General features: G+C 72.1%; 52 protein-coding genes, 3 pseudogenes and 1 riboswitch (2 of these 56 only partly in view). Of the genes and pseudogenes, 31 read left to right on the top strand and 24 right to left on the bottom strand.

Annotation, left to right across the window (positions count from 1 at the left end; genetic code table 11):
• From ACIQK6_RS09345 to ACIQK6_RS09320, 6 genes are all read left to right on the top strand, one after another.
• Positions 1-29, top strand: partial view of a toll/interleukin-1 receptor domain-containing protein gene (locus tag ACIQK6_RS09345; protein ID WP_329098069.1) — the final stretch only. It extends 625 nt beyond the left edge of the window; 29 of the gene's 654 nt are visible here — the last part of the coding sequence; its start codon lies beyond the left edge, outside the window; the stop codon is at positions 27-29.
• A gap of 77 nt (positions 30-106) precedes the next feature.
• Entirely contained in the window at positions 107-2,374 is a 2,268-nt protein-coding gene (locus ACIQK6_RS09340) for a hypothetical protein (RefSeq protein WP_402694610.1), read from the top strand.
• Positions 2,375-2,436: 62 nt separating this feature from the next.
• Complete coding sequence (locus ACIQK6_RS09335; RefSeq protein ID WP_329098063.1) at positions 2,437-3,339, top strand: hypothetical protein; 903 nt, start codon at positions 2,437-2,439, stop codon at positions 3,337-3,339.
• Complete coding sequence (locus ACIQK6_RS09330; protein WP_402694609.1) at positions 3,336-4,589, top strand: OmpA family protein; 1,254 nt, start codon at positions 3,336-3,338, stop codon at positions 4,587-4,589. The genes ACIQK6_RS09335 and ACIQK6_RS09330 overlap by 4 nt, the downstream gene beginning before the upstream one ends.
• Before the next feature lie 16 nt (positions 4,590-4,605).
• The gene (locus ACIQK6_RS09325) at positions 4,606-5,964 is read left to right on the top strand and encodes a hypothetical protein (protein WP_402694608.1); all 1,359 of its coding nucleotides are present in this window, start codon (positions 4,606-4,608) and stop codon (positions 5,962-5,964) included.
• Positions 5,961-6,380 (top strand): hypothetical protein, encoded by a 420-nt coding sequence (locus tag ACIQK6_RS09320; protein WP_402694607.1) that lies wholly within the window; start codon positions 5,961-5,963, stop codon positions 6,378-6,380. The genes ACIQK6_RS09325 and ACIQK6_RS09320 overlap by 4 nt, the downstream gene beginning before the upstream one ends.
• Here the strand turns inward: ACIQK6_RS09320 and ACIQK6_RS09315 are convergent.
• A complete protein-coding gene (locus tag ACIQK6_RS09315) occupies positions 6,329-6,853 on the bottom strand; it encodes an HIT family protein (RefSeq protein ID WP_402694606.1) in 525 nt (174 codons plus the stop codon). The genes ACIQK6_RS09320 and ACIQK6_RS09315 overlap by 52 nt on opposite strands.
• A gap of 324 nt (positions 6,854-7,177) precedes the next feature.
• Between ACIQK6_RS09315 and rsgA the strand changes: the two genes are divergently transcribed.
• A complete protein-coding gene (rsgA, locus tag ACIQK6_RS09310) occupies positions 7,178-8,293 on the top strand; it encodes a ribosome small subunit-dependent GTPase A (protein WP_402694605.1) in 1,116 nt (371 codons plus the stop codon).
• Between the two features lie 66 nt (positions 8,294-8,359).
• On the opposite strand, the gene ACIQK6_RS09305 is transcribed toward rsgA, so the two are convergent.
• Together ACIQK6_RS09305 and ACIQK6_RS09300 are read right to left on the bottom strand one after the other, a co-directional pair.
• On the bottom strand, positions 8,360-8,734 hold the full coding sequence (locus ACIQK6_RS09305; RefSeq protein WP_402694604.1) for a hypothetical protein: 375 nt from the start codon (positions 8,732-8,734) through the stop codon (positions 8,360-8,362).
• A gap of 223 nt (positions 8,735-8,957) precedes the next feature.
• Complete coding sequence (locus ACIQK6_RS09300; RefSeq protein WP_030011174.1) at positions 8,958-9,329, bottom strand: PPOX class F420-dependent oxidoreductase; 372 nt, start codon at positions 9,327-9,329, stop codon at positions 8,958-8,960.
• Between the two features lie 179 nt (positions 9,330-9,508).
• Here ACIQK6_RS09300 and ACIQK6_RS09295 point away from each other — a divergent pair, with 179 nt between their 5' ends.
• Positions 9,509-9,874: a hypothetical protein gene (locus ACIQK6_RS09295; RefSeq protein ID WP_329098047.1), complete on the top strand. Its 366-nt coding sequence runs from the start codon at positions 9,509-9,511 to the stop codon at positions 9,872-9,874.
• An 89-nt stretch (positions 9,875-9,963) separates the two neighbouring features.
• Positions 9,964-10,188 (top strand): hypothetical protein, encoded by a 225-nt coding sequence (locus ACIQK6_RS09290; RefSeq protein ID WP_329098045.1) that lies wholly within the window; start codon positions 9,964-9,966, stop codon positions 10,186-10,188.
• A gap of 234 nt (positions 10,189-10,422) precedes the next feature.
• Here the strand turns inward: ACIQK6_RS09290 and ACIQK6_RS09285 are convergent, their stop codons facing one another.
• From ACIQK6_RS09285 to ACIQK6_RS09275, 3 genes are all read right to left on the bottom strand, one after another.
• Positions 10,423-10,617, bottom strand: coding sequence for a hypothetical protein (locus ACIQK6_RS09285; protein WP_329098044.1), 195 nt, complete (start codon positions 10,615-10,617; stop codon positions 10,423-10,425).
• A gap of 99 nt (positions 10,618-10,716) precedes the next feature.
• On the bottom strand, positions 10,717-11,199 hold the full coding sequence (locus ACIQK6_RS09280) for a DUF456 domain-containing protein (RefSeq protein ID WP_329098042.1): 483 nt from the start codon (positions 11,197-11,199) through the stop codon (positions 10,717-10,719).
• Between the two features lie 24 nt (positions 11,200-11,223).
• Positions 11,224-12,207: a helix-turn-helix domain-containing protein gene (locus ACIQK6_RS09275; protein WP_402694674.1), complete on the bottom strand. Its 984-nt coding sequence runs from the start codon at positions 12,205-12,207 to the stop codon at positions 11,224-11,226.
• Between the two features lie 589 nt (positions 12,208-12,796).
• Between ACIQK6_RS09275 and ACIQK6_RS09270 the strand changes: the two genes are divergently transcribed.
• The gene (locus tag ACIQK6_RS09270; protein ID WP_402694603.1) at positions 12,797-14,170 is read left to right on the top strand and encodes a protein phosphatase 2C domain-containing protein; all 1,374 of its coding nucleotides are present in this window, start codon (positions 12,797-12,799) and stop codon (positions 14,168-14,170) included.
• 33 nt (positions 14,171-14,203) lie between these two features.
• Here ACIQK6_RS09270 and ACIQK6_RS09265 read toward each other — a convergent pair whose 3' ends face one another.
• The 4 genes from ACIQK6_RS09265 to ACIQK6_RS09250 all read right to left on the bottom strand — a co-directional run bounded on the left by ACIQK6_RS09265 (position 14,204) and on the right by ACIQK6_RS09250 (position 16,323).
• The gene (locus ACIQK6_RS09265; RefSeq protein WP_329098038.1) at positions 14,204-14,638 is read right to left on the bottom strand and encodes a glutaredoxin domain-containing protein; all 435 of its coding nucleotides are present in this window, start codon (positions 14,636-14,638) and stop codon (positions 14,204-14,206) included.
• 144 nt (positions 14,639-14,782) lie between these two features.
• Positions 14,783-15,223, bottom strand: a complete 441-nt coding sequence (locus ACIQK6_RS09260) for a GNAT family N-acetyltransferase (RefSeq protein ID WP_329098037.1) — start codon at positions 15,221-15,223, stop codon at positions 14,783-14,785.
• A gap of 228 nt (positions 15,224-15,451) precedes the next feature.
• Positions 15,452-15,961, bottom strand: a complete 510-nt coding sequence (locus ACIQK6_RS09255) for a hypothetical protein (RefSeq protein WP_329098036.1) — start codon at positions 15,959-15,961, stop codon at positions 15,452-15,454.
• Between the two features lie 44 nt (positions 15,962-16,005).
• Entirely contained in the window at positions 16,006-16,323 is a 318-nt protein-coding gene (locus ACIQK6_RS09250) for a hypothetical protein (RefSeq protein ID WP_402694602.1), read from the bottom strand.
• Positions 16,324-16,580: 257 nt separating this feature from the next.
• Here ACIQK6_RS09250 and ACIQK6_RS09245 point away from each other — a divergent pair, with 257 nt between their 5' ends.
• A complete protein-coding gene (locus ACIQK6_RS09245) occupies positions 16,581-17,048 on the top strand; it encodes a DUF3592 domain-containing protein (RefSeq protein ID WP_402694601.1) in 468 nt (155 codons plus the stop codon).
• A gap of 127 nt (positions 17,049-17,175) precedes the next feature.
• Here the strand turns inward: ACIQK6_RS09245 and ACIQK6_RS09240 are convergent, their stop codons facing one another.
• From ACIQK6_RS09240 to ACIQK6_RS09220, 5 genes and pseudogenes are all read right to left on the bottom strand, one after another.
• Positions 17,176-17,859 carry a hypothetical protein gene (locus ACIQK6_RS09240; protein ID WP_402694600.1) on the bottom strand — a complete coding sequence of 228 codons (684 nt, stop codon included), beginning with the start codon at positions 17,857-17,859 and terminating at the stop codon, positions 17,176-17,178.
• 283 nt (positions 17,860-18,142) lie between these two features.
• Positions 18,143-18,472, bottom strand: a complete 330-nt coding sequence (locus ACIQK6_RS09235) for a helix-turn-helix domain-containing protein (protein WP_402694599.1) — start codon at positions 18,470-18,472, stop codon at positions 18,143-18,145.
• Positions 18,473-18,599: 127 nt separating this feature from the next.
• Positions 18,600-18,689, bottom strand: a pseudogene (locus ACIQK6_RS09230) (integrase); the annotation flags it as partial.
• Complete coding sequence (locus tag ACIQK6_RS09225; protein WP_329098029.1) at positions 18,668-18,883, bottom strand: hypothetical protein; 216 nt, start codon at positions 18,881-18,883, stop codon at positions 18,668-18,670. The gene ACIQK6_RS09225 and the pseudogene ACIQK6_RS09230, both read right to left, overlap by 22 nt.
• A gap of 172 nt (positions 18,884-19,055) precedes the next feature.
• Positions 19,056-19,685, bottom strand: a complete 630-nt coding sequence (locus ACIQK6_RS09220; RefSeq protein ID WP_402694598.1) for a winged helix-turn-helix transcriptional regulator — start codon at positions 19,683-19,685, stop codon at positions 19,056-19,058.
• A 79-nt stretch (positions 19,686-19,764) separates the two neighbouring features.
• Between ACIQK6_RS09220 and ACIQK6_RS09215 the strand changes: the two genes are divergently transcribed.
• From ACIQK6_RS09215 to ACIQK6_RS09190, 6 genes and pseudogenes are all read left to right on the top strand, one after another.
• Positions 19,765-20,517, top strand: a complete 753-nt coding sequence (locus tag ACIQK6_RS09215) for an MBL fold metallo-hydrolase (protein WP_329098025.1) — start codon at positions 19,765-19,767, stop codon at positions 20,515-20,517.
• 33 nt (positions 20,518-20,550) lie between these two features.
• A complete protein-coding gene (locus tag ACIQK6_RS09210) occupies positions 20,551-21,195 on the top strand; it encodes an NAD(P)H-binding protein (protein WP_329098023.1) in 645 nt (214 codons plus the stop codon).
• A gap of 3 nt (positions 21,196-21,198) precedes the next feature.
• A complete protein-coding gene (locus tag ACIQK6_RS09205) occupies positions 21,199-22,464 on the top strand; it encodes a multidrug effflux MFS transporter (RefSeq protein WP_329098020.1) in 1,266 nt (421 codons plus the stop codon).
• Positions 22,465-22,506: 42 nt separating this feature from the next.
• Positions 22,507-22,922: pseudogene (locus ACIQK6_RS09200) on the top strand (AraC family transcriptional regulator); the annotation flags it as partial.
• A 126-nt stretch (positions 22,923-23,048) separates the two neighbouring features.
• Positions 23,049-23,312 (top strand): annotated as a pseudogene (locus ACIQK6_RS09195) (thiamine pyrophosphate-dependent enzyme); the annotation flags it as partial.
• 309 nt (positions 23,313-23,621) lie between these two features.
• Positions 23,622-24,068 (top strand): ATP-binding protein, encoded by a 447-nt coding sequence (locus ACIQK6_RS09190; protein WP_402694673.1) that lies wholly within the window; start codon positions 23,622-23,624, stop codon positions 24,066-24,068.
• A 72-nt stretch (positions 24,069-24,140) separates the two neighbouring features.
• On the opposite strand, the gene ACIQK6_RS09185 is transcribed toward ACIQK6_RS09190, so the two are convergent.
• Both ACIQK6_RS09185 and ACIQK6_RS09180 read right to left on the bottom strand, forming a co-directional pair.
• A complete protein-coding gene (locus ACIQK6_RS09185; protein ID WP_329098018.1) occupies positions 24,141-25,199 on the bottom strand; it encodes a DUF2637 domain-containing protein in 1,059 nt (352 codons plus the stop codon).
• A gap of 208 nt (positions 25,200-25,407) precedes the next feature.
• Positions 25,408-26,295 carry a (2Fe-2S)-binding protein gene (locus ACIQK6_RS09180; protein WP_329098017.1) on the bottom strand — a complete coding sequence of 296 codons (888 nt, stop codon included), beginning with the start codon at positions 26,293-26,295 and terminating at the stop codon, positions 25,408-25,410.
• Positions 26,296-26,432: 137 nt separating this feature from the next.
• Between ACIQK6_RS09180 and ACIQK6_RS09175 the strand changes: the two genes are divergently transcribed.
• Entirely contained in the window at positions 26,433-27,098 is a 666-nt protein-coding gene (locus tag ACIQK6_RS09175; protein WP_329098015.1) for a GntR family transcriptional regulator, read from the top strand.
• A gap of 126 nt (positions 27,099-27,224) precedes the next feature.
• On the opposite strand, the gene ACIQK6_RS09170 is transcribed toward ACIQK6_RS09175, so the two are convergent.
• Positions 27,225-28,001 (bottom strand): hypothetical protein, encoded by a 777-nt coding sequence (locus ACIQK6_RS09170; RefSeq protein WP_329107533.1) that lies wholly within the window; start codon positions 27,999-28,001, stop codon positions 27,225-27,227.
• Positions 28,002-28,182: 181 nt separating this feature from the next.
• Positions 28,183-29,862, bottom strand: a complete 1,680-nt coding sequence (locus ACIQK6_RS09165; RefSeq protein ID WP_329098013.1) for a PucR family transcriptional regulator ligand-binding domain-containing protein — start codon at positions 29,860-29,862, stop codon at positions 28,183-28,185.
• Between the two features lie 253 nt (positions 29,863-30,115).
• Here ACIQK6_RS09165 and ACIQK6_RS09160 point away from each other — a divergent pair, with 253 nt between their 5' ends.
• The 7 genes from ACIQK6_RS09160 to ACIQK6_RS09130 all read left to right on the top strand — a co-directional run bounded on the left by ACIQK6_RS09160 (position 30,116) and on the right by ACIQK6_RS09130 (position 39,847).
• Positions 30,116-31,012 (top strand): xanthine dehydrogenase family protein subunit M, encoded by an 897-nt coding sequence (locus ACIQK6_RS09160; protein WP_329098012.1) that lies wholly within the window; start codon positions 30,116-30,118, stop codon positions 31,010-31,012.
• Positions 31,013-31,014: 2 nt separating this feature from the next.
• On the top strand, positions 31,015-31,632 hold the full coding sequence (locus tag ACIQK6_RS09155) for a (2Fe-2S)-binding protein (RefSeq protein ID WP_328788163.1): 618 nt from the start codon (positions 31,015-31,017) through the stop codon (positions 31,630-31,632).
• Between the two features lie 2 nt (positions 31,633-31,634).
• Entirely contained in the window at positions 31,635-34,037 is a 2,403-nt protein-coding gene (pucD, locus tag ACIQK6_RS09150; protein WP_329098010.1) for a xanthine dehydrogenase subunit D, read from the top strand.
• A gap of 321 nt (positions 34,038-34,358) precedes the next feature.
• Positions 34,359-35,822, top strand: coding sequence for an NCS2 family permease (locus tag ACIQK6_RS09145; RefSeq protein ID WP_329098008.1), 1,464 nt, complete (start codon positions 34,359-34,361; stop codon positions 35,820-35,822).
• Between the two features lie 104 nt (positions 35,823-35,926).
• Complete coding sequence (locus ACIQK6_RS09140) at positions 35,927-37,078, top strand: XdhC/CoxI family protein (protein ID WP_329098006.1); 1,152 nt, start codon at positions 35,927-35,929, stop codon at positions 37,076-37,078.
• Positions 37,079-37,243: 165 nt separating this feature from the next.
• Positions 37,244-38,497 (top strand): YncE family protein, encoded by a 1,254-nt coding sequence (locus ACIQK6_RS09135; RefSeq protein ID WP_329098004.1) that lies wholly within the window; start codon positions 37,244-37,246, stop codon positions 38,495-38,497.
• Positions 38,498-38,605: 108 nt separating this feature from the next.
• On the top strand, positions 38,606-39,847 hold the full coding sequence (locus ACIQK6_RS09130) for a GNAT family N-acetyltransferase (RefSeq protein WP_329098003.1): 1,242 nt from the start codon (positions 38,606-38,608) through the stop codon (positions 39,845-39,847).
• 53 nt (positions 39,848-39,900) lie between these two features.
• Here ACIQK6_RS09130 and ACIQK6_RS09125 read toward each other — a convergent pair whose 3' ends face one another.
• On the bottom strand, positions 39,901-42,117 hold the full coding sequence (locus ACIQK6_RS09125) for a germacradienol/geosmin synthase (protein ID WP_402694597.1): 2,217 nt from the start codon (positions 42,115-42,117) through the stop codon (positions 39,901-39,903).
• Positions 42,118-42,354: 237 nt separating this feature from the next.
• On the opposite strand from ACIQK6_RS09125, the gene ACIQK6_RS09120 reads away from it, so the two are divergent.
• A complete protein-coding gene (locus ACIQK6_RS09120; protein WP_402694596.1) occupies positions 42,355-43,914 on the top strand; it encodes an immunity 49 family protein in 1,560 nt (519 codons plus the stop codon).
• Positions 43,915-44,004: 90 nt separating this feature from the next.
• Complete coding sequence (locus tag ACIQK6_RS09115) at positions 44,005-44,226, top strand: hypothetical protein (protein WP_329097998.1); 222 nt, start codon at positions 44,005-44,007, stop codon at positions 44,224-44,226.
• A 105-nt stretch (positions 44,227-44,331) separates the two neighbouring features.
• Here the strand turns inward: ACIQK6_RS09115 and cobN are convergent, their stop codons facing one another.
• A complete protein-coding gene (gene cobN / locus ACIQK6_RS09110) occupies positions 44,332-47,949 on the bottom strand; it encodes a cobaltochelatase subunit CobN (RefSeq protein ID WP_329097996.1) in 3,618 nt (1,205 codons plus the stop codon).
• A 35-nt stretch (positions 47,950-47,984) separates the two neighbouring features.
• A riboswitch (cobalamin riboswitch) is annotated at positions 47,985-48,147 on the bottom strand.
• Between the two features lie 280 nt (positions 48,148-48,427).
• Between cobN and ACIQK6_RS09105 the strand changes: the two genes are divergently transcribed.
• The 4 genes from ACIQK6_RS09105 (at position 48,428) to ACIQK6_RS09090 (ending at position 52,746) form a co-directional block, all read left to right on the top strand.
• Complete coding sequence (locus ACIQK6_RS09105) at positions 48,428-49,738, top strand: cobalamin biosynthesis protein CobG (protein WP_402694595.1); 1,311 nt, start codon at positions 48,428-48,430, stop codon at positions 49,736-49,738.
• A complete protein-coding gene (locus ACIQK6_RS09100) occupies positions 49,735-50,382 on the top strand; it encodes a precorrin-8X methylmutase (RefSeq protein ID WP_329097994.1) in 648 nt (215 codons plus the stop codon). The genes ACIQK6_RS09105 and ACIQK6_RS09100 overlap by 4 nt, the downstream gene beginning before the upstream one ends.
• Entirely contained in the window at positions 50,379-51,875 is a 1,497-nt protein-coding gene (locus ACIQK6_RS09095) for a precorrin-2 C(20)-methyltransferase (protein WP_329097992.1), read from the top strand. The genes ACIQK6_RS09100 and ACIQK6_RS09095 overlap by 4 nt, the downstream gene beginning before the upstream one ends.
• Positions 51,876-52,173: 298 nt before the next feature.
• On the top strand, positions 52,174-52,746 hold the full coding sequence (locus tag ACIQK6_RS09090; RefSeq protein WP_329097990.1) for a 3'-5' exonuclease: 573 nt from the start codon (positions 52,174-52,176) through the stop codon (positions 52,744-52,746).
• An 81-nt stretch (positions 52,747-52,827) separates the two neighbouring features.
• Here the strand turns inward: ACIQK6_RS09090 and ACIQK6_RS09085 are convergent, their stop codons facing one another.
• The 3 genes in view from ACIQK6_RS09085 to cbiE are tightly spaced (each overlapping or abutting the next) and all read right to left on the bottom strand, a layout consistent with a single transcriptional unit that may run on beyond the window.
• A complete protein-coding gene (locus ACIQK6_RS09085; RefSeq protein WP_329097988.1) occupies positions 52,828-53,595 on the bottom strand; it encodes a cobalt-precorrin-6A reductase in 768 nt (255 codons plus the stop codon).
• Positions 53,585-54,334 (bottom strand): precorrin-4 C(11)-methyltransferase, encoded by a 750-nt coding sequence (cobM, locus tag ACIQK6_RS09080; protein ID WP_329097986.1) that lies wholly within the window; start codon positions 54,332-54,334, stop codon positions 53,585-53,587. Before cobM ends, ACIQK6_RS09085 begins: the two co-directional genes overlap by 11 nt.
• Positions 54,331-55,291: the 3' portion of a precorrin-6y C5,15-methyltransferase (decarboxylating) subunit CbiE gene (gene cbiE / locus ACIQK6_RS09075; RefSeq protein ID WP_402694672.1), read on the bottom strand. It continues 293 nt past the right edge of the window; the window shows 961 of its 1,254 coding nt (coding positions 294-1,254); its start codon lies beyond the right edge, outside the window; it ends in the stop codon at positions 54,331-54,333. The genes cobM and cbiE overlap by 4 nt, the downstream gene beginning before the upstream one ends.

Here is a 55,291-nt window from a genome sequence, read left to right as displayed (position 1 = left end):
CCAGGGACGACGCCCGGGAGCGCCCGTGAGCACACCGGCAGACCCTCCGGCGGAAGACCGCCGCGACAGTGTCGGGGGCCCTGCCCCCTCCGACCCGGATCTCCCCGTGCAGGTCCCGCACCAGCACGACGGCCCCGCCGCCCCGGGCACGTCCCCGACGGCCTCGCCGTGGGGCCCCGCCGAGGGTTGGTCCCCCGGCGAGCCCCCCGGACCTCAAGGGGGCGGTGGCGTCCGGGACGACCACCAGGGGACGACGGGCGCCCCGCACTTCGCCGGCGCACAGTCGTCGGGACCGCGTCCACCCCGAGCCGGTCAGGACGAGGACGATGCGGTCGAGCTGATCTCCGGTGACCAGTTCTCCGTCCTCATCCGCCAGTCCACCGGCAACGCGAACACGTACGGCGGACACCACAACACCGCCCTGTCCCTCAACCTGGGCGGACCGCAGCCCGTCGAGTTCCAGCAGATCCTCCTGGACGCCAGGGACGTCCAGCAGCGCCACCGTCTGTACCAGCACGCCCCGGTTCCCGATCACCAGCTGATGGCCGACTGCCTGAAGAGGAACCACATCGTCGTCGTGGTCGGGGCCCGGGGCGGCGGGCGGGACACCACGGCCCGGGTCCTCCTGGCCGACACCTGCGGCAGCAACCGGGTCGCCGTCCTCTACAGCGCGGGTGCCGGGCTGGCACAGGCCCTGGTCGAGCAGGCCGATCGACACCTCACCCGGGGGTACGGCATCGTGCTGGACCTGGGCACCGAGCTGCCCGCACCGGCCGCCCTGGAGACCCTGGGGCTGCGAGCGGCCCAGATCGGGGCCCACGTGGTGCTGATCACGGAGAGCCCCGGAGCCGAGCTCGACGCGCTGTCACCGTACGCGTTCCGGCACACCGGGCCCGACCTGAAGAAGGTGCTCGAGGCGCATCTTGAGCACGAGCTCGACAAGCACCGTGCCGGCCACGAGCAGGGGGACTGCCCGCAGCACTCCTTGCAGGCGTACCTGCGTGACGTCCTGCGGGACCCGCGCGTGGACGACGAACTCGGGGCGGGCCTGCCGGTTCGTGAGGCAGTGTCCCTGGCCGGCACGCTGGCCACCTTCCTGCACCGTCCCCCGGAGGAACTGGGCCAGGCCTTCGGCGCCTGGCGCAACCGGCTGCGCACCATGGCCAGGGCCCTGCTCGGGCTGACCGCCCAGGCCTCCGACCCGGTGCCCGACCCCCACCAGCAGCCCCTGCGCATCGCCTACGTCATGTGCGACAGCCTGCCGCTGTCCGACTTCATCCGGGTGGGGACGCTGCTCTGTGACGAGGTACAGCGGGCCGAGACCCGCGAAGCCGCTCCCGAGCGTCGGGTCTTCGACCTGATCCTCGACCAGCTGGTCGAGACCGGTGCGGGCGTCGCCGCGGCACCGGACGCCGGCCCGCCCGGCAATCCGCGCCGAGTCCGGCTCGCGGAACCGGAGTTGATGGCGACCGTGATCGAGGTCGTCTGGCACGGGCCCGGGTGGCTGCGGGCACCACTGCTGCGGTGGCTGCAGAGGCTGGCCGAAGACCGGCTGGAGCGGGTCCGGTCACGGGCCGCGGTGGTCGCCGGCCTCCTCCTGCGCCACGACTTCGACAGCGTCTACCGGGACCTCGTACAGCTCTGGGCCCGCAGCAAGTCGGCACGGGACCGGCAGTACGCCGCCCTGGCCCTCGCCGTGGCCGTCGGGGCCGGGGACTCCTGGCTGACGGCGCGGATCGACCGGCAGGTCGCCGACTGGGCCCGCAGCCCCGCCCCGCAGTTGCAGGACAGCGCGGCCCGGGCCTACGGCACGCTGGTGGGCACCCGGGACGTCCCGGGCACATTGGAGGCGCTGGAAGCACTGGGCAGCCGGCGCACGCCCGTCCGCTACGCCTCCGTCGCCTACGCGACCGCCGCGCTCTTCCTGACGCCCGACGGCGCCGAACCGGTCGCAGACGCGCTCGGCCGCTGGGTCCGACGTCCCGACAACGAAGCGTCCCCGCTCCGGCACGCCGTCGGGACCCTGATCGTGCTCGGCCCGTACGCCGTCGGGCCCGAGCTACCGTCCCGGCCGAAGCTCGCCCACCAAGCGATGCAGGAGCCCGAACGGGAGGCGTCCCTGCTGCTCCTGTGGCAGCACGCACTGGTCGACCCGGCCTACTCGGGGCTCGCATGGGCCTTGCTCGAGCAGTGGCTCCTGGCCGGCGACAGGGACGAGGAACTGAGCCTGTTCCTGGAGGGGTTCGTCTCCCGTGCCGCGGCCGACGAGCTCCTGACCCGGGCCGGCTTCCACGTCGCCCGCATGGCGCGGCGGCACCCGGCCTCCCCGTGCGTACGACGGGTACTGCGGGCGATCCGCGGGCGTCGACCCTGAGCACCGCCCGGCCACCGGCTCGGGCAACATCCCGCACTCGAACCGATCACAGGAGGTCAGCCATGCGACGACGGTCCAAGGGCCTGCTCGCCACCGTGCGCGAAGCGGTACGCAGGTGGTGGCGTTCGAAGAACGGCGACACCAGCGAGCCGGAGGCCGAGGACACCGGGTCCGACCACGACACCGACGCGGCGGGACCCCGCAAGAAGGTGTCCGTGCAGTCCCCGCTGCAGGAGAAGGCGCTCTCCATGGCGGCCCGCGGAGACGTGTTCTCCTTCCAGGTCTTCCCCACCTTCCGGTGGAGCAGCAGGGAGATGCCCCGGGACACCCTGAAGACCCGTGTGGGTCAGCACGAGCAGACGGCGCGGGAGGAACTGCTCCGGGTCGCCTGGACGGCCGCGCGCGCCTGCGCTCCTGACGACCCGATCGAGGCCGAGCAGGCGATCAACGACAGGCTCTCGGAAGACGGGAACTGGTGCTTCGACGACGCGGAGGGCCTGATCCGCTGCACGCCGTCGGTCCGGGTGAGGGTGGACCCGGAGGTGCGCGAGCACGTGCTGAAGCACCACCTGGAGGAGCTGACGCTGAAGGAGACGCAGCGGGTCGGTGAGCTCAGGGCCAAGCGCGCGCAGGAGCTCACCGAGACCTGGCTCGAAGTGATCAAGAACCTGGAGCGGTTCGAAAAACTCGACGAGCACAAGCGGCGCCTGTTGGTGCCGTTCGCGGCCACCTTCGCCGACGAGGGGTTCCACGTGGTGATGTCGGCACTGCGCAAGGACCGGCTCACCAGCGTCGAGGCGCTGCTGCACGCGCTCGAGGGCGCGAGCAGCGCGCACCAGCGTTCCGGCATGTACGAGTTCGCCGCCGCGTACGACACGGCGATCAACGCGTTCCGCAGGGAGATGGGGCTCAGCCCGGGTTCCTGGGTCGATGACGTCGTGATGGCGGAGGGGCCGGAGCTGTGAGGACGTCCGCCGTCACCCGCACGATCGGATCCCTGGCCCCGGTCGGCCTGCTCGCCCTCCTGCTCGCCGGTTGCGGCACGGACGACCCGAGGACGGGCTGCGCCTGGATGAAGGACCAGGGCCCCGCCGCGGGCGCGGGCAGCACCGTGATCCTCGTCGACGGCTCGGCGTCCGTGCGCGGTGCCGCGTCCGGCGCCGAGGGCCCCGACTACGGTCGAGCGGTCGACACCCTGCTGGAGGAGGGCGTCGAGGCGGGCGACACCTTCTCCGTCGGCACCTTCGCGGGCGCTCCCGGAGACGTCGACTGGACCTTCCGGAAGCGGTCCGCCAACTGGAAGGAGAGCGCGCGGAACTCGGGCAACCAGAAGGCCAACCGGGACGCTGCGATCAGGTGCCTCGCCGAGGACGTCACCACCGCCCAGCGCGTGGTCCCCGCCCGCGGCGGCACCGATGTCCTGGCCGCCCTGACCACGGGCGCCGGCCTGTTGCAGGACGTCGAGGGCCCGCGGCGGCTGGTGGTGCTGAGCGACGGCCTGTCCACCAACGGCTGTGCCGACCTGCGCCAGGCAGCCTTCGACTCCGAAGCCGACATCAAGGCCATCGCGTCGGTGTGCGCCACGAAGGGAGAGTTCTCCGAACTGCCCGACCTGAGTGGCATCGGCGTCACGTTCGTGGGCCTGGGGCACTCCGCCGGAGCACAGCCGTCGGCGAACCAGGTCCAGCGCGCCTGGCTCAGCCGCCTGTGGACCTCGCTCTGCGAGCGCGCCGGCGCCACCGGGGCCAACTGCATAGCCAGCGGTGCCCCGGTCGGCTCGGCGCCCGCTCCGGCCGCCACCCGCCCGGTCCAGGCCGACCCGGTGGTGGCGTACCGCGACGGTCGCTCCCAGACGTATTCGCTGCCGGGCGCCGCGTTGTTCGACACCGACGCGGCACGGCTGCGCCCGGCGGCCACGGAGCCGCTCACCGACATCGCCGTCCGGGCCCGCACCACACCGGGGCTCGACCGCGTCGAGGTCGACGGATACGTCGACCTGCGCGGCGGATCCGCCAACGACCGGTCGCTGTCCAAGAGCCGCGCGGACGCCGTGGTCGAGGTGCTCGTCGAGCACGGGGTGCCCCGCTCCAGCGTCGAGGCGTACGGCCGGGGCGTGTCCCCGGGGTGCCCCTCCGACCGTTCCACCGAGGACATGTCCGCCGGGGAGCGGTTGCAGTGTGACCGCCGTGTGGACATCCGCATCTTCTGGAAGTGAGGTCGGACCTCCAGCCATGAACGCAAACGGCAGCAACGGTTCTGGACGGGGCGGTCCGCGCGAGTCGCCGATACCCTGCTCCAGGCCCTTCCTCCCGCTCGGCGACCTGAACGGGCACCGCCCGGCCGGACGCCCGGTGGACTCCGTGGACAGCCAGGAGCGCGCGGCGCTGACGCGCGCCTTCACGCGGGGCAACGCCGGCCTGGCCGCGGCCCAGTCCTCCCTCGGCGACCTGGGCACCGCACTCAGCGAGACGTTCCACGCCGCGCGGGAAGCGATCGACGTCGTGGAACGGTTCACGTACCACCGCTCGGCGGGCCAGGCACGGGACGACGTCAAGAAGGTGCAGGACCGGCACGCCGCGGACGGGCCGGAGAGCCGCCGCCGCGGCCGGCAGCCCTGGGTCTGGCTCCAGTGGGTCATGCTCGTGCTCAGCGTGTTGTTCGAGCTTCCCTTCGTCGGGGAGGCCGTGGTCCTGCTCCTGGACCTGCAGGACCCGGACGGCTTCTGGACCACGGTGATCCACGGCTTCGGCTACCTGGCCGCGATCGGGGTGTCCTGCCTGCAGTTCGCCCTGGCCTCCGTCCTCGCACGGTCGCTTTTCCGGCTACGCGTGCGCCGGGGCCGCCGCACCGAGCGCACGCTGCGCAGTCCCCGGACGGCCTGGCACCACCTGTGGAGGCTGGACGGGCCGCAGCGGGAGACCCGGCAGCCCGACGAGCTCCCCTGGCCCGGCCTGGTCCTGCCGGTGGTCGCCAACGCGCTGCTCATCGGCCTGCTCGCGGCGACCGCCCACAGCCGTGCGCAGCAGAGCCAGAAGGTCACCGCGACGTTCGGGGAGAACGGCTACCTCATGGCGGTCTTCGTCCTCATCGCGCTCAGCCTCGCCACCCTCACCACCGCGGTCCTCGCGCACAATCCTTACGCGGAGAGCCACAAGGAGGCGCAGGGGGCCCTGTCCGACGCCGAGGAAGAGGCGCGGCGGGTGGTGCCGGCGGCGCGGAAGCTGATCGCCGCGCACCGCGCCTCCTGGCACCGGCTGTTCGCCGCGATGGAGCAGACCGCTGACGACGCCCACGGCGTGGTGGACGAGGCGTGCGCCGCGATCATCGACGAACGGGCCGACACCGGGCGGGCGGGCACCCTGGAGCTGCCACTACGGGAATACGCCCTGCCCGTCGACGAGGAACACAGCGGAACCGCCACGCCCCGGCTGCGTCTGGACGTCCTGGAGCGCCACAGGAATCTGCTGGCCTGGTACTCCCCGGACCGGTTGGAACAGGAGCTGGGAGCCATCGTCAAGGAGCTGCACGACCAGTTCCACATCCCCGGAGGGCCCGAACCACTCGCCCGAGCAACGGCGTCCGAAGGATGACCGGGCAGCCGGACCTGAGCGAGCAGGACCTCAAACACCTCGAACTGTTGCAGAGCGTGATCTCCCGGCTCAGCAACAACTCCTTCTTGGTCAAGGGCTGGTGCATCACCCTCAACAGCGTGCTCATCGCCGTGGCGCACGGCCGCCCGAACTGGAGGACGATTCCGGTGGTCGTGACCGTGGTGATCGGGTTCTGGCTGCTCGACGGCTACTACCTCCGGCAGGAGCGGATGTTCCGCAGCCTGTACGAGAAGGTCGTCGCCGGCGGGCAGGACCCCCCGCCCCGGTTCACGATGGACGCCCACCGCTACGGCGCCGAAACACCCTGGCTGCCCGTGCTGCTGTCCCGGCCGATGCCGTTCTGCTACGGGGTGCTCGCCGCCGCCGCCAGTCTGCTGATCAGCTTCCTGAGCTGACCCCCGCCGGCCCCGCTCAGCGCCCGGCGGGGCGGGGAGCCGTCCAGGGCGGCCTCTCCCGGCCCGGTCGGCGAGGTCGTCCACGGCAGCGCGATCCCGTCTCCGTGACGGCGCGGCACCACGTGCACGTGCAAGTGCGGAACCGTCTGGGTGGCGGCAGCACCCCGCGAGGTGATCACGTTGCAGTCACCGACCTCCCCGGCGACTTCGGCCGCGTGCAGCATCGTCATCGCCGACACGGCCGGATCGGCCGCGACATCGGGGACGTGCGTCTTGGGCAGCACGAGGACGTGTCCCGGCGTGACGCCTCCGCCCCGCGGGCTGATGGCCAGTGCCCCCGGCCAGTCACGGAGGATGTGCGCGGGTGCGGCGCCCCGAACGATGCGGCAGAACGGACAGTCCCCGTGGGCCGGGCGGTCGGGTCCGCCACCCGTCCCGTGCGCCGCACTGCGGTCCTCGGCTCGCTGGTCCATGGCTCCTCCAAGTGCCGTCCACCTCACGCCGGTGCACTCCGTCACCGTACGGTGCCCGTGTGCGAAACCCAATCGAGCCGCCCCGCGCACTTAATCGGTGGCACCGGTCCCGGGGTCGGGCTACTGTTCTGCTCATCCGCTCCCGAGCGAGCGGAGTTGGTCGTTGAGAAGAAGCAGGAGGTGAGGACATTGATGACTGTCACGGTGACGGGCGCTGCCCGCATTCAGGAGTTCATCGTTCCCACCCCTGTGGTCTCCGGCTGACACCCACTCGACTTCCGCGCGCAGAGCGCGCCGCCGGGGCCACCCTTCGAAGGGTCCCCCTTGTTCAACGCTTCGCTCCACACGTCCGCTCCTTCCGATGCACAGCACGTCCTCGTCACCTACGGCTGGGACGACGCGTGGGAGGCCGAGTTCGCCCCGTACGCCGAGCAGGGCCTCCTGCCCGGCCGCGTCGTACGCGTCGACCGCGGCCAGTGCGACGTCATGACCGCGGACGGCATCGTCCGCGCCGACACCGCCTTCGTCACTCCGCACGACCCGCTCCGCGTCATTTGCACCGGGGACTGGGCCGCCGTCGAGGCGGCCGGCAATCCCCGCTACGTGAAGGCGTACCTGCCGCGCCGGACCGCCTTCGTACGGTCCACCTCCTCGCAGCGGTCCGAGGGGCAGATCCTCGCCGCCAACGTCGACCACGCCGTCATCGCGGTCTCCCTCGCCGTCGAGCTGGACCTCGGGCGCATCGAGCGCTTCCTGGCCCTGGCTTGGGAATCGGGGGCGCAGCCGCTGGTCGTCCTCACCAAGGCGGACCTGGTTCCGGACGCGGCGACGCTCGGGCACCTGGTCGATGACGTGGAGGCCACCGCGCCCGGCGTCCAGGTACTGACCGTCTCCTCCCTCACGGGGGAGGGTACGGACGTGCTGGCCGCGATCGTCGGCGACGGCACCAGCGTGCTGCTCGGCATCTCGGGCGCCGGCAAGTCCACCCTGGCCAACGCGCTGCTCGGCACCGAGGTCATGGAGGTGCAGGCGGCCCGCGAGGTCGACGGCAAGGGCCGGCACACGACCACCACGCGCAACCTGCTCGCCCTGCCGGGCGGCGGCGTCCTGATCGACACCCCCGGACTGCGCGGCGTCGGGCTCTGGGACGCCGAGACCGGGGTCGGCCAGGTCTTCTCGGAGATCGAGGAGTACGCGGAACACTGCCGCTTCCACGACTGCGCGCACGAGGCGGAGCCGGGGTGCGCGGTGCTGGCCGCGCTGGAATCCGGTGAGCTCCCGGACCGCCGCCTGGAGAGCTACCGCAAGCTCCTGCGGGAGAACCAGCGCATCGTCGCCAAGACGGACGCCCGGCTGCGGTCGGAGATCCGCCGCGACTGGCGCATGAAGTCGGCGGAGGGCCGGGCCAACCACGCCGCGAAGCGGGGCGGCCGCGTCTGACGCGCAGCCGGGGCGGGGTGCCGTGGGCCGGACCCCGCCCCCGCCCCGCCCGGACGCCCCTACCCGTCAAGGGGACTCGCTGAAGGCCCGTCGCGCGCTGTGGGTCATCCGCCGGAGCGGCGACAGGGCGTATCCGGCCGTCACGTATCCCGCGGCGGCCGACAGGGGGACGAGCGCGGCCAGGACCAGTGCGGTGGACGCCACCAGAGTGTCCTGGGGCTGCTGTGGCACGGGGGCCGGACAGGGGGCTCGTCCGCGGTCCGACGGCTCCGGACAACCGGCCGGTGCCAGTACGATCGCGGACTCCGAACGCAGTTCGAACACCGGATCGTTGCCCCTGCTCACGGCCTGCACCGCGAGCAGGTGGACCACGGCCAGCAGCGCCGTCCCGGCCATCATGAACCCCCCGCCGTAGAGGCAGGTGAGGCGTAAGCGGGTCACGGACCGCCGTTGCGGCGCCATGGCGTGCGAGGCCGCGGAAACGGCACCTCCCACGGCATCGACGATGGCGCGGCCCCTCATCCGGATCGGCACCGGTACTCCCCCTCACAGCGTCACAAGCCCGACCCCCTACTGTCGCTGCTCCGCCCCTAAACAGAGCGTCAGCGTCGGGATCCGTACGGCGACGGTCGGCCACCCGCACACCGGCGGTTCCCGAGGATGGTCAGAGCCCCCACGCGTGGACGCGTTCCGGGTGGATCCGGATCACCTCCGGGCTGAAATGGGGGCCCAACGCGTGCGGGCCCGTCTCCAGCGTGGCGCGGCCCCGGATCTCGATGCCGCGCACCCGCCACGGCCGGGTGCTCACCAGGTCGTCCACGACCAGCGACAGCCGGGGGTTCCCGTGCAGGTTGCGCCACTTCTTCGTCGTGCCCATCGCCATTCCGCCCACCAGGATCGTCCCGTCCTCCTGGGGGAAGAAGCCCACCGGATTCGCCTGCGGCTGCCCGGCCGCGTCCACCGTGGCCAGGCGGCCCAGGTGCTGGGAGCGCAGGTAAGCCAGTTCGGCCTCGCTGAAACCCTTGAAGTCCGTCATGCCGACCAGCCTCGCAGCCACCGCCGGCCCCCGCATCGGGCTACGGTCCTAGGCCGTCTCGCCCGGCAAGATCCGGAAGAGACGGCCTGGGCCGTCTGTGCTGCGGACGACCCGGCGTAGCGCCGGCGAGAGAAGACCCCTTTATCGTCGCTTCGACGAAAATAGGTTATCGTCGTTCCATGATCAAAGCGGTGAGCGAGAACATCGACCCGGCGGACAACTCGGCGGCTGAGCATGCCCAGCGGGTGGCGGCACTGGTCACGGCCGAGGCCGTCGGCAAGGAGTGGAAGAACCACCACATGACGCTGACCTTCTTCCTGGCCGGCGCCCGTTCGTCGCACGAGGAGAACCATCACATGTGGAAGTTGGAAGACTGGCAGAAGAGGGTCGTCGATTGCCTCGAAGCCGATGACAACGCCGGGCTCGCCGCACTGCAAGAGCAGCTCCAGGGCTGGATCCTGCGGGAACTTCGGTATCGTGACACCGCCCTGGACGCGCTGCTCAGGGCCTATTCGCCGCCCCAGCCGCGGCGCGAGGCGCCCTAGCCCTCCGTCGGCGTTCCGGGGACGCAGAACCCCGGTCACACAAGGCAATGCGATGAGGTTGCGTACATGAAGAATTGTGGGGGACTCAGATGACCGGCATGCTCTGGCTCGACATCCTCCTGGGATTCCTGCTCCTGGGTCTGCTCGTGTGGATGTCCCCGTTCATCCTGGGGCTCAGCGTCCTCGGGCTGATCATCTCGGTCGCCACGTGGTCGCCCTGGGGGATGCTGGTCTCCTTCATCGCCTGCTTGATTTCGGGGGGCCTGATGACGCTGCGCGAGCCGGACAAGGTCTACGTCATCGTCAAGCGCTGAATCCCGTGACTGAGGGTGATGCCGAGGATCGCCCTCCATCGGGGGCCCGGCGGTCGCAGGGGTGCTGGGAAGGATCGGCGCCCTCGCGGGCGACGCACGCTGTGATGCCCCGGGAGCGGAGCCGGACGCGCAGCCGGTCGAAGTCGTAGCCCATGGCACCGCGCAGTTCGGCAGGCCGGCGCCCTGCAGCAAACGAAGATCCCGCTCGGGCGTCTGCTCCCGCACCGAACGCCGTTACGGGAGCCCCGGGTTCCCGTCGTCCCCGTCGGCGCGTGGCGCGCCGCACTGGGGGCAGCCGTGCGCCTCGCGCGCGGTCTCCAGGCTTCCGCATGCGTCGCAGACGAGGTGCAGGAGGCACGCCGGCTCGCCGCCCTCCGCCGGCAGCTGTGGGGCGGGGAAGGTCGGCGTGCCCGGAACGGACGTACCCATGGCGCCTCCACGACCGATCGAGTCAGGGGCCGAGAGCGTATCCCCTGATCGCGAGGGCCGCACCCCGGTCTCCCGCGCCGGCCGCCGGCCGTCGGGCGCCTACTGCGCCACCACCACCCCCACCCACGCCCCCACCAGGACCAGGCACGCGAACAGTTCCACCAGCACGCTCGTCCCCACCGCCCGCATCACCGCCCGCACCGACGCCCAGGCCTCGCCGTGGGTGCCCAGGCGCAGCCGCTCGCACAGGTAGATGCCGCCCACGAAGCCCGGAACCGCCCCCACCACCGGCACCAGGACGAAGCCCAGGAGCGCCCCGGCCCCCGCGAACACCACCATCCGGGAGGTGATGCCCAGCCCCCGCACCCGGCGGGGCGGCAGCAGCCACTTCACCACCTGGACCACCAACAGCAGGGCCGTCGCCGCGACCAGCAGGGTCCACGCCGATGCCGAGCGCACGTGCAGTGCCCACCACAGCAGCCCCGCCCACACCAGCCAGGTGCCCGGCACACCCGGGATCAGCACTCCGACCACCCCGAGCAGCAGCACCAGCCCCACCAGCAGCAGCTGAGGCAGATCCATGCGCTCAGCCTGACCGACCTGGGGCTATCGGGCCACCCAGCCCCGCTCGGACGCGTGCCAGCCCAGCTGCAGTCGCGTCGTCACCCCGGTCAGCTCCATCAGGCCCTTGACCCGCCGCTGCACCGTCCGCAGCCCCAACTCCAGGTGCTTCGCCACGCTCGCGTCCGTCATGCCCGCCAGGAGCAGCGAGAGGATCTCCAGGTCCGTGGCATCGGGGCTGCCCCCGGCCTCCTCGGCCGAACCGGCCGCCCCCAGCCGCAGCGGCAACGACTCCCGCCACACCGCCTCGAACAGGCCGGTCAGGGATTCCAACAGCCCCGACGCGTGCACCACCAGCGCCGCCGGATCCGCCCCGCGGGCCGTCAGGGGGACCACGGCCAGCGACCGGTCCGCGATCACCAGCTTGGTCGGGACCTGCCCCGTCACCCGGATCTGCTCGCCGCGCGCCAGCGCCGTCGACGCCTCCCGGATCCCGCTCGGCGCGGTCAGCACCTCCCGCTCGATGACCACCCGGTAGTCGACCCCGCGCACCGAGCCCCGGTCGGCCGCGTCGTGGTCCGCCCCCGTCCCCGTCACCGCCTGCGGCCGGCCGGTGACCAGCGCGCAGACCTCCTTCTCCGCGCCCAGCCGGATCTGGTGGAAGCGGTGCGCCACCGCGCTCGCGCCCTGCACCACCTCCACGAGGTCGTGCACCGCCGGTTCGGTCGCCTCCGCCCGGTACTCCTCGGCCAGTAGCGCCGCCGCCAGCTCCGCCTGCTCCAGCTCGTGCCGCTGCTGGGTCAGCAAGGCCCCGAGGGCCACCCCCGGCGGGGCCGCCACCCAGCGCCCGGGCCGGGTCGAGGACTGCGCCGCCAGTCCGTGCCGCTCCAGATGGCGCAGGGCTCGTTCGGCTTGCGGCACCGGCAGCGTCAGCCGGTGCGCGAGGTCGGGTACCTCCGCGGCCCCCAGCGCGACCAGCGCGCGGTACGCCGACTCCTGGCCCTCGTCCAGGCCTATGGCACCCAGCAACTCGTTCACCCACCTTTCGACACGCGCCCGGCGGGAAGCGGCCACGGCGCAAACCCGCCGCGGACATCATCGCCGCACCCGACTCCACTCTGCCAAGGTGACGCCATCGCAGCACCAACATCCGCTGGCCAGAGGCCATTTACGCGGCGCTTTCACCGGGCAACGCAGCAGTTGGCCGGAATGCACCAGGGGAGAGCGATGCGTCCGATATCGCGTACGGCATTTGACGCGCCGGCGTACCCGCAGGGGCTGGGGATCCCCTTCCCGCGGCAACCGGCCCCGCCGTACGGGACGAAGACGGTCACCCCGGCGAACGGCCAGGGCATCGGGCCCGGTGCCACGGGCCGCGAGGGCTGCCGCCCGGTGGGGCGCGGTCGTCGACCACGCCGGCGCCTGCGGCAAGTACGCGTCACCGAAGGCCGAACTGACCCATGCGAAGGGCGCCACGGTCACCCAAACGATCGTACGGACGTACGGCGTACGCCGACTTGTACGAGTGAATCGGAAGGGAGTCGGAGGACGGCGGCCCGGCGGACCCTTTTCGTGCATTCGGCGTTTTCCGCCCCCGTGGGGGACAGAGAATGGAGCCATGAGTCAGCAGGGCGCGGACGACTGGTGGCAGAAGCTCTACGAGGGCCCGGACGCGGGAGCGGAACCCGACCCGGGGGACACCCTGGACAAGCGGTTCCGCTCGGCGGCGGGCGTGACGACGGACCCGGCACCGGTGCCGGTCGCGGCCTCTGCCGCGGGCCCGGCGCCGGACCTCGCGCCGGATCCGGGCCCGCCGGAACCTCCGCGGGCCCCGGAACCTCCGCGGGCCCCGGAGTCGCTGCTGCCCGGCCCCCGGCAGGGGGAGCCGGCGCCCACCCCGACCCTGCCCGACCTCCCGCCGCCGAGGGATCCCCGGGCGGGCGACGCCACGGGGTACGCGCTCGGGGGCGTGGCCGTACCACCGGTGCGCGGGCCCGAGTTGCCGGTGCGGCACCCGGACTCGCCGAGCCCCGATGCCTGGTTCGATCCGGCCCCGCAGCAGCTGCAGCGGCAGCAGCCGGCGCCGGTGGCCGAGTCCGGGCCGGTGGCCGAGCCGGTGGCGGACGGACCGGAGGCCGTCCGACCCGAGGTCTCCCACCTGGGCGACCGCGCTCCCACCTACGCCGCCGAGCCGGGCCCCCTCCCGCCCACCGCCCCGGCCGCCATCGAGGAACTGACCCCGGACACCGTCCTGGAGGGGGCCCGCTACGGCACCTACACCCTGCGCGCCGCCTCCCTGCGCGGGGACTCCGCCCGCTACCGCGGCGAGGCCCGCCGCGACTTCCTGCTCACCGCCCGCTTCGGCAGCGGCGACGACGCGCTGGTCCTGGTGGCCCTCGCGGGCGGGGACCGGGCCGCCCCCGGGGCCGCCGAGGCCGCCGCCGAACTGTGCCGCACCGTCGCGTCGGCCGTCGGGCGCAGCCAGGAGCGGCTGGCCGACGACATTCGCGCCGGGCGCCGCGACGCCCTGCGCTCGGGCCTGCAACGACTCACCGACCGGGGGTACGGGCGACTGCGGGCCCACGCCGCCGAGCTGGGGCTCGCGGAACCGGCGTACACCGCCGGACTGCGCGGGCTGCTGCTCCCGGTGGACCCGCAGTGCCGCACCCGGGTCTGCTTCGGAGCGGGCGCGGGCGGCCTCTTCCGGCTCCGTGCAGGGCAGTGGCAGGACCTGGAGCCCGCCGGGCCGGCCGAGGACGCGGACGGCGGTTTCCGCTTCCGCGCGGCCGTGGCCCGGCCCGGGGACACCCTGCTGCTGTGCTCCGGGGGCCTGTCGGAACCGATGCGTGAGGAGGCCGCGCTCCCGGCGGAACTCGCCGCCCGCTGGTCCCGTCAGGAACCGCCGGGCCTCGCGGCGTTCCTCGCGGACATCCAGCTCCGGCTCAAGGGGTACGCCGACGACCGCACGGCCGCCGCGGTCTGGGAGGCGTAGCCGGGGCGGTACGGATTCCGGGCACGCGGAAGGCTAGGGCCGTCCGAGCCGTCCGCGCACCCATGCGGGATCCGGGTTGGTGTGCGGCCGGCCCGCGACGAGGACGGTCGGCACGGTCTCGTTCCCGTCGTTGGCCGCCCTGACCACTGCGGCTCCTGCGGGGTCGCTCCAGATGTCGACCCAGTGGAGTTGGTGGGCGCTGCGGCCCAGCCGGATGCGCAGCCGTATGCAGTACGTGCAGCCCGGCCGCCAGAAGACGACCGGCCGGCCGTCGGCCGCGCTGCGGCGCTGCGCCTCGGGCGCACCGATCGACCGCGGGAACATCAGGGGCGAGTGCACGCCGGCCAGCAGCACGAACACCAGGAGGAGCGCCGCGGCCGGGCCGGGGCTCCCGCTCAAGACCAGGCCGACCGAGACGACCGCTCCACCGGCCCCGAACAGCATCGGCAACATCCACGCACGCATCATGAGGACGCAGGTTATCGACGGGTCGGAACGCTCCGCGCACCAGGCCGCCCTTCAGCGGCCGAACGGCACAGGCGACCGGAACGGGACCGATTGGTGAATTCACGGGCACGGGCCGCGGGGTGACGTCCTTCGGGCCGGTCGTGCTCAGGAGAGCCGCAAGTCGATCCAGGGGATGGTGTCCCCCGGCAGCAGGTAGCGCTCGGTCTCGACGAACCCGTGCTCCAGCGCAAACCGCAGGCCGTCGTGGTTCGATGACAGGACGACGGTCTCGATCACCCTGGCGCCCAACTCCCGCGCCCGGTGCAGCCCCCGCAGATAGAGGGCCTCCCCGAACCCCTGTCCACGGTGCGCGGCGAGCACCCTGGCGATCACCGTCGCCGTCCGCGTGTCATCCGTCGGCGGGCGCACCGTACTGCAGCCCACGAGGGTGTCATCGAGGTGCGCGATCTCCAGGCGGTGACGCTCGGAACGTTCCCGCACCTCTTCCAACGACAAGACGTGGGTGGGGATGATCGTGTTGTGGACGTGCTGCCAGTCCTTGAGAGTGGCATCGCAGTCGGGCTCTTGGAAGCGAAGGTCAGACATCGCAGCAGGAGACCCGAGTACACGTGGGACGTCAACTCCACATGCCGAGAAGGCTTGACGCGGGTCGGCGGCCCCCGCCAGCTCGAAGCCCCCGCGAAGTAGCCCAGCAGGAGCAAGATCAATCTCAGCGGCACTTTCCGTACGGCAACCACTCACACCCGGAGAGCCCCGTGGGTTCAGGGAAACTGAAGCCTGTTCAGCGGGAACCCGCGGGTCGATCCGTGTGCATCAGCCGAGCGTGCCCGTGGGTTCGGCGGGAACGTGGGGGTGGGCTGCGAGGCGGCGGGCTTCGGCCGTGACCTCGGCATCGACCTGTGCCGCTGTTCTGTCGCCGTATTCGAGGACGTCGTACTCGTCGTCGAGTTCGGCGAGCCGCTCAGTCAGGGGCAGCTCATGTCCGTAGCGCCGGTGAATCCGGAAAGTGAACTCCCCAGGTGTCAGCTCGCCGGCGAGCATGCGGCGTGCGAGCGCGCGGGCGGCGGCTTCTTGGCCGGCATCGCTTGCCAGCGAATAGAAGGTGAGGCCGAGTTCGTCGAGTGCTGCGGGAAGCAGATCGTGGACGTCATAGTCCGCCTCGGCACGTGTGCAGGCGGCAAGGATACGAAGGCCGGGGGTGTCGAGTCCGGCGACGAGCGCATCGCAGGCCGCATCGACCACGTCGCTCGCACGGGCTTCTCCCACGCTCCAGAGGGTGGCATGGTCCTGTAGGGCGCTTGCTGCTGCTTCGGTCGACGTCACCGGCCCGATTATTCCCTTCAGGGTGCGTCCCGGTCGAGCAGATTTCATAGAAGCTGCTGTTCAGCGGCCTGTTCCAGTAGTGCTCGTGCGGAGTCCGCGTAGCGCATCGCGGTTTTCTCGTCGAGCCCGAACACCTCGGCGAGGTGGAGCGGGTCCGGCCCGTGGGTGAGGGCCTCTTCGAGCTGCCGGTCGACGCGGAGCCGCTCCAGCGTCGCGTCCTGGCCGCGCATCGCCGCGCTGATCCAGTGGTTGCTTGCGCGGCTGGTCTTCATGGCGGTCTGGTTGTTGATCAGCAAGTGCAGGTTTGCCGTGTTCGGCCACCGGCGTCGCCGGTGCTTCAGCCAGTCCAGCAGCAGTTTCATCGTGAGGTCGTCGAGCGGGCGTGCTCGTCCGGCGATACTGACTTCGGCTTGTCAGGGTGAACCTTGGCGAAGTGCCTGATGGGCTTGAGGTGCTGGCTGTATGGACGACCGTGGCAACGGGGTCGCTCGGGCCACCCGTTCTGCCGATGTCCGGCAACCGGACCGGCTCATGGGTGCCGCCAGCAACGGGTGACCCCGCCGCGGAGCCCCACATACTGTTGCCCCTTACGTGAGCAGGGCATACGGGGGTAGGGAACATGGTGGACGAGACGGTACGTGCAGGCGCCGGGCATCGTACGGAAGTCTTCGTGTGGCTCGGTCTCGCACTACTCCTGGGCGCACTGTCGGCCCTGGTACTGATTCCCCAGGCCCAGCATCTGCGCTCGCTCCGCGACGGTGTGCGCGCCGACGCCACCATGCATACCCGCGGCACGTGCGCGCTGGGACAGTGCTCGGTCGCCTTCGAGGCGCAGGACCGCACCGTCGTGGCGGCCTTGCCCCCAGGCAGTAGTGGCAGCAAATACCCCGTGGGCGCGCACCTCACCGTCCGGTACCGGGCGGACGATCCGCAGACAGTCGCCGCCGCGGCCGACGTGGAGGGCGGCGGGGCGACCTTGCTAGCCGCCTCGACCGGCGCGGGTGCCGTGTTGTTCCTGCTTCTGCCGGTCATGAAGACGGTGGCCCGAGCACGGCGGCGGCGCGCGGTGTCCAGCGCCGTTGGATGACGTGCCCGCCCCACATGCCGATCACCGTGCTACTGACTTCGACTCGTCAAGGTATGCCGGGGCGTCGAGGGTCAGGCCGGTGCCTGCTATGAAGCCGTCAAGGGTGTCGGGCCGGTATTGAAGCCGTTTAAGACGGTTGCGGACGAGGGTTTCGAGTCGGTCGAGTGAGGACGTCCTCGCGGGTCACCTCCCGCAGGTGGTCGTAGCGGTCCGACCAGCCCAGCAGTGCCGGACGGGCCCCGTTGAGGTAGAGCCAGACCGTGCTCTGCTGTCGGGGAAGGCTGCGGGGGCCGCCGTCATGCAGAACCCGGGTCCAGCGCTCGACCTCTGCCGCGATGCCGGGGGCGAGGCCCTCCAGGCGCTCGGCAAGCCAGTGTTCGAAGGAGGGCTCGCTGTCGTTCAGGAAGATCCCCATCTCCTCAAGGACCGTGGTGGTGTGTCCGAACCGCAGATCGAGGGCCCGGAGCGGGGTGAAGATCTCGCTGTGGCGGATGACGTCGCCCTCGACGTACTCGGTGAGCACGATGGCCAGGCTGCGGTTGACGGCGAAGCGGATGCCGCGTCCCCAGCCCCGTGCCTCGGCGAGCTGGTAGGCGAGGTACTTCGCCCAGGCCAGCCAGGGGCCGGCCAGATCGACGGCGGCCGGGTCGAGATGGCTGTAGTCACGCGGGACCTGCCCGAACAGCGGTAGCTGTCTCCAGTCGGCACTCGGTCGCCAGGCCGGCGCGGGTGGTGGCTTCCGGACGGCTCCCCGCCCTCCTCCGCGGTGCGCAACGACGGGTGCAGATCCTCTGCGGTAGTGCAAGCCCATGAAGAACAGTTGGTGGTGCCGGACGGAGTTGAGCCGGCCCTCACGTCTGCCTCGGCGGGCGGCTGGCCGACGGTGGTCTTGGCGTGGAGCCGGGCCTGGCACCAGCACAGTCGGCAGTAGCCCCACTTCAGCGGCTGGACGCGGCGGCAGCCGACGCAGGTGGCCGTCTTGTGGCTGCGGCCGAACATGTAGCAGGCAGGGCAGAGGCGTCCGCTGAAGTCGCCCCAGGCCAGGCAGCTGTCGCAGGAGTCGGTGGGCTTGCGGTAGCCCTTCGGATACCGGCTCATGTCGGAGGCAGCGACCGGCCATCGCGGCGCTTGGGCACCACGGCGGGCGCGATGGTGCCGGAGCCGACCGCGACTCGACCGGTCCCTTCCTGGCCAGGGCGGTTGACCTTGCCCGGCTCCGGGATCAGCAGGTCTCCGATCTCGCAGCCGAGGACGACGCAGATGACGTCCAGGTCCTCCAGCTTGAGTGAGACCGGCTGCCCGGACCACAGCCCGGACATCTTCCCGGCCGAGATCACCAGGCCGTGCTCCGCGAGGTTTCGCTGAAGCTCGGACGCCTTCCAGATGCCCTTGTTCGCGGCGGTCAGCCGCAGGTTCCACCTCATCGGACCAGTCCTTCCAGCGCTTCGCGGCCCGTTCCATCCCGGTGACCCAGGCGTCCTCGACCCGGGTCTGCTGAACGTGGATATAGCGCATCGTCGTGGCAATCCAGGAGTGTCCCAAGACCTCCTGGATCGCGAGCAAGTCCAGCCCGTTCGAATAGAGTTGGGATGCGCAGAAGTGCCGAAGGACGTGCGGCGTCAGCTTCTCGCCATGTCCCACAGCGGCCGACCGAACCAGGTCCTGATCTGGTCCAGATGCCCGACGTCCCCGCGGATTGTGCCGTCCGCCAGCCCTGCCGAGGCCCGCGCGAGGACGAACCCGGACAGCACGTCGGTCTCGAACCGCTCCAGCTCCTCAAACGATGCCGGCGCCCAGTGCTCACGCAGGTCCCGTACGACTGCCAGTGCCGCCAACCCGAGCCTCCTCGCCTTCATTCCGACTGCCGATCGGTCGGACGAGGTGAGAACGCTTCAGGAATCCCGAAGTTGCGTCACCGGATCACAGAGCGCTCGAAGGAGGAGGAACCCCCTGGCCACAACGGAAAGGACTCCGCAGAGCTCAGGAGAACTCACGGGATGTCGCACATCAGCGGGGCAGGATGCGCAGTACTGCCTCGTGGTCGCCGCTGAGCCGCAGGCCTTGCTGTACTGCGGCGCTCAGATCGAGGTCGCCGAGCAGGGTTGCGGCCAGCAGGTGCGGCGGTCCGGTTAGGGACGCGGTGGGGTGGTCGACCCGGCCGGCGTGTGTGTGCACCGAGCCGTCCTTGACTTCGATGACCAGGTCTTCGTTGCCATCGGCGTGCAGTTGCAGGGCGATTGCCGGCTGTTCGGGGCGGTGGTCGGTCAGTGCCCGGGCGGGCATGTCCAGCCAGTGGGTGCGGAAGGTGTCGTTGCCGGCCGGCTCACGCAACAGCGGAATTCCCCAGCGGCTCAGCTCCCGCAGCACCGGCTCCAGCTCGCGGCCACGCTCGGTGAGGGAGAACAGGGTGGTGGCCACCGGCGGCGGGGCGGCCTCGCGGTGGATCAGGCCGGCTTCCTCGAGTTCGCGGAGCCGGTCGACCAGCAGGTTGCTGGCGATCCCGGGCAGCCCGTTGCGCAGGTCGGTGTGCCGGCACGGACCCAGGGCGAGTAGCTCACGGACGATCAGCAGGGTCCATCGGTCGCCGACGGCGTCCAGTGTTTTCGCGATGCCGCAGTACTGCCCATAGGTGCGCATGCCGCCACCCTACATGGTGGTTGAGATTCAATACTCTCTTGTTGACTTTCTCAACAAAGCCGGTCTAGCGTCGCTGCCCATGACCACGACCCTTTCCGTACGTCGGCTGGCCTGGGCCGGCGTCGAGATCCGTCTCGGCGACACCCGCCTGCTGATCGACCCGCTCGAGAACGTCGCTCCGCTGGCGCCGGTGATGGGGCCGCCGCACCGGCCGGTCGACCCGGTCGACACCCCGCCCGGCACCCACGCCCTCATCACCCACCTGCACCCCGACCACTACGACCACGACCTGATCGCCCGGATCGCGGCCACCGGCACGATCGGCTGCCACACCCCGAGCGCGGCGGCGCTGCACGAGGCGGGCATCACCCCCGTTGCCCAGGACCTGGGCCGGTCGCGCCGCATCGGAGAGCTGACCGTCACCCCGGTGACCTCGCTGGACTGGCGCGGCAACGACTGTGACCAGGTCGCCTGGGTCGTCGAAGGCGCCGGCCGGCGAGTCATCCACTGCGGCGACACCCAGTGGCACGGCAGCTGGTGGCAGATCGCCCGCGACCACGGCCCGTTCGACGTCGCGTTCGTCCCGGTCAACGGCGTCATCGCCCACTTCGAGGGCTACGCGGCCAACGTCCCGGCGACCATGACCCCCGAGCAGGGCGTCGAGGCCGCCGTCGCACTCGGCGCCGGCACCGTCTGCGCCATGCACTACGGCCTGTTCCACAACCCGCCGTTCTACACCGAACAACCCGACATCGAGCAGCGCTTCCAGCACGCCGCCGACGAGCGCGGCATCACCGCGGCGATCATCGCCGACGGTCAGCCCGTCCTCTGACCATCAGAAACCATCAGGAACAAGGAGCAACACATGAAGATCGTCCTGTTCGGTGCCAGCGGCAACATCGGCCGGCCCACCACCGAGGAACTACTGCGTCGCGGCCACACCGTCACCGCGGTCACCCGAGCCGGCCACGTCGACGGACTCGAGCACAAGGCCCTGACCGTGACCACCGGTGACGTCACGGACGCCGCCGCGGTCGCCGGCCTCGCCACCTCCCACGACGCCGTACTGTCGGCCGTCGGCCCCCGGATCGGCCAGGAGGACGACCGCGCCACGATCGTCGGCGCCGCCCGTGCGCTGATCGACGGACTCCGCCGAGCCGGCGTCACCCGCCTGGTCACCATCGGCGGTGCCGGTAGCCTGCGCACGCCGACCGGCGCCCGGGTCATGGACGACCCGGACTTCCCCGCGCTGTGGAAGGCCAACGCCGAGGCCCAGTCCGAAGCGCTCGACCTCTACCGCGGCGTGCACGACCTCGACTGGACGTACGTGTCGCCCGCCGCGGTCATCGGAGCGGGCGAGCGGACCGGGGCCTACCGCAGCGCCGGGGACACCCTGCTCACCGACGACGACGGCAACAGCCGCATCTCGTACGCCGACTACGCGATCGCCTTGGCCGACACGATCGAGAGCGGCACCGCGATCCGCCGCCGCATCACCGTGGCGTACTGAGCCATGAGCAACGACGCCGCCGGCCGGCACACCCGGTTCATCGTCCTGCTCGCAGCGCTCGTGGCCCTGGGACCACTGTCCATCGACGGCTACCTGCCCGGACTGCCGGACCTCGCCGGCGACCTGCGCGCCAGCGCCGCGGCCACCCAGCTCACCATCACCGCCTGCCTGGCCGGGCTGGCCATCGGGCAGCTGATCGCCGGGCCGCTGAGCGACACCTACGGCCGGCGGCGTCCGTTGCTGGCGGGCCTCGCCCTCTACACGATCGCCAGCGCGCTCTGCGCGGTGGCGCCCGACGTCCGGACCCTCGTCGGCCTACGCCTGGTCCAGGGCATCGGCGGGGCGTTCGGCATCGTCATCGCCAACGCCATGGTCCGCGACCGCACCTCCGGAACCCGCACCGCACGTCTCTTCTCCGCACTGACCTTGATCACCGGCCTGGCGCCGGTGTTCGCGCCGGTCCTCGGCGGCCAGCTACTGCGCGTCACGGCCTGGCCGGGGATCTTCGTGAGCCTGGCCGTACTGGGCGCCGTGATGCTGGCGGCCTCCGCCGCAGGACTGCCGGAGACCCGGTCCTCCGCGTCGCCCCAGCCGCTGCCGGCTGTCGTCGGGCAGCTGCTCAGCGACCGGGTCTTCACCGGGTACGTCCTGGCCAACGGCCTGGTCTTCGCGGCGATGTTCGCCTACATCTCCGGCTCGCCGTTCGTCCTGCAGGAAATCCACGGCCTGTCACCGCAGCAGTACAGCGCCGTGTTCGCCGTCAACGCCGCCGGACTCATTGCGGCCGCCCAGATCAGCGGCCGGCTGGTGGCCCGGGCCGGCGCCCGCGTGCTGCTGCTCGCCGGTCTGCTGGGCGCGACAGCCGGTGGCACCACGGTCCTGGGAGCGGTGCTGACACGGGCACCCCTGCCCGTGCTCCTGATCGGCCTGTTCGTCCTGGTCTCCAGCGTGGGCCTGGTCATGCCGAACGCCGCGGCCCAGGCCCTGGCGGACCACGGCGGACACGCCGGGTCGGCAGCCGCTCTGCTCGGCTTCAGCCAGTTCATGTTCGGCGGGGCACTTGCTCCGCTGGCCGGCGCGGGTGGCGCCACCGACGCCTTGCCGATGGGAATCATCGTCGCCGTGCTGCCGGCGCTCGCCCTGCTCGCATTCGGCGTCCTCACCCGGTCGATGCCCGGTGAGCGCACTCGCAGGCCGGCTCGCCGAGGACCTGCCGGGCACTGGCGACCGCGCCGGCACCGCGATCGCAGGCGGGCCGGCATCCAGTGAATCGGGCCGGCGTCTGGCGAACAGGGTGATTCCGCGATCAGCGTGCCAGACGGCACCCGCGCCATTTGGGTGCCGGCCGGGACCTTGCACGCCCACCAGGCGCACGGTGCACTCGAACTGCACCTGGTCGGGCTGCCCGCGAGCGACAACCCGCTCGGCCTGGACCGGCCGACCGTCCTGGCGGTCGGCCCCCTCCTGCGGGAACTGATCCCCGCCTACGCGCAGGCCCCGAACGCGGCCGTCTGCGGGCCGTGTTGCCCGACCAGCTGCGGGCCTCATCCCAGCAACCCCTGTACCACGCCTTGGTGCTGCTGGCCGAGAACACCCCGGTCGCCACCGTGGCGCACCTGTGCGGCTGGTCGTCCGCCAGCGCGTTCCTCGACGTCTTCCGCCACACTTTCGGCCACACCCCCGGAACCTGTCCGTGCCGATGTGTCGTCACCCTCGAACAGTCCTGACGGGCCCGAAGGCCGGCGGACCGTCCCCGGAGGCCGTGCAGTTGACGAGCTGGGAGTGGATGGCCGGGGACTGCCCGAGCGACGAGCGGCGCACGGTCCACCGAGCGGAACCGTCAAGTGGTGTAGATGGCGGACGCCAGTGGTTCCTCGATGCCGAGGGGAGATTTCCTCCCCCTCATGCAGTACGACCTGCCCTTCACCATGCTCCTCTTCGACAACTCACCCCGTGGAAGGGCCCGGTGGGAGGTGTCGGTTTCCGGCCTGCGCTCCTCCGGGGCGGCGGACCAGGCCCCCGACGTCGCGGCCCTCGTGCGTGCGGCGGGCGCGTACGGGGTCCGCGTGGCGAAGGCCGAGCAGCTCACAGGGGCTTTGGAGGAGGCTTTCCGGCATCGGGGGCCCGTTCGGGCGGACGGGGTGACGGACCTGGCCGCCTTGTGGGTTCCTCCGAAGACCGGCGCCGAAACCGTGGCCGGATTTGCACGGCCCGCCAGCAAGATCGCGTACGGGGGAGACGGCGGCCGTGTGATCCGGATGGCTCGATCCGGCCTCCCCGACCTGCCCGGCCCCCGAGTCCGCAGGAGTGCGGAACCGCCCGGGGGGCATGCATCCCGTAGACCTGTTCGAGAGCAAGGATACCGGAGGGACATCGCCGTGCGGGTGGGGGCGAAGAACGGGAAGCCGTGGGGGAGAGGGAGGCCGGTGCAGCGCGAGCCGTCCGCCGGCGGGGGCGGGGGCGGAGAAGCGGTGGACACGCTGCGGATCACCCGGAGCGTGCGCCGGGCCGACCTGAAGGCGGTCGGCGAAGTCCGCCGGGACCTGCGGGAGTTGATGCGCCACCGGTGCAGGACCGATGCCGCCGAGGTGGCCGAGCTGCTGATCACCGAGCTCGTGACCAACGCGCTCGTCCACACCGACCGAGGCGCGGAGGTGCACGCGAGCCTCGCCGCCACCCGGTTACGGGTGGAGGTCCGGGACTATGCCGCACGCCGGCCCCGACCGTACGTACCGACCGCCGACGACGGTACGCACGGCCGGGGACTCGTGCTGGTGCAGGCGCTCGCCGACAACTGGGGCGTGGACGCGCTCGCCTTGGGCAGCGGCAAGGTGGTGTGGTTCGAGCTCGACGGACGGCACGAGGCGTCGTAGCGCGGGCCGTACGACGCAGGGCCCGCCTGAGGAGGCGGGCCCCGTGGGGTTTCCCCGGACGAGCGGACGGCATCAGCCGAACTGCTGCTCCAGGTCCTTCAGCTTGCGCTCCAGCGAGTCCAGCCGGGGAATGGTCTGGGTGTCGTCCTCGGCGGTGAGGTCCACCATCCGGGTGCCGGTCACGTCAAGGGACTCGGTTCGGTTGACGGCCTGCAGGGAGGGCCGGCGTTGCAGGGGCAGTTGTCCTGATTCCGGTATGGCCGGCTCCGCGCCGACCGGCGCGGAGCCCGCTCCCTGCGTCAGTTCCGGGAGCTCGACCTGGCGGCCGCGCGACCGTCCGAACGCCCGGTTCTGCCGGCCCAGCGCCTTGATGCGTGCCCGGTCCAGCCGGTTCTGATCGCGCCTGCGGTGCCGGTCCTGCTCCCGCTGCTTCTTGTCCTCGCGCACCTCGTCCACGGCCTCGTCGAGGGTGCGTACCCCCTCCAGCAGCATGAGCGACCAGGCGCCGAAGGTCTCCCGGGGGGCCCGCAGCCAGCGGACCATCCGGATCTGCGGCAACGGCCGCGGGATCAGGCCCTGTTCGCGCAGCGCCGCCCGGCGGGTCTGCTTGAGGGCGCGGTCGAAGAGCACGGCCGCCGAGAGCGACATCCCCGCGAAGAACTGCGGGGCCCCGTCGTGGCCCATCCCCCGCGGGGCGTGCACCCAGTTGAACCACGCGGCCGCGCCCGCGAACAGCCAGACGAGCATGCGCGAACCGAGGGCCGCGTCGCCGTGGCTGGCCTCGCGCACGGCGAGCACCGAGCAGAACATCGCGGCGCCGTCGAGGCCGAAGGGGACCAGGTACTCCCATCCCCCGGTGAGGTTGAGGTTCTGTCGGCCGAAGCCGACCAGCCCGTGGAAGGAGAGCGCGGCGGCGACCGCCGCGCAGCAGAACAACAGAACGTACGAAGCGGTCCCGTAGACGGCTTCCTTGCGCCGCCGCCGTTCCTCGCTGCGCTCCCAGCTGTCGTCGGCCGCGGCCTTCTCGCTCTCCCGCCTGCCACGGGCCAGCACCGCAACTGCCGCAAGTACGCCCAGGATCAGCAGGCTGCCGGGCAGCAGCCAGTCCAGCGATATGTCGGTCAGTCTCATGCGGATGTCCCTCGCCTCGCGTGTGCGGCCATGCGGCTGTACGGCTTTCCGGGCGCCATAGTGGCGTAGCCGGTGAGGCGTGCACGCGGGTTTCGGGGCAAGTTGACGCCATCGGGGGGCGGGGCCCGCCGGATAGGGTGTTGTGGTTCGAACTGACGCCCGTGTGGGCTGAGTTGCGTTCGAATACGATCAGTCGTACGGGGTGGGTTCAGGCGGCGGTCGCCGCGAGACGGGCGATCCGGTCGGCGTCACAGGTCCGGGGACAGGTGACACAGGTGTCCTCGGGGCGGATGGTGTAGAAGAAGCAACAGCCGGCCCGGTCCCGGGTGGGCAGCTCCTCACCGGCGGGGCCGGTGAGCGTACGGAATCCCGCGCCGCCCGGGGGCCCCTCCCAGTGGTAGCTGGGGGAGTACGGGGCGGTGGACCTCGGCAGGAGCGCCTCCAGCTCGGCCATGGCCCGCTGCTCCTCGCCGAGCAGGTTGCCGATGTACCAGAGGCCCTCGACGACCTCGTCGGTCACCATGCCCCACAGGGCGCGGCGGCCGCGCCGCATGCGCGGGCCGAAACCTTCCAGCAGCGGCCCGAGGTGCTGGGCCACCGCTGCCCGCACCTCGTCGCGCAGTGCCTCCTCGTCGGGCACGACGCGGGCCCCCGGGAGCGCGGCCGCGGGATCGTCCGGCAGGCAGGCGAATTCCCCGATGTGCACGCTCATCCGGCCCAGCGTCCGGTGGAAGGCCACCTCGGTGACCGGGAGGCGGGGGACCCGCCGGTGCAGGAACCAGGGGAGGGTGATCAGCAGGCAGGCCGGCCACGCATACCGGTGCAGTCCGAAGCCCGCGATCACGTCGGGGCGGGCCTGGGTCCCGTAGTCCCTCAGGACCTGGGCGTTGTCCCAGGCGAGGAAGGCGTCCAGGGCCGGCCCGCCGGCGGCGAGCTCGTCCGCGCCGACCCATCCCACACCGCGAGGGACGGGTTCGTCGGCGGTTCGCTCGATCACCCGCAGCCCGCCGTACGCCTCGGCCAGCCTGGCGAACGCGTCCATCACCGCAGAGCCGGGCGGGGTGGATGTGACAGCCGGAAAGGTCGTGACGGTCATGACGGGCCACCGAATCACAGAATCACACGATCGTTAACAGGTTAGCCTTACCTTACCTGATTCGGATCGATCCGCACCCCTCCCTGCGCGCGCCGTCACTTATTCTCAGGACAGGTCGAGACCCGGAGGAGGACCGCGTGCACGAAACGGCCCAGGCCCGGGTGCCGGCACAAAGGCAGAAGGTGTTGCGCCATTCGGTGCGCGGACAGGTGCTCGACGCGCTGCGCGCGGCCCTGATCGACGGAGAGCTGGTGCCGGGGGAGATCTACTCGGGCCCGGCCCTGGGGGAGCGCTTCGGGGTCTCCGCGACCCCCGTGCGCGAGGCGATGCAGCAGCTGGCCGTGGAGGGGGCGGTGGAGTGCCTCCCCAACCGGGGCTTCCGCGTGCTCTCCCGCACCCCGAAGGAGCTCGCCGAGCTGGCCGAGGTACGGGCACTGCTCGAAGTCCCCGTGATGATCCGGCTGGCCCGCACGGTTCCGGCGGCCACCTGGGAGGCCCTGCGTCCGGCCGCCGCCGCCACGGCCGAGGCGGCGGCGGCCGGTGACCTGCCGGGATACGCGGAAGCGGACCGGGACTTCCACCGGTCGGTGCTGCGGCTGGCCGGCAACGACCAGCTGGTGCAGGTGGCGGAGGAGCTCCACCGCCGGGCCCAGTGGCCCCTGCCGGGCGCTCCGCGGGTGCGCCGGGCCGATCTCGTGGCCGACGCGGCGGAGCACTCGGCCTTGTTGGAGGCCCTGATCGGGCGGGACCTCGCGGTGGTGGAGTCGCTGGTCCGCGAACACTTCGCGGGCTCCCCCGCCTGACCGGACCTCCGCCCGGGACCCCACGCCGCTCCCGGCCCCGCCGGCGTTCGAGGCGCGGGCGCGGAGCGCCGTGCGGGCACCGGAAGCCGCGCCGCAGGCGACGGGGCGCCGGGTGGGTACCGGAAGCTACGTCGCGGGCGACGGGGTCGGGTGGAGCTGGTCCGCCAGCCAGGTGGGGATGCCGCCCAGCAGGTGGAACAGGCGGCGGGCCTCCGCGCGGAGCCGGGTGGCCTCCGGTTCCGGTTCGGCCTCGGCCAGCGCGGCCAGCGCCGGGGCCGTGCCGATCAGGAAGCCCAGGTCCTCCCGGATGCGCAGGGATTCCGCGAAGCCCTTGCGGGCCTCGGCCACCTCCCCGTCCCGCAGGGCCAGCGCGGCCAGGTGCCGCCAGGTGAAGGACAGCAGCAGCGTGTCCCCGTGCGCCTCCGCCCCGGCGTGGGCCCGGTGGTAGGCCGGCCGGGCCGATTGCGGGGCGTCCGCCAGGTGCTCGGCGACGAGCCCCCGCCGGAAGTCCAGCAACGGGCGGGTCCGGGACTCCGGCGACAGCAGGGCCGCGGCCCGGCCCAGCGCGGAGCGGGCCTCGTCGGCCCGGTCGCGTACGCCGAGCACGGTGGCGGCGTACGCCAGCTGGCCCCGTTCGCACGCGGCCGCTCCCCGGTCGTCGTCGTCCTGGGACACCGCCTCGGCGATCCGCAGCGCGTCTTCGGCCTCGGCCCAGCCCTGCCCGGTGAACAGGCACCGTTCCACCAGCAGCGCGGTCCGCTGCACGGCGGCCCCGGCACTGCCGGCCTTGCCGATGTGGGGCGTCAGGAGCGCCGCCGCATCCGTCCAACAGCCGCGCGAGCGCAGCCGCCATATCGCCCGCTGGAGGGGGTCGTCTCCTCCGCTCGTTCCGGCACCCGACATGGCGGTGTCCGCCACATTGCCCTCCCCAAAGCAAGCAAGCAGCACATCGTTGAGCCCTGGGGCGAAATGAGAGCACGGATTCACGGCATCGGCCAAGGGGTTGGGTGAACTCTTTCACAAAGTCCGGACGGATCATCAGCCGCCCCGTGGCCGAACCCCGACGGCCCCGGGACGGATCTCCTCAGCTCATCCGCAGTGCCAGGAAGAAGTCGAGCTTGTCCTCCAGCCGGGACAGGTCCCGACCCGTCAACTGCTCGATTCGTCCGACGCGGTAGCGCAGCGTGTTGACGTGCAGGTGCAACCGCGTCGCGCAGCGGGTCCAGGAGCCGTCGCAGTCCAGGAAGGCCTCCAGCGTGGGGATGAGCTCCGCGCGGTGCCGCCGGTCGTAGTCCCGCAGCGGGTCCAGCAGCCGGGCCGTGAAGGCGCGGCGGACGTCGTCCGGGACGAACGGCAGCAGCAGTACGTGCGAGGCCAGCTCGTGGTGGCCCGCCGCGCAGACCCGGCCCGGGCGCGCCGCGGCCACCCGACGGGCGTGCCGGGCCTCCTCCAGCGCCCCGCGCAGCCCCTCGGCGGAGTGCACGGCCGCGCTGACGCCCAGCGTGAGCCGGCCGTCGTCGGCCAGGCCGGCCGCCAGGGGGTCCCGTACGACGGCGAGCAACTCGTCGGCGTGCAGGGCGGAGTCGGGGCCCTTGTCCTCCCCGGCGTCCCCGGAGAGCGAGGGCAGCGGGACCAGGGCGATGGCCTCGTCACCCGCATGGGCCACGGCGATCCGGTCCGAGGGCTCGGGCCCCGACACGGACGGGTCGACGAGGATCTCCTCGAGCAGCGACTGGGCCACCGGGCCGCCGGGGATGTCCCCGCCCTCCCAGTCCACCCGGGCCACGACGACCTGCCAGTGCGGGGCGGCGCCCAGTCCGGGCAGCAGGACCGGGGCCGCGACCCGCAGGCGGGCGGCGATCTCCGCGGGCGGGGCACCCGTCTGGACCAGTTCGAGGACCTCTTGTGCGAGGCGGCGGCGCACGGTGCGGGCCGCGTCGCGCCGGTCCCGCTCCACGGCGATCAGCTGGGTGACGCCCTGCAGCAGGTCGAGGCGTTCGGCGGGCCAGTCGCCCGCGTCCGCCTCGACGGCCAGCAGCCAGTCCGAGAGCACGGTCTCGCGCACGTCCCGGGCGCCCGGGACGGCGGCCCCGCGCCCGTGTCCCCTGATCGGGAAGAGCGAGTAGGTAATACCCTGGATGGAGATCCGATGCGGCCCCCTGCGGCCCGTCCGGACCGCCGCAAGGTGCTCGCCCGCCAGTGCTGCGCACACGCCCGGCGCCAGCGGCTCGCCCGCCCCGGCGATCTGCCGGCCGGTGGGGGACAGCACCCAGGCCCGGAGGTCGAGGTCGGTGGTGAGCAGATCGAGCACCACGTCGGGGCCGCCACCGGCCGGACCCGAGGTCATCAGCCGGCGGTGTCGGTCGACGACGGCCGCGAGGTCTCCGGCGCGCTCGCCCGAAACCTGCCGGACGACGTACTCGGTGATCGTGGCGAATGCAACGTCCTCGTTCACGGCGAACAGCGGCAGCCGGTTGCGCACACAGGCCGAAACAAGATCATCGGGAATGGCCTGCAGCTCCGCCTCGCCCGCGGCGAGCCCGGCGACGCCCGCGCCCGCCAGGATTCGTACGAATGGCTCGGAGTCGGCTGAATTTCGTCTCCATGCCAGGCCGGTCAAGACGAGTTCGCCCCCCGACAGGTACCGGCTGGGATCCCGTAGGTCGGTCGTCATGACCCCGCGGACCGTCCGGTCGAGTTCACCCTCGCCGCCGAGCAGCCGCAGCCCCAGCGCCTCGGTTTCCAGCAGTGCGCGCAGCCGCATGATGTCGCCGCCGATCTGTCTCGAATGTTGCCGTTGGGAAACGGGCAGGTCGTCGCATCCTGCCTTTCATACGAATCTACAAGACGAGGGAGGCCGTCAGCCAACTCCTTCATGGTTTCAGTGACTGCACCGGGGGGCGAGCTGCTTGTGTACTGGGTCCACACCGCGTTAACAGCACGTGAACGACCAGTCGAGGGCTCTCAGGCCTCCTGGCTTGAAGTAAACGACACGATGAAGAAGAAGAGAGCCGCTCATGGACTTCCTTCGCCCCGCCAGCTGGGAGGAGGCGCTCGCCGCTAAGGCCGAGTTCCCCTCAGCTGTGCCGATTGCGGGTGGCACCGACGTGATGGTCGAGATCAACTTCGACCACCGTCGGCCGGAGTACCTCCTGGACCTGAACCGCATCGGTCTGCTGCGGGAATGGGAGGTCGGCGAGGACGTGGTCCGCCTGGGCGCCTCCGTCCCGTACACCCAGATCATGGAGAACCTCCGCACGGAGCTCCCGGGACTCGCGCTCGCCTCGCACACGGTCGCGTCCCCGCAGATCCGCAACCGCGGCGGTGTCGGCGGCAACCTCGGTTGTGCCTCGCCGGCCGGCGACTCCCACCCCGCGCTGCTCGCGGCGGGCGCCGAGGTCGAGGTGGAATCCGTACGCGGCTCCCGCCTCATCCCGATCGACGAGTTCTACACGGGTGTGAAGCGCAACGCGCTGGCCGCCGACGAGCTCATCAAGACCGTTCACGTCAAGAAGGCGGACGGCCCCCAGCAGTACTCCAAGGTCGGCTCCCGCAACGCGATGGTCATCGCGGTCTGCGCGTTCGGTCTGGCGCTGCACCCCGAGACCCGCACGGTCCGCACCGGCATCGGTTCGGCCGCGCCGACGCCCATCCGGGCGAAGGCCGCCGAGGAGTTCCTGAACGCCGCGCTCGACGAGGGCGGCTTCTGGGAGTCCGGCAAGGTCATCACCCCGTCGATCGCCAAGCAGTTCGGTGACCTCGCCTCCGGCGCGGCCAACCCGATCGACGACGTCCGCGGCACGGCGAAGTACCGCCGTCACGCGGTCGGCATCATGGCTCGCCGCCAGCTCGTCTGGACCTGGGAGCAGTACCGCGGTACCGGCAACGGCCGCTCGCTTGAAGGGGCTGCGTAATCATGCGCGTCAATTTCACGGTCAACGGCCGTCAGCAGGAAGCCGACGACGTGTGGGAGGGCGAGTCCCTCCTCTACGTCCTGCGCGAGCGCCTGGGCCTGCCGGGTTCCAAGAACGCCTGTGAGCAGGGCGAGTGCGGTTCCTGCACCGTCCGTCTGGACGGCGTACCGGTCTGTTCGTGTCTGGTGGCGGCCGGTCAGGTCGAGGGTCGCGACGTCGTGACCGTCGAGGGGCTGGCGGAGTTCTCCAAGCAGCGCGACGAGCACGGCCACGGCGGTGCCTGCGGTACCGGCGGCGGTTGTGGCAGCAAGGGCGTGTCCCTGGACGCGGCCAAGCAGTGGCAGGCGCACGGGCCCGGTCGAGCGGCTGACTCGCAGACCGGCGAGGGCGTGGAACTCTCCACCATCCAGCAGGCGTTCATCGACGCCGGCGCCGTCCAGTGCGGTTTCTGCACCCCGGGTCTGCTGATCCAGGCGGACGCGCTCCTGGAGGAGAACTCCTCCCCGTCCGACCAGGACATCCGTGAGGCCCTGTCCGGCAACCTCTGCCGCTGCACGGGTTACGAGAAGATCCTCGACGCGGTCCGCCTCGCGGCCGCCCGTCAGGGAGAGGCGGTCTGACCATGGCGCAGAACACCCGCACCGTGCCCGCCGGTACGCCGACGAACGTCACCCAGAAGCACAACAAGGGCGGCATCGGCGAATCGATTCTTCGCCCGGACGGAACCCTCAAGGTCACCGGCGAGTTCGCGTACTCCTCGGACATGTGGCACGAGGACATGCTCTGGGGCCAGACGCTGCGCAGCACCGTCGCCCACGCCGAGATCGTCTCCATCGACATCACCGAGGCGCTCGCCATGCCCGGCGTGTACTCGGTGCTGACCTACGACGACCTGCCGGCCGAGATGAAGAACTACGGCCTGGAGATCCAGGACACCCCGGTCCTCGCCAACGGCCGGGTGCGTCACCACGGTGAGCCGGTCGCCCTCGTGGCCGCCGACCACCCGGAGACCGCCCGCCGCGCGGCGGCCAAGATCAAGATCGACTACCGGGAGCTGCCGCTCGTCACGGACGAGGCCTCCGCCCTCGCCCCCGGCGCGCCGCTGATCCACGAGGGCCGCGACGACCACCACATCGGGCACGTCCCGCACCCGAACATCGTGCACCGCCAGCCGATCATCCGCGGCAACGTGGAGGAGGCCCGCAAGCGCGCCGACGTCATCGTCGAGGGCGAGTACACCTTCGGCATGCAGGACCAGGCCTTCCTCGGCCCGGAGTCCGGTCTGGCCGTGCCGTCCGAGGACGGCGGCGTCGAGCTGTACGTCGCCACCCAGTGGCTGCACTCGGACCTCCAGCAGATCGCCCCGGTCCTGGGCCTCCCGCCGGAGAAGGTCCGCATGACGCTCTCGGGCGTCGGCGGCGCCTTCGGCGGCCGCGAGGACATCTCGATGCAGATCCACGCCTGCCTCCTGGCCCTGGCCACCAACAAGCCGGTCAAGATCGTCTACAACCGGTTCGAGTCCTTCTTCGGCCACGTGCACCGCCACCCGGCGAAGCTCTACTACGAGCACGGTGCCACCAAGGACGGCAAGCTCACGCACATGAAGTGCAAGATCGTTCTGGACGGCGGCGCGTACGCCTCCGCCTCCCCGGCGGTCGTGGGCAACGCCTCCTCCCTCTCGGTGGGTCCCTACGTCCTGGAGGACGTGGACATCGAGGCGATCGCGCTCTACACGAACAACCCGCCCTGTGGCGCGATGCGCGGCTTCGGCGCCGTCCAGGCATGCTTCGCCTACGAGGCCCAGATGGACAAGCTCGCCGCGAAGCTGGGCATGGACCCGGTCGAGTTCCGCCAGCTGAACGCCATGGAGCAGGGCACGATCATGCCCACCGGCCAGGTCGTGGACGCCCCGGCGCCGGTCGCCGAGCTGCTGCGCCGGGTCAAGGCCCGCCCGCTGCCGCCCGAGCGCCAGTGGGAGTCCGCCGGCGAGAGCGCGGACGTCCGCGCGCTGCCCGGCGGCCTCTCGAACACCACCCACGGCGAGGGCGTCGTCCGCGGCGTCGGTTACGCGGTCGGCATCAAGAACGTCGGCTTCTCCGAGGGCTTCGACGACTACTCGACCGCCCGCGTACGGCTGGAGGTCATCAACGGCGAGCCCGTCGCGATGGTCCACACGGCCATGGCGGAGGTCGGCCAGGGCGGCATCACCGTCCACACGCAGATCGCCCGTACCGAGCTGGGCGTCACGCAGGTGACCATCCACCCGGCCGACACGCAGGTCGGCTCCGCCGGTTCCACGTCCGCCTCCCGGCAGACGTACATGACCGGTGGCGCCGTGAAGAACACCTGTGAGGCGGTCCGCGAGGCCCTCCTGGAGATCGGCCGCCGCAAGAACGGCTCGTACCACCCGGCGTGGGCCACGGCCGAGCTGCTCCTCGAAGGCGGCAAGGTCGTCACCGACGGCGGCGAGGTCCTCGCGGACATCGCCGACATCCTGGGCGACGAGGCCATCGACCTCGAGCTGGAGTTCCGGCACGCGCCGACCGAGCCCTTCGACCTGGTCACCGGCCAGGGCAACGGCCACGTCCAGTACACCTTCGCCGCGCACCGCGCGGTCGTCGAGGTGGACACCGAGCTCGGCCTGGTCAAGGTCGTCGAGCTGGCGACCGCGCAGGACGTCGGCAAGGCCCTCAACATGCTTTCCGTGGTCGGCCAGATCCAGGGTGGTACCACCCAGGGCCTCGGCGTCGCGATCATGGAAGAGATCATCGTGGACCCGAAGACCGCGAAGGTGCGCAACCCCTCCTTCACGGACTACCTGATCCCGACCATCCTGGACACCCCGACCATCCCGGTCGACGTCCTGGAGCTCGCCGACCCGAAGGCCCCCTACGGCCTGCGCGGCATGGGCGAGGCCCCGACCCTCTCGTCCACCCCGGCCGTCATCGCGGCGATCCGGCAGGCGACGGGTCTGGAGATCAACAAGACGCCGATCCGTCCGGAAGCCCTGACCGGGACCCTCTAGGACGGCGTGGTCCGGGGGCCGCGAGGCCCCCGGACCCCCTCAGACTCTCCGGGCGGTGTGCATGGGAACGTCACACTTCGCGCCACACCGTCCGGAGGACGTACGAAGCACCGCACCGCTCGCGGTCCCTTCACCCGGCAGTACCCCTGCAAGAACCCCCGTGGTACCAGCGGTCACCCCCGCACTACCCGCAGTAAACGCAGTGAACATTCGCGTCGCCTCGGGCCGTCACCCCGGGTCGTGCAGCCAAACGCAGCATCCCAAATCCCGCGTCTCCAATCTCCAAGCGGGTGCCCCTTTGAACCTTGGGAGTTAGGCACCATGACCCAGTCGTCAGTAGAGCCCAAGACCACCGCGGAGGAAGCCGGCGACGGCTCTCAGCCGCCCGCCGGACGGTCCTGGCTCGACCGCTATTTCCATATAACGCACAGAGGCTCAAATGTCGGCAACGAGGTTCGTGGCGGCATCACGACCTTCATGGCGATGGCGTACATCCTCCTGCTCAACCCCCTGCTCCTGTCGGGCAAGGACGTCGCCGGCACGGTCATGGACGGGTCGGCGATCATCACCGCCACCGCGTTCGCCGCAGCCGTCACCACGCTCCTGATGGGCTTCGTCGGCAAGGTGCCGCTCGCCCTCGCCGCGGGTCTGTCCGTGTCCGGCGTGCTGGCCTCGCAGGTGGCCCCCCAGATGACCTGGCCGCAGGCCATGGGCATGTGTGTGGTCTACGGTGTCGTGATCTGTCTCCTGGTCGTCACCGGCCTCCGAGAGATGATCATGAACGCGATCCCCCTCGCGCTCAAGCACGCGATCACCATGGGCATCGGCCTCTTCGTCGCCCTGATCGGCTTCGTCAAGGCCGGTTTCGTCGGCAAGGGCCCGGAGTTCGGTCCCCCCGTCCAGCTCGGCGCCGTCGGTGAGCTGTCCGGCTGGCCCGTGCTGCTCTTCTGCATCACCCTGGTCGCCATCTTCATGCTCCAGGCCCGCAAGGTGCCCGGCGCCATCCTGATCGGCATCGTCGGCGGCACCGTCCTGGCCGCGATCCTCAACGCCATCGTGGACATCGACCCGAAGGCCTGGAAGAACGGCCCGCCGGAGCTCGACGGCTCCGCGGTCTCGATGCCGAACTTCTCGCTCTTCGGCGACGTCTCCTTCGGCGGCTGGGGCGACGTCGGCTACATGACGGTCGGCATGATCGTCTTCACGCTGGTGCTCGCCGGCTTCTTCGACGCCATGGCCACCATCATCGGTGTCGGTACCGAGGCCAAGCTGGCCGACGACAAGGGCCGCATGCCGGGCCTGTCCAAGGCGCTCTTCATCGACGGCGCCGGTGGCGCCATCGGTGGCGTCGCGGGCGGCTCCGGCCAGACCGTGTTCGTCGAGTCCGCGACCGGCGTTGGCGAGGGTGCCCGCACGGGTCTCGCCTCCGTGGTCACCGGCCTGTTCTTCGCCGCCTGCCTCTTCTTCACCCCGCTCACGCAGATCGTCCCGGGTGAGGTCGCCTCCGCGGCGCTGGTCGTCATCGGCGCGATGATGATGCAGAACGCCCGCCACGTGGACTGGGCCGACAGCGCGACCGCGATCCCGGTCTTCCTGACCGTCGTGATCATGCCGTTCACGTACTCGATCACGGCCGGCGTCGCCGCCGGTGTGATCTCCTACGTCGCCATCAAGATCGCTCAGGGCAAGGCCCGGGAGATCGGTGGCTTCATGTGGGCGCTGACCGGGATCTTCCTGGTGTTCTTCGCCCTGAACCCGATCGAGCACTGGCTCGGGGTCGGCTGACCCCGAACCGCCTGATCATCACGTACCCGCACCTCCACGTATCCGATGCACGCATCAGATCCACGTATCAGATACTGGAACCGAACCTCTCCGAGGAGGCCCCCATGCTGGACATCGCCGAAGAGCTGAACCGGTGGGTCGAGCAGGGGCGTGACTTCGCCGTCGCCACCGTCGTGGCGGTCGGCGGGAGCGCGCCCCGCCAGCCCGGGGCCGCTCTCGCCGTCGACAGCGAGGGCACGGCCATCGGCTCGGTCTCCGGCGGATGCGTGGAAGGTGCGGTGTACGAGCTGTGCCGGCAGGCGCTGGAGGACGGCGAAACCGTCCACGAGCGCTTCGGGTACAGCGACGACGATGCCTTCGCCGTAGGCCTGACCTGCGGCGGAATCATCGACATCCTGGTCACCCCGGTCCGCGTGGGCTCTCCCGCCCGGGAGGCCTTCGCGGCCGGGCTGGCCGCCGCGGCCCGCGGCGAGGCCGCTGCGGTGGCCCGCATCGCGCAGGGCCCGGCCGAGCTCATGGGCCGCGCCGTGTTCGTCCGTACCGAAGGCGCCCACCAGGGCGGTCTCGGCGGACACCCGGAGCTGGACCGCACCATCGCCGAGGAGGCCCGCGCCATGCTCGACGCGGGCCGGACCGGCGTGCTGGAGATCGGCGCCGACGGCAGGCTCTGCGGAGAGCCGCTGAAGGTGCTGGTCGAGTCCAGCGTCCCGCCCCCGCGGATGATCGTCTTCGGTGCCATCGACTTCGCCTCCGCCCTCGTGCGGATCGGCAAGTTCCTCGGCTACCGGGTCACGGTGTGCGACGCGCGGCCCGTCTTCGCGACGAAGACCCGTTTCCCCGAGGCGGACGAGATCGTCGTCGACTGGCCCCACCGCTACCTGGAGACCACGGCCGTGGACGGCCGGACGGTCCTGTGCGTGCTCACCCACGACGCCAAGTTCGACGTCCCGCTCCTCGAACTGGCGCTCAAGCTGCCCGTCGCCTACGTCGGCGCCATGGGCTCCCGCCGCACCCACGAGGACCGCAACGAGCGACTGCGGGCGGTCGGGGTGACCGAGCTCGAACTGGCCCGGCTGCGTTCCCCGATCGGCCTGGACCTCGGCGCCCGCTCCCCGGAGGAGACCGCGCTGTCCATCGCCGCCGAGATCGTCGCGAACCGCCGCGGCGGCACCGGCGCGGCCCTGACCGGCGCGCACGTCCCGATCCACCCGGACGTCTCGCACACGATGCTCGACCGGATCGTTTCCGTCGCTTGAAGGCACGACGGTCGGACGGGGGAAACGTGACGACCGGACGTGAAGGAGGGACGTGAGGAAAGGGCGCACTCCGTGGGGGTTGCGCCCTGGTGTCGTTCCCCCTATTTTACCCGCCGGTAATAGGAGGCACCCTCTCCATCCCTTCCCCGTAGCGGAGTTGAGCGGATGTTGCGTACCGTGCGAACCCTGGGCCTGCTGGCCGCGGCCACCTTGCTCACCGCCTTCACACCGGCCCCGTCCGGTCCCGCTCCGGGCTCCGGTCCCGCCGGCGGCCTGCGCGAGGTGCTCTTCGTCGGGAACAACTGGGAGGGGACCGCCGACGTCCTCGCCTCCACCGGCGACCTCGCCAAGGTCGGCCGGATCGACGTGGTCCCCGACAAGGCCGAGCGGCTGCGGGAGATCTACCTCAACCCGGTGAAGCTCGCCTTCTTCCTCGGCATCCGGGAGAGCGCGGGCGAGGGGCACGACCAGTTCGTCGACGACATGTACACCACCCCGGACGGCTCCGCGGTCGTCGTCTCCCGACCCAGCTTCGCCGACGTCGTCTCCATCGACGTGGCCTCCGGACGCGTCAACTGGCGCTTCCCGGTGTCCGGGTACCGCTCCGACCACATGGCGGTCTCGCCGGACGGGACCCGCGTCGCCGTCTCGGCCTCCACCTCCAACACCGTGCACGTCCTGGACATCACCACCGGACGACACGTCGGCTCCTTCGGCACCGGCGACAAGCCGCACGAGAACACCTTCACCCGCGACGGCCGCTTCCTGTGGAACAGCTCCATCGGCGAAGTGAACACCGCCCTGGACGCGCCCTGGCTGGACTGGACGAAGGGCGACCGCAAGATCACCGTGGTCGACGCGCAGACCTTCCGCACGGTCCGGGTGATCGACATGCGGGAGCGGCTGGACGCCTTCGGCCGCCGCGACCTGTCCGACGCCGTCCGCCCGGTGTCCTTCAGCCCCGACGAGTCGAAGCTCTACTTCCAGGTGTCCTTCTTCAACGGCTTCCTGGAGTACGACGTCCCCTCCGACCGGATCACCCGCCTCAAGACCCTCCCCATGAACCCCGCCACCAGCACCGACCGCACCACCTGGGTCAACGACTCCCGCCACCACGGCATGTCCATGAGCCCCGACGGGGCGAAGCTCTGCATCGCGGGCACCATGGACGACTACGCGACCGTCGTGGACCGCGCCACCCTCGCCGAAGGCCCGCTCGTGCCCGCCGCCAAGCCGTACTGGGCCACGGTCTCCGGCGACGGCAGCGCCTGCGTGATCTCCGAGAGCGGCGCCGACCGGGTCACGGCCATCGACTTCGCCACCGGCACCAAGCGGGTCTCCGTCCCCGTCGGGGACCACCCGCAGCGCGTCCGGCTCGGCCGCGTCCCGGCCGCCTGGACCGGTCCCGCCGCACGGTAGTCCGCAGGGGCTTTCGCGCACCGGCCGCAGGCCCGCGCACCGGCCGGACGTGCCGGACCGGCCAATATGAGGTGACCGGTCCGGCGATGACCGATTAGTCTCGCGATCATGGTGGACATCCGCGAGGTACCCGAGTCCGACATCGACCGCGCTCTGGAGCTCGCCTACCTGGTCTTCCACGACCGGCCCGAGAAGGAGGTCCGGGAGAAACACCACGCGCTCCTCGCGCGTTGCGACCGGATCGGCGCCTACGACGGCACGGCCCTGGCCGGCTTCATGGCCGCGTACGACTTCCGGCTCTCGGTGCCCGGGGCGGACCTGCCCTGCCCCGGGCTCACCTTCGTCGGAGTCGCCCCCACCCACCGCCGGCGCGGCGTGCTCACCGCCCTGATGGGCGAGATGCTGCGGCGGACCGCCGACGTGGGCAGTCCGCTCGCCGCCCTCTGGGCCTCCGAGGCCGCGATCTACGGCCGCTTCGGCTACGGCAGCGCCACGACCGGCGTCACCGTCGAGATCGACTCCACCCGTCCGCTGGCCCTGCGCATCGACCCGGACCGGCGCCCGCTGCGGCTCGTCGACCCGGAGGAGGCCGTCGCCGTCATCGGGCCCTTCCACGAGGCCGCCCGGGCCGGGCGGGCCGGCCGTCCCACCCGCAGCGCGCAGCGCTGGTCCGAGGAGTGGCTGGCCGAACAGGACGAGGAGGACGAGGAGTTGGGCCCGCCCCGGATCATCGTCCTGGGAGAAGCGGACCGGCCGATCGCCGGGTACGTGCTCTACCGCACCAAGCCGGAGGACGACGGCGGCGGGGTCGGCCGGACCCGGGTGCCGGGCCTGGTCCGGGTGGACGAACTGGAGGCCGACACCCCGGCGGTCGCCGCCGCGCTGTGGGAGTGCGTGGCCTCCCTCGACCTCACCGGCAGGGTCCGCGCGTGGGGCCGCCCGGTCGACGACCCGCTGCTGCACTTCGCCGCGGACCGGGACCAGGTGCGGGTCACCGCCCAGTTCCCGGCGCTCTGGCTGCGCCTGGTCGACGTACGCGCGGCGCTGACGCGGCGGTCCTGGGCCGCGCCGGTGGACGTGGTGCTGGAGGTGCACGACGCGCGGATGCCCGACAACGCCGGGCGGTTCCGGCTGGCGGCCGGGCCGGGCGGAGCCGCGTACGAGCACGCGGACCGCGCCGCCGACCTGGCCCTGGACGTACGCGAACTGGCCGCCTGCTACCTCGGCGGGACCCGGGTCGAAGAACTCGTCGCGGCCGGGCTGGTACGGGAGCACACGCCCGGCGCGGCGGCGGCGCTGGACGCGGCCCTGCGCACGGCCGTACTGCCGCACACGGGCGACGAGTTCTGACGCACGGCCGGGCCGGCGGGGCGTGCCGCGCGCCGCCGACCCGGCCGGCGGGATCAGGTGCGCAGCGAGATCCGGGCGGCCGACATGCCGAAGCCGGCCCCCAGGACGGCGGTGGACAGCAGGTCGGGCAGCGGCTGCAGGTCCTGCGGGCGGTAACGACGGATCTGCTGGTGCCAGTTGAGGATGCCGGCGTGCCAGTCCTTCAGCTCGCCCACGTACGCGTCCAGGGCTCGGCGTGCCTGCGGCCCGAGCTTCCAGTCGTCGTAGAGCAGCGGCAGCTGGTTCGCCACGATGTGCTCGAACTCCTCGGTCCGTCGGGTCATCAGCTCATGGCAGATGTGCAGGGCCCGCGGGTAGTCGATGTCGAAGAAGTTCCGGGTGACCAGGACGTAGTTGTGGACCTCGCCCTCGACCTCCACCTCCTTCTGGTAGGAGTAGATGTCGTTGATCAGGCAGGCGGCGTCCGCGACCGCGTTCTCCAGCGAGCGGATGGTCCCGGAGGCGTAGATCTCCTCGGGGATGCCCCGGTCCCGGTGCCCGAGGCGGCACAGGTACATCGTGAGGTGACTGCCGAAGGTGCGGCGGCGCATCTCCGCGTAGTCCACCGGATCCGGGATGCGGTTCTGGATCTGGTTGTCCACCTCCCACACCCAGCTCTCCAGCATGCTCACCAAGGTCGCCCGGAACTCGGTGCGCTGCCCGGCGGACATGGTGGCGCCGGTGCGCACCCACAGGTCGCCGAGCGCGCGCTCCATGGCGGTCACCGGCTCCGGCTGTTCGGCGTGGTCGACCGACAACATGGAGATCAGGCGGGCGGTGGTCGCCTTGGCCGCCGGAAGGTTCCTGCCCTGGGCGAAGACCACCGGGTAGTAGTCGTCCGCGTACGTGCCCCAGGTCAGCCAGCAGGCGTTGAGGGCCAGTTGCCCGGCCGTCGCGTCGGGGTCGATCCCGGCCGAGCAGAGCGCGAAGTCGAAGCCCCGCAGCCGCTCCTCGGTCCAGATCGCCGAGCCGGGGTCGCCGGGCCGCGGCTCCAGCAGGCCCATCCGCCGGGCCCAGGCCACGGACTCCTCCCGTGCGTGCGCCAGGTGAGGGCTGAGGGAGAGCCGGTGCGGCATGTAGATCTCGGGGATGATGGAGGGGCCGGTGTGCTCGAAGGGGACGTGGGTGAAGGAGCGGTGGCGCAGCTCCATCGAACGCCGGGTGAACACCGACCGCAGGTCGAGCGCGGTGGTGCCGAGCCCGGTCGGCAGGAAGGGCAGGGTCGCCGGGGCGGTGGGCCGGGCTTCCTTGTTCATGTAGCGGCTGGAGACCATGTGCCACTCGTGGCCGCCGGACTGCCAGTCCTGCAGGCCCTTGGTGTAGGCGAGGACGGCAGCGATCTCCGCCGGGTCCAGGGCGCGGTCGGCGAAGAGCTGCGGGAGCTCGCCGATCGCGGTCTGCTCGAACTGCTGGAGGCGGGAGGTGAGCAGATCGTTGGAGGCCTCGGCGGCCTCCTGGGTGCTGCAGTCCAGGAAGGTCTCCAACACCAGCACGGCGTTGGAGAGTTCGCCCTCGTCGGTGACCTCGCGTTGGTAGGAGAAGATGTCGTTCCTGATGTGCACGGCGTCTGCGAAGGCGTCGCGCAGCACCGTGAGCGGGCGCGCGTGCGCGACGCGTGCCGGGACCTCGGCGCAGACGTACTCGATCAGGCCGGCCGACCAGGGGGCGCCACCCACCTTGCGGCGCATCTCGATGTATTCGAGCGGGTTCGCCACGCGCCCGATGTCGATGTTGGCGAGCTCCCACATGGACTCGTCGAGCAGGTTCTTCGTGGACAAGGAGAACCGTTCCCGCCAGTCGGCGGACATCGCGGGGACCGTCCGCGCCCAGAGGTCCGCGAGACCCGCCTCCACCGGGTTGGTGGGCTCGGGGAAACCGTCGGACAGGTCCATGGGCATGAAGGCGGCGAGCCGGTCGAGGTAGGCCTTGGCGCCGGCCCGGTCCTGGGAGCGCTTGAACATCTCCAGGAAGTGGTCGTCGAAGAAGAACACCCACACGTACCAGTCGGTGACCAGGGCCAGGGCGTCACGGCCGCAGTCGGGGTGGGTGTACGAGCAGAGCAGCGCGTAGTCGTGCGAGTCGAGGTCGCCCTCCTCCCAGACGCCGGAACCCTCCAGCATCCCGAAGGCGCGCGCCCACTTCTTGGTGTGGGTCCGTGCGTCCTCCAGGTGAGGGTTCAGGCGCGCCGGATGGGGCACGTAGAAATCCGGCAGTTGGAACGGCTGCGTCACGTCGGCTCGGCCTTTCGGTCATGGTTGCGGGGACCGGTTCGCTCCGGCCCCCGCACGAGATCAGCAGTGCCCTACCCCTGGTGCCCGTGGGACAAGGGTGATTTCACTTCTTCAGGTGACGCAGCGGCCGTTGCCCGGTGCGGGCCCCCGGCCAGGCGTTAGGGGACGGCCGCCGGGACCCGGCGACCCCGGGCCCGGCTGTCGGGCGGCGTGGCGGGCTCTCGTACAGTTCAAGGGGTGAATCGAGACAACTCATCTGAATCCAGCGCCGGTCACGGCGGCGAGAGCGTCGAGGAACTGCTGCGCGGGGTGCACGCGCGGCTGTTGCCCGTCGGGTTGGTCACCCCGGAGGTCGCCGGCGGCATGCGGTACGCCCGGATCGTGGCGGACGAGCTGGTCTTCGCCTACGCCCTCGACGGGCCCACCAGCGTGCGCTCCCTCACCGACGGCGACGTGGAGCGCGTCGGGATCGAGGAGCTGGGGCAGGCCGCGTACGCCAACCTGATGCGCGTCCCCGTCACGTACGAGGAGATTCCCGTCGAGGGGCGGGCCACGCTGCACTCCGTCTACGGCGACTCGCACTTCGTGGCATCCAAGGCGTTGTACCTGGGCGAGCTGGCCCGCCAGGTCACCGGAGAGCCGCTGCCGTCCGCCGGTGCCCTCGTCGTCGTTCCCACCCGGCACCTGCTGGCCTTCCATCCGGTGGTCGACGGCTCGGTGGTGGACGCCCTCAACGACCTGGCCGCGTACGCGCTGGGCGCCTACGAGGACGGGCCCGGGCCGCTGTCGCCGCGCGTGTACTGGTGGCACCAGGGCGGCCTGACCTCGCTCACGGTCGTCGACGAGGACACGCGCACGCTGTCGCTGCAGCCGCCGCAGTCCCTGCTCGGTCTGATGAAGGGGCTGGTCCGCCTCGACCGCGCCGGCCGCATCGCCGTGCCCGCCGCGGACCCGGAGGCCCCGGACCCGGAGGCCCCGGACCCGGAGGCCCCGGACCCGGAGGCCCCGGACCCGGCCGTCCTCACCCGCGCGACCGCCGAGTCGGTGGCCCGGCTCGCACAGGACCCGTCGGGGCTGGGCGACGCCTTCGCCTCGGCCCTGGCCCTCGCGCACGTCCGCTGCGTCGCCGATCCCCGCGCGAGCGACGTCGTCACGTGGGACGCGTGGGAGACGGCCGTGCGGCTCGGCTCCGCGCTGTTCACCGGATGCGAGCCGGAGCAGTGGTACCTGGGCGAGGAGAACACCCTGCGGCTTTCCGCCAGGGCCGCGGCTCCGCCCCCGGACGCCCGCGCCTGGCTCGACGCGGTCTACCTCGCGCTCGCCTGCCGCGCGCACGACCGGGTGGCCCGGCTGTGCGAGGTCCCGCCGGAGACGTTGCGGCAGGACGACAGCGTCGACGCCTACGTCCTGCACTGGATAGACACCCTGCGGACCTACCTCACCGGCGGCCCGGGCGACGCGGTCGTGGAGAAGCTGCTCGCCACCATGCAGGCGTCCCTGCCCGAGACGCTGACCCACTCCCCGGCCGATTTCGTGAACCGCGTCGACTATCAGCCGGTCGCGCTGTTCCACCGCCTCTTCACGGGGGACCACCAGGCCTTCGGCGAGGTGCTCGCCGAAGCGCTCGCGGAACACGGCGGCTACTGGGCGCAGTCGGCGGCGCCGCGCTCCCGCGTGGCGCTCGGCCCGCTCGCCATGGCCTGCCTCGCCCACGACCAGGGCTTCCCGCTCGACCCGGAACTGCCGTGCCTGCCCCGGTACCTCGTCGACGGCAAGAGGGTCGAGAGCATCTCCTGACCTGTCGGCGGCGTGCCGTACCGCAAGGTGATTGTCGGATTGGGTTAGGTTTGCCCCGATATTCGTTTCGGGATTCCGAGAGGGACGCTCATGGCGATCGATCTGGACAAGGTGCTCGACAAGGCGTGGGCCGACAAGCCGCTCGCCGAGGTGCTCGCGGCTCCCATTGCCGCGCTCAAGGGTGTCAGCGACGAGGACGGCAAGCTGCTGCACCAGGCGTTCGGGGTCAAGACCGTCGCCGACTTCGGGCAGCTGAAGTACGTCCGCTGGGCCCAGGCCCTCGTCGCGCTGAACCAGACCGTCAAGGCGTAGTGGTCCAGGTCCGCGTACTCGGGGTTCGTGGGCCTGAACAAAAGAAGCCGTCCCCCTCACCCTTCGGCAGGGTGAGGGGGACGGCTCGTGTGACGGCGGAGCGGACTACTCCGCCTCGCCCTCCAGGTTGCCCTCCGTGTCCAGGTACACCTGGCGCAGCGATTCGAGGACCTGCGGGTCCGGCTTCTCCCACATGCCGCGCGACTCGGCCTCCAGCAGGCGCTCCGCGATGCCGTGCAGGGCCCAGGGGTTGGCCTCCTCCAGGAAGGCGCGGTTCGTCGGGTCCAGGACGTACGTCTCGGTGAGCTTGTCGTACATCCAGTCCGCGACCACGCCCGTCGTGGCGTCGTAGCCGAAGAGGTAGTCCACCGTCGCCGCGAGCTCGAAGGCGCCCTTGTAGCCGTGGCGGCGCATCGCCTCGATCCACTTGGGGTTCACGACGCGGGCACGGAAGACGCGGCTGGTCTCCTCGACCAGGGTGCGGGTCTTGACCGTCTCCGGGCGGGTGGAGTCACCGATGTAGGCCTCGGGGGCGGTGCCGCGCAGGGCGCGGACCGTGGCCACCATGCCGCCGTGGTACTGGAAGTAGTCGTCCGAGTCCGCGATGTCGTGCTCGCGGGTGTCCGTGTTCTTCGCCGCGACCGTGATCCGCTTGTAGGCCGTCTCCATCTCGTCCCGGGCGGGGCGGCCCTCCAGGCCCCGGCCGTACGCGTAGCCGCCCCACACCGTGTAGACCTCCGCGAGGTCGGCGTCCGTACGCCAGTCGCGGGAGTCGATCAGCTGCAGGATGCCGGCCCCGTATGTGCCCGGGCGCGAGCCGAAGATACGGGTCGTCGCGCGGCGCTCGTCACCGTGCTCGGCCAGGTCCGCCTGGGCGTGGGCCCGGACGAAGTTCTGGTCGGCGGGCTCGTCCAGGGACGCCGCGAGCCGCACCGCGTCGTCCAGCAGGCCGATGACGTGCGGGAACGCGTCCCGGAAGAAGCCCGAGATGCGCAGCGTCACGTCGATGCGCGGGCGGCCGAGCTCATCGAGCGGGATCGGCTCCAGGCCGGTGACGCGGCGCGAGGCCTCGTCCCAGACCGGGCGGACGCCCAGCAGGGAGAGGGCCTCGGCGACGTCGTCGCCGGAGGTGCGCATCGCGCTCGTGCCCCACAGGGACAGACCGACCGAGGCCGGCCACTCGCCGTTGTCGGTGCGGTAGCGGCTCAGGAGGGAATCTGCCAGGGCCTGGCCCGTCTCCCACGCCAGGCGGGAGGGGACGGCCTTCGGGTCGACCGAGTAGAAGTTGCGGCCGGTCGGCAGGACGTTCACCAGGCCGCGCAGCGGCGAACCCGAGGGGCCCGCCGGGACGAAACGGCCGTCCAGGGCCGCGACCACATGGGCGATCTCGTCCGTGGTCCCGGCCAGGCGCGGGACCACCTCGCGGGCCGCGAAGGACAGGACCGCCGCGACGTCCGCCGGGTGGTCCGCCGCGACCGTCGACACGGCGTCCAGGGACCAGTTCGCGTCCTCCATCGCCTGGACCAGGGCGCGGGCCTGCGCCTCGACCTCGTCCGCCGAGGTGCGGGTGGCCTTGGACTCGTCCAGGCCGAGCGCCTCGCGCAGACCCGGAAGGGCCGTCGTACCGCCCCAGATCTGCCGGGCGCGCAGGATCGCGAGGACCAGGTTGACCCGGGCCTCTCCGGTCGGCGCGCCGCCGAGCACGTGCAGACCGTCACGGATCTGGGCGTCCTTGACCTCGCACAGCCAACCGTCGACGTGCAGCAGGAAGTCGTCGAAGCCGTCGTCGTCCGGACGCTCCTCCAGACCCAGGTCGTGGTGGAGCTTCGCGGCCTGGATCAGGGTCCAGATCTGGGCGCGGATGGCCGGCAGCTTCGCCGGGTCCATCGCGGAGATCTGCGCGTACTCGTCCAGGTGCTGCTCCAGGCGCGCGATGTCGCCGTACGACTCCGCGCGCGCCATCGGCGGCACCAGGTGGTCGACCAGCGTGGCGTGCACGCGGCGCTTGGCCTGCGTGCCCTCGCCCGGGTCGTTGACCAGGAACGGGTAGATGAGGGGCAGGTCGCCGAGGGCGGCGTCCGGCGCGCACGCGGCGGACAGGCCCGCGTTCTTGCCCGGCAGCCACTCCAGGTTGCCGTGCTTGCCCAGGTGGATCATCGCGTCGGCGCCGAAGCCGCCGTCCTCGGCGCGCGCCTGGATCCACCGGTACGCCGCCAGGTAGTGGTGCGAGGGCGGCAGGTCCGGGTCGTGGTAGATCGCGATCGGGTTCTCGCCGAAGCCGCGCGGCGGCTGGATCAGGATGAGGAGGTTCCCGCGGCGCAGCGCCGCGAGCACGATGTCACCCTCCGGGTTCGCGGAGCGGTCCACGAACATGTTGCCCGGGGCCTCGCCCCAGTGCTCGGTGACGCTGTCGCGCAGCTCGGCCGGGAGCTCGGCGAACCAGCGCTTGTAGTCGGCGGCCGGGATCCGGACCGGGTTGCGGGCCAGCTGCTCCTCGGTCAGCCAGTCCTGGTCGTGGCCGCCGGCCTCGATCAGGGCGCGGATCAGCTCGTCGCCGTCGCCCGAGACCAGGCCCGGGATCTCCTCGGTCGGCCCGAAGTCGTAACCGCCGGCGATGAGGGTGCGCAGCAGCTCCACGGCGCTGGCCGGGGTGTCCAGGCCGACCGCGTTGCCGATGCGGGAGTGCTTGGTCGGGTACGCGGAGAGGACCAGCGCGACCTTCTTGTCGCGGCGTTCGATGTGCCGCAGGCGGGCGTGGCGCACGGCGATGCCCGCGACCCGGGCGGCCCGCTCGGGGTCGGCCACGTAGGCGGGCAGGCCGTCGTCGTCGAGCTCCTTGAAGGAGAACGGGACGGTGATCAGACGGCCGTCGAACTCGGGCACCGCGACCTGCGTGGCGGCGTCCAGCGGGGACAGGCCCTCGTCGTTCTCCTCCCAGGCGGAGCGCGACCCGGTCAGGCACAGGGCCTGCAGGATCGGCACTCCGAGGCCGGCGAGCGCGCCCGCGTCCCAGGACTCGTCGTCGCCGCCCGCCGAGGCGGTGGCGGGCTTGGTGCCGCCGGCCGCGAGGACGGTGGTGACGACCGCGTCGGCCGACTCCAGCGCGGCGATCAGCTCCGGCTCGGGGGAGCGCAGGGAGGACACGTACAGGGGCAGCGCCCGGGCGTCGTGGGCCTCGATCGCGTCGCACAGGGCGTGCACGAAGGAAGTGTTCCCGCTCATCTGGTGGGCGCGGTAGTACAGCACGGCGACCCGCGGGCCCGTGGTGGTCCCGGGCGTGCGCTCCAGCGGGCCCCAGGTGGGCGCGGCGGCGGGGGGCTCGAAGCCGTGGCCGGTCAGCAGCACCGTGTCGGACAGGAAGCGGGCCAGCTGCTCCAGGTTGGCCGGGCCGCCGTGGGCGAGGTAGCCGTGCGCCTCGGCCGCGATGCCGATGGGGACCGTGGAGGCCTCCATGAGCTGGGCGTCCGGGGCCTGCTCGCCGGTCAGGACCACGACCGGACGGGTCTGGTCGGGGGCGAGGAGCAGGTCGAGGCCGTCCTGCCAGGCGCGGAGGCCGCCGAGGAGGCGTACGACGACCAGGTCGGCCCCGTCGAGGAGGCCGGGGAGGTCGTCGAGGGGGAGACGGGAGGGGTTCGCGAACCGGTACGGGACGGGTCCGTCCGCCGTGTTCGCCGCGCGGGCGCTGAGCAGATCGGTGTCGGACGTCGACAGCAGCAGGATCATGCGGCGGCAGGCCTTCCTCGGGGTTTCCGCGCCCCGGGCAGTGTTGAGGACAGCGGGAGTTCCTGACTCACCCCGGTCGCCGGATCGCTCCGCGGGGTTCACAGTGGCGGGACCGCGCCGGAATCGCACCGGGCTTCCTCCCATGTCGCCGTCCTCGGCGACGGCGGACCGTGTGGTCCGCCGGAAGGTCATCTTAGGGGCGGGTGGCTGCCGCCGGGATGGCGGGTGGGGTGAGCCCCCGCTGGTTGCGGGTGCGGCGCCGTTGCCGGGGCTCTGCCCCGGACCCCGCGCCTCAAACTCCGGCGGGGCTGAACGGGCCGGGTGGCGCCGGACGGGCCGGGCAGGGCCGGGTGGGCAGCGCCGGGCAGGGCCGGGTGGGCCAGAAGGGTGGCTTGGGCGGTGCTGGGGGCGAATGTCGCTGGTGGGGGTGGTGACGGACACAGGTCGGGGGGACCCAATCGTGGGTATGCTCGCGGCCATGCCCCAGCCCCCTTCAGCCGCATCGCGGGACGAACCCGTCATACGGGAGCGTGGTGACGCCTGCCCGGGCGCGCTGCGGCTGCACGCGGCGGACGACGGGTTCCTGGCGCGGGTCCGGCTGCCGGGCGGGCTGCTCACCGTGGAGCAGGCGTCGGCGCTGGCGCTCGCCGCCGACCGGTTCGGGGACGGGCACCTGGAGCTGACCTCGCGCGGCAACGTGCAGCTGCGCGGACTGGCCGACGGGTGCGGCGGCGGGCTCGCGGAGCTGCTGGACGGGGCCGGGCTGCTCCCCGCGCCGAGCCACGAGCGGGTACGGAACATCGTGGCGACGCCCCTGTCCGGCCTGGACGGGCCGGAGGGCCCGGAGGGCCTGGACCGGCCCGACGCGCTGGCCCGGGCCATGGAGTTCGACCGGCTGCTGTGTGCGAGCCCCTGGGCGGCCGCGCTGTCCGGACGCTTCCTGTTCGCCTTCGACGACGGGCGCGGCGACGTGGCCGCGCTCGGCCCCGACGTGACCGTCCTCGGCCGCCCCGACGACCGGGCGCTGGTCAGGCTCGGCCGGACCCCCGACGCCGTGGAGCTCGCCGGCCGGGACACCCCCGGGGCGGCACTTGCGGCCGCCCGGTACTTCCTCGACGCCGCCGCCGCGGCCGGTACCCAGGCCTGGCGGGTCTCCGAACTGCCCGCCGAACACGCCCTGAAAGCAACCGAGTTCGCACGGCGCCTCGATACCGCCGGGATCGCCGCGACGCCGGTCGGCGCCGTGGACTGGCCGTACGCCGCGCCGCCCCGGCCGTCCGGCGCCGGCGGGCACGACGGCGCCACCCTGTGCGTACTGCCCCCGCTCGGCCGGCTCGACACCGCGCAGTGGCGCCTCCTGGCGCAGGTCGCGGACGGGGGGAGCGGCCAACTGCGCGTCACCCCGTGGCGCAGCGTCATCGTGCCCGGGGCCCGTGCCGACGGCGCCGCCCGCATCGAGGACGCCGGGCTGGTCATCACCCCCGACAGCGCCTGGGAGTCCGTCACCGCCTGTACCGGCCGGCCCGGTTGTGCGAAGTCCCGCGCGGACGTGCGCGCCGACGCGCGGGCCGTCGCCGACCGGGCGCGCGGTCCGCTGCCCGTGCACTGGTCCGGCTGCGAGCGCCGCTGCGGGCATCCGCGCGGCACCGCCTGGGTGGACCTGGTGGCCACCGGCTCCGGATACCGGCTCGCCGCGCCCGGCCGCCCCGAACACGAGGACGTACGGCCCTGTGATCTTGCCGCGGCACTCGCGGACGCCCGCACCGACCCCGACGTAGTGAAGAAATGAGCGAGTACACCGTGTTTGAGTACGAGAAGGACGGCGCGGCCATCTACCGCCAGTCCTTTGCCACGATCCGCGCCGAGGCGGACCTCTCCGGGCTGCCCGACACGGTTGCCCAGGTCGCGGTGCGCATGATCCACGCCTGCGGGATGACCGACCTCCCGCAGGACCTCGGGTACACCCCCGAGGTCGTGCTGCGCGCCCGCGCGGCGCTGGAGGTGGGCGCGCCGATCCTGTGCGACGTCCAGATGGTCGCCAGCGGTGTCACCCGCAAGCGCCTGCCCGCCGACAACGACGTGATCTGCACGCTCTCCGACCCGGCCGTACCGGAGCTCGCCGCCAAGATGGGCACCACGCGCAGCGCCGCCGCCCTGGAGGTCTGGCGCGACCGCGGCCTGCTGGAGGGTTCGGTCATCGCCGTCGGCAATGCGCCGACCGCGCTGTTCCGACTGCTGGAGATGATCGAGGAGGGCGCCCCGCGCCCCGCCGCCGTCATCGGCGTCCCCGTCGGCTTCATCGGCGCCGCCGAGTCCAAAGACGCCCTCGCCGCCCACCCCTCGGGGCTCGACCACCTGATCGTGCGCGGCCGGCGCGGCGGCAGTGCGATGGCCGCGGCCGCCGTCAACGCCATTGCGAGCGTGGCCGAATGAGCGACATCGCCAAGGGCCGGCTGTACGGGGTCGGACTCGGCCCCGGCGACCCGTCGCTGATGACCCTGCGCGCCGTCGAGGTGATCGCCGAGGCCGATGTCGTGGCCTACCACAGCGCCCGCCACGGCCGTTCCATCGCCCGCTCGATCGCGGCGAAGCACCTGCGCGCCGAACACGTCGAGGAACCGCTGGTCTACCCGGTCACCACCGAAACCACCGACCACCCCGGCGGCTACCAGGGCGCGATGGAGGAGTTCTACGAGGCCGCCGCGGCCCGCCTGGCCGCGCACCTGGACGCCGGCCGGACCGTCGCCGTGCTCGCGGAGGGCGACCCGCTCTTCTACAGCTCGTACATGCACATGCACAAGCGGCTCGCGGACCGCTACGAGACCGAGGTCATCCCCGGCGTCACCTCCGTGAGCGCCGCCGCCGCCCGGCTCGGCACCCCGCTCGTGGAGGGCGAGGAGGTGCTGACCATCCTCCCCGGCACCCTGCCCGAGGAAGAGCTCACCGCCCGCCTCGCCGCCACCGACTCGGCGGTCGTGATGAAGCTCGGCCGGACCTTCCCGGCCGTGCGCGGCGCGATGGAGAGCAGCGGCCGGCTCGCCGAGGCCCGCTACGTCGAGCGGGCCACCATGGCGGGCGAGCGCACCGGCCTCCTCGCCGACACCGACGCCGACGGCGTGCCGTACTTCGCCGTCGCCGTGGTCCCCAGCCGCATCGGCAACCCGGGCAGCGTGCCGTCCGGCCCCGGCGAGGTCGTCGTCGTGGGCACCGGCCCGGCCGGCCCGCTGTGGCTCACCCCGCAGACGCGGCGCGCGCTCGCCGACGCCGAGGTGCTGGTCGGCTACACCACCTACCTGGACCGGGTGCCCGTCAAGCCGGGTCAGGTCCGGCACGGCTCCGACAACAAGGTGGAGTCGGAGCGCGCCGAGTTCGCCCTCGACCTCGCCCGGCGCGGCAAGCGGGTGGCCGTGGTCTCCGGCGGCGACCCCGGTGTCTTCGCCATGGCCACGGCGGTCCTGGAGGTGGCCGGGCAGGCGGAGTACGAGGACGTGCCGGTACGGGTCCTGCCGGGGGTGACCGCGGCCAACGCGGCGGCCGCCGCGGCCGGCGCCCCGCTCGGCCACGACTACGCCACCATCTCGCTCTCGGACCGGCTCAAGCCCTGGGAGGTCATCGCGGAGCGGCTGCGCGCGGCCGCCACGGCCGACCTGGTGCTCGCCCTCTACAACCCCGGCTCGCGCAGCCGGACCTGGCAGGTGGCCCAGGCCCGCGAACTGCTGCTGGAACTGCGCTCGCCCACCACCCCGGTGGTCGTCGCGCGCGACGTGGGCGGCCCCGAGCAGTCGGTACGGATCGTAGCGCTCGCCGAACTGGAGCCGTCCGAGGTCGACATGCGCACGATCCTGCTGATCGGGTCTTCGCAGACGCAGGTCACCGAGCGGGCCGACGGGTCGAGGATCACCTGGACGCCGCGCCGCTACCCGTGACCGGGCGAGGCGCAGCGGTGGACGGGCGGAGGCCCGGTGCGACCAGCGCACCGGGCCTCCGCCCGTCCCGCGGTACGCCACCTGCGGACGCAGCCGTCCTCAGGGCGTCCCCGGCCGGATCCGAAGGGGACGTCCTAGCCCCGGACTTCGCGGGTCACCGGTTCAGGTGTGCGGTGCCGGTCGCAGCCCGTTGAGGCTGGTGGATTCTCCCCCGCCTCATCCGGTGCGGTGCGGTGTTCTGTCGGCCCCAGCAGGCAAACCAGGTGCTCCGGCTGCCGTTCCTCCCTACCGTTCCCTCATGGACAGCACCGGGACAGAGCGCCTCCTGAACGTTGTGGACGTCGAAGCCACCTGTTGGGCTGGCGACCAGCCGCCGGACGCGGTCAGCGAGATCATCGAGGTCGGGCTGACCGTCGTCGACCTGGCCGCCGGGGAGCGTCTCGCCCGCCGTCGGATCCTGGTGCGGCCCGTCCGGTCCAGGGTCAGTGGGTTCTGCACCGAGCTGACAGGCCTCACCCAGGACGAGGTCGACGGAGGGGTCAGCTTCACCGAGGCATGCCGACTACTGGCGGCCGAGCACCGCGCGGGGTTCCACCCATGGGCAAGTTGGGGTGACTACGACCGTCACCAGTTCACCCGGCAGTGCCGGGCCACCCGGACGCCCTACCCATTCGGTCGACACCACATCAATGCCAAGGCGGCCTTCACCGACGCGTACGGTCTGCGCAAACGCCCCGGCATGGCGCAGGCCCTGGAGATCGCCGGGCTGCGGCTGGAAGGCCGTCACCATCGAGGCGAGGACGACGCCTGGAACATCGCCGCCCTCGTTCTCCACCTGTCCGAGCGGGGCGACTGGCCCGATCCGCGCTGACCACGCCGGGCCCTCCTCTACGTCCGGGCCCAGGACACCATCCATCCATCCATCCGAATCAACGACCCGCGAAGTCCGGGCCTAGCGGCTCGTGCCCAGCCAGTCCAGGACGACCTCGATCGAGTCGGTCTCCGGTACGCCCTCCGGGACGGCCGGGCGGCGCACCACGAGGACCGGGATGCCGGCCTCGCGGGCCGCGGTGAGCTTGGGGGCGGTGGCCGAGCCGCCGCTGTCCTTCGTCACCAGCACGTCGATCCGGTGCCGGGCGATCAGCTCCCGCTCGTCGTCCAGGGTGAACGGACCGCGGGCGAGCAGGACTTCCAGGCGCGGCGGCACCGGCGCCGCCGGAGGGTCCACCGAACGCACCAGGAACCAGGTGTCGGCGAGGTGCGCGAAGGCGTGCAGGCCCATCCGGCCGGTGGTCAGGAACGCGCGCGAGCCGAGGCCGGGCAGCCGGTCGGCTGCCTCGACGAGCGAGTCCACGAAGGTCCAGTCGTCTCCCGGCCCCGGCGTCCAGCCGGGGCGCCGCAGCGCCACCAGCGGCACCCCCGTGAGCGCCTGCGCCTCCGCGGCGTGGAAACTCATCCGCTCCGCGAACGGGTGGGTGGCGTCGACGACACGGGTGACGTCGTGGTCGACGATCCAGGCCGCGAGGCCCGCGATACCGCCGAAGCCGCCGATCCGGGTATCGCCCGGCGGGAGCACGGGCGAGGCGACCCGGCCCGCGAGCGAGGTGGTCACGTGACAGGACGGGTCGGGGGCCAGCGCCTCCGCGAGGCGACGGGCCTCGGTCGTGCCGCCGAGGATCAGGACGTGGTGGGCGGGGAGGGGGGCCGGTTCAGCACACATGCCGGTCGCGCTCGGGCGAGTACAGGTGGCTGTCGCGGAACTGCTCCGCGCCGAGCGTGCGGCCCACCACGATGACGGCGGTGCGCACCAGGCCGTGCCCCTTCACCTGCGCGGCGATGTCGGCCAGGGTGCCGCGCAGGATCAGCTCGTCGGGGCGGCTGGCCATCGCGACGACCGCCACCGGGCACTGGGCCCCGTAGTGCGGCAGCAGCTCCTCGACGACCCGGTCCACGTAACGGGTGGCCAGGTGCAGCACCAGCAGTGCGCCGCTCGCGCCCAGCGTGGCCAGGTCCTCGCCGGGCGGCATCGGGGTGGCCTGCTGGGCGATCCGGGTCAGGATCACCGTCTGCCCGACGGTGGGGACGGTCAGCTCCCGCTTGAGGGCGGCGGCGGCCGCGGCGAAGGCCGGGACGCCCGGGACCACCTCGTAGGGGATGCCGGCCGCGTCGAGCCGCCGCATCTGCTCCGCGACCGCGCTGAAGATCGACGGGTCGCCGGAGTGCAGCCGCGCCACGTCCTGGCCGGCCGCTTGGGCCCGTACGCACTCGGCGATGATCTCGTCCAGGTTGAGCTGAGAGGTGTCCACCAGGCGGGCGTCCGCCGGGCACTCGGCCAGCAGCTCGCGCGGCACGAGGCTGCCCGCGTACAGGCAGACGGGGGCGGCGGCCAGGGTCCGGGCACCGCGCACCGTGATCAGGTCGGCGGCGCCGGGGCCCGCGCCGATGAAGTACACGGTCATGTTCGATCCTCCTCCTTGGATGCGGTGGCCGGTTCGGCAGGCTTCGTCACCGACCACTGGGTGACCGCCATCGCCTGCCGCCAGCCCGTGAAACCGCCGACCGGCACGGCGTGCGCGACGGCGAGCTTCACCAGTTCGCCGCCGTGGCGCCGGTAGCGCTCGGCGAGCACCGCCTCCGACTCGAGGGTGACGGTGTTGACCACCAGCCGGCCGCCGGGGGTCAGTGCGTCCCAGACCGCGTCCAGCAGGCCGGGAGCGGTCAGCCCGCCGCCGATGAACACGGCGTCGGGGGCCGGCAGCCCGGCCAGTGCCTGCGGCGCGGCGCCGATGACCACGCACAGGCCGGGTACGCCGAGCGCCGCCGCGTTGCGGGTGATGCGTGCGGCCCGCTCCGGGACCCGCTCCACGGCCACCGCCCGGCACGAGGGGTGCGTACGCATCCACTCGATGCCGATGGAGCCGGAGCCGCCGCCGATGTCCCACAGCAGCTCGCCGGGGGCCGGGGCCAGCGCGCACAGGGTGGCGGCCCGGACGTGGCGCTTGGTGAGCTGTCCGTCGTGTTCGTACGCGGCGTCCGGGAGGCCGGGGGTCGCGCCGAGGCGCGGCCCGCCGTGGGCCGGGTCCCGGCGGCAGTCCAGCGCGACCACGTTCAGGGGGTCGCCGGGTGCGCGGTCCCAGCCGTCGGCGCGGCCCTCGTACGTGTCCTCGCGCTCGGACCCGAGCTGTTCCAGCACCCGCATCCGGCTCGGGCCGAAGCCCCGCTCCCGCAGCAGGGCGGCGATCTCGCCCGGAGACGATGCTCCGGCGCTGAGCACCAGCACCCGGCGCCCTTCGTGGAGTGCGGCGGCCAGCCGGGTCACCGGGCGGCCGACCACCGTGAGTACCTCGGTGTCCTCCACCGGCCAGCCCAGGCGGGCGCAGGCGTAGGACACCGACGAGGGGTGCGGGTGGACGCGC

The organism is Streptomyces sp. NPDC091682, assembly GCF_044756625.1.
In the GTDB taxonomy this organism is placed as follows: Bacteria; Actinomycetota; Actinomycetes; order Streptomycetales; family Streptomycetaceae; genus Streptomyces.
This window is presented reverse-complemented; position numbering and strand designations above follow the sequence as displayed.

What these genes read in the sequence shown, in the direction of transcription:
- ACIQK6_RS09335 (WP_329098063.1), top strand. Translation starts at nt 2,437, where the DNA reads ATGCGACGACGGTCCAAGGGCCTGCTCGCCACCGTGCGCGAAGCGGTA.
- ACIQK6_RS09325 (WP_402694608.1), top strand. Translation starts at nt 4,606, where the DNA reads ATGAACGCAAACGGCAGCAACGGTTCTGGACGGGGCGGTCCGCGCGAG.
- ACIQK6_RS09320 (WP_402694607.1), top strand. Translation starts at nt 5,961, where the DNA reads ATGACCGGGCAGCCGGACCTGAGCGAGCAGGACCTCAAACACCTCGAA.
- ACIQK6_RS09315 (WP_402694606.1), bottom strand. Translation starts at nt 6,853, where the DNA reads ATGGACCAGCGAGCCGAGGACCGCAGTGCGGCGCACGGGACGGGTGGC.
- ACIQK6_RS09300 (WP_030011174.1), bottom strand. Translation starts at nt 9,329, where the DNA reads ATGACGGACTTCAAGGGTTTCAGCGAGGCCGAACTGGCTTACCTGCGC.
- ACIQK6_RS09295 (WP_329098047.1), top strand. Translation starts at nt 9,509, where the DNA reads ATGATCAAAGCGGTGAGCGAGAACATCGACCCGGCGGACAACTCGGCG.
- ACIQK6_RS09290 (WP_329098045.1), top strand. Translation starts at nt 9,964, where the DNA reads ATGACCGGCATGCTCTGGCTCGACATCCTCCTGGGATTCCTGCTCCTG.
- ACIQK6_RS09285 (WP_329098044.1), bottom strand. Translation starts at nt 10,617, where the DNA reads ATGGGTACGTCCGTTCCGGGCACGCCGACCTTCCCCGCCCCACAGCTG.
- ACIQK6_RS09280 (WP_329098042.1), bottom strand. Translation starts at nt 11,199, where the DNA reads ATGGATCTGCCTCAGCTGCTGCTGGTGGGGCTGGTGCTGCTGCTCGGG.
- ACIQK6_RS09270 (WP_402694603.1), top strand. Translation starts at nt 12,797, where the DNA reads ATGAGTCAGCAGGGCGCGGACGACTGGTGGCAGAAGCTCTACGAGGGC.
- ACIQK6_RS09265 (WP_329098038.1), bottom strand. Translation starts at nt 14,638, where the DNA reads ATGATGCGTGCGTGGATGTTGCCGATGCTGTTCGGGGCCGGTGGAGCG.
- ACIQK6_RS09260 (WP_329098037.1), bottom strand. Translation starts at nt 15,223, where the DNA reads ATGTCTGACCTTCGCTTCCAAGAGCCCGACTGCGATGCCACTCTCAAG.
- ACIQK6_RS09250 (WP_402694602.1), bottom strand. Translation starts at nt 16,323, where the DNA reads ATGAAACTGCTGCTGGACTGGCTGAAGCACCGGCGACGCCGGTGGCCG.
- ACIQK6_RS09245 (WP_402694601.1), top strand. Translation starts at nt 16,581, where the DNA reads ATGGTGGACGAGACGGTACGTGCAGGCGCCGGGCATCGTACGGAAGTC.
- ACIQK6_RS09240 (WP_402694600.1), bottom strand. Translation starts at nt 17,859, where the DNA reads ATGGGCTTGCACTACCGCAGAGGATCTGCACCCGTCGTTGCGCACCGC.
- ACIQK6_RS09235 (WP_402694599.1), bottom strand. Translation starts at nt 18,472, where the DNA reads ATGAGGTGGAACCTGCGGCTGACCGCCGCGAACAAGGGCATCTGGAAG.
- ACIQK6_RS09220 (WP_402694598.1), bottom strand. Translation starts at nt 19,685, where the DNA reads ATGCGCACCTATGGGCAGTACTGCGGCATCGCGAAAACACTGGACGCC.
- ACIQK6_RS09215 (WP_329098025.1), top strand. Translation starts at nt 19,765, where the DNA reads ATGACCACGACCCTTTCCGTACGTCGGCTGGCCTGGGCCGGCGTCGAG.
- ACIQK6_RS09210 (WP_329098023.1), top strand. Translation starts at nt 20,551, where the DNA reads ATGAAGATCGTCCTGTTCGGTGCCAGCGGCAACATCGGCCGGCCCACC.
- ACIQK6_RS09205 (WP_329098020.1), top strand. Translation starts at nt 21,199, where the DNA reads ATGAGCAACGACGCCGCCGGCCGGCACACCCGGTTCATCGTCCTGCTC.
- ACIQK6_RS09185 (WP_329098018.1), bottom strand. Translation starts at nt 25,199, where the DNA reads ATGAGACTGACCGACATATCGCTGGACTGGCTGCTGCCCGGCAGCCTG.
- ACIQK6_RS09180 (WP_329098017.1), bottom strand. Translation starts at nt 26,295, where the DNA reads ATGACCGTCACGACCTTTCCGGCTGTCACATCCACCCCGCCCGGCTCT.
- ACIQK6_RS09170 (WP_329107533.1), bottom strand. Translation starts at nt 28,001, where the DNA reads ATGTCGGGTGCCGGAACGAGCGGAGGAGACGACCCCCTCCAGCGGGCG.
- ACIQK6_RS09165 (WP_329098013.1), bottom strand. Translation starts at nt 29,862, where the DNA reads ATGCGGCTGCGCGCACTGCTGGAAACCGAGGCGCTGGGGCTGCGGCTG.
- ACIQK6_RS09160 (WP_329098012.1), top strand. Translation starts at nt 30,116, where the DNA reads ATGGACTTCCTTCGCCCCGCCAGCTGGGAGGAGGCGCTCGCCGCTAAG.
- ACIQK6_RS09155 (WP_328788163.1), top strand. Translation starts at nt 31,015, where the DNA reads ATGCGCGTCAATTTCACGGTCAACGGCCGTCAGCAGGAAGCCGACGAC.
- pucD (WP_329098010.1), top strand. Translation starts at nt 31,635, where the DNA reads ATGGCGCAGAACACCCGCACCGTGCCCGCCGGTACGCCGACGAACGTC.
- ACIQK6_RS09145 (WP_329098008.1), top strand. Translation starts at nt 34,359, where the DNA reads ATGACCCAGTCGTCAGTAGAGCCCAAGACCACCGCGGAGGAAGCCGGC.
- ACIQK6_RS09140 (WP_329098006.1), top strand. Translation starts at nt 35,927, where the DNA reads ATGCTGGACATCGCCGAAGAGCTGAACCGGTGGGTCGAGCAGGGGCGT.
- ACIQK6_RS09135 (WP_329098004.1), top strand. Translation starts at nt 37,244, where the DNA reads ATGTTGCGTACCGTGCGAACCCTGGGCCTGCTGGCCGCGGCCACCTTG.
- ACIQK6_RS09130 (WP_329098003.1), top strand. Translation starts at nt 38,606, where the DNA reads ATGGTGGACATCCGCGAGGTACCCGAGTCCGACATCGACCGCGCTCTG.
- ACIQK6_RS09115 (WP_329097998.1), top strand. Translation starts at nt 44,005, where the DNA reads ATGGCGATCGATCTGGACAAGGTGCTCGACAAGGCGTGGGCCGACAAG.
- cobN (WP_329097996.1), bottom strand. Translation starts at nt 47,949, where the DNA reads ATGATCCTGCTGCTGTCGACGTCCGACACCGATCTGCTCAGCGCCCGC.
- ACIQK6_RS09105 (WP_402694595.1), top strand. Translation starts at nt 48,428, where the DNA reads ATGCCCCAGCCCCCTTCAGCCGCATCGCGGGACGAACCCGTCATACGG.
- ACIQK6_RS09100 (WP_329097994.1), top strand. Translation starts at nt 49,735, where the DNA reads ATGAGCGAGTACACCGTGTTTGAGTACGAGAAGGACGGCGCGGCCATC.
- ACIQK6_RS09095 (WP_329097992.1), top strand. Translation starts at nt 50,379, where the DNA reads ATGAGCGACATCGCCAAGGGCCGGCTGTACGGGGTCGGACTCGGCCCC.
- ACIQK6_RS09090 (WP_329097990.1), top strand. Translation starts at nt 52,174, where the DNA reads ATGGACAGCACCGGGACAGAGCGCCTCCTGAACGTTGTGGACGTCGAA.
- ACIQK6_RS09085 (WP_329097988.1), bottom strand. Translation starts at nt 53,595, where the DNA reads ATGTGTGCTGAACCGGCCCCCCTCCCCGCCCACCACGTCCTGATCCTC.
- cobM (WP_329097986.1), bottom strand. Translation starts at nt 54,334, where the DNA reads ATGACCGTGTACTTCATCGGCGCGGGCCCCGGCGCCGCCGACCTGATC.